Source organism: Streptomyces sp. NPDC090022, assembly GCF_044748145.1.
GTDB lineage: Bacteria > Actinomycetota > Actinomycetes > Streptomycetales > Streptomycetaceae > Streptomyces.
Window position 1 is genome coordinate 22799 of sequence record NZ_JBIVFN010000011.1, and the last position, 54801, is coordinate 77599.

At 72.1% G+C, this 54801-nt stretch carries 54 protein-coding genes; 20 read left to right on the forward strand and 34 right to left on the reverse strand.

The annotated features are described in order from the left end of the window. Window positions 1-569: 569 nt before the first annotated feature. Window positions 570-1973: a peptidoglycan recognition protein gene (locus ACIPXB_RS20460; RefSeq protein ID WP_401451802.1), complete on the reverse strand. Its 1404-nt coding sequence runs from the start codon at window positions 1971-1973 to the stop codon at window positions 570-572. Between the two features lie 139 nt (window positions 1974-2112). Between ACIPXB_RS20460 and ACIPXB_RS20465 the strand changes: the two genes are divergently transcribed. After that, window positions 2113-2844 carry a TIGR03089 family protein gene (locus ACIPXB_RS20465; protein ID WP_401451804.1) on the forward strand — a complete coding sequence of 244 codons (732 nt, stop codon included), beginning with the start codon at window positions 2113-2115 and terminating at the stop codon, window positions 2842-2844. Between the two features lie 85 nt (window positions 2845-2929). Here ACIPXB_RS20465 and ACIPXB_RS20470 read toward each other — a convergent pair whose 3' ends face one another. Continuing rightward, window positions 2930-3319: a VOC family protein gene (locus ACIPXB_RS20470; protein ID WP_401451806.1), complete on the reverse strand. Its 390-nt coding sequence runs from the start codon at window positions 3317-3319 to the stop codon at window positions 2930-2932. A 154-nt stretch (window positions 3320-3473) separates the two neighbouring features. Between ACIPXB_RS20470 and ACIPXB_RS20475 the strand changes: the two genes are divergently transcribed. From ACIPXB_RS20475 to ACIPXB_RS20485, 3 genes are all read left to right on the forward strand, one after another. Beyond that, window positions 3474-4790 carry an LCP family protein gene (locus ACIPXB_RS20475; RefSeq protein WP_401451808.1) on the forward strand — a complete coding sequence of 439 codons (1317 nt, stop codon included), beginning with the start codon at window positions 3474-3476 and terminating at the stop codon, window positions 4788-4790. A gap of 242 nt (window positions 4791-5032) precedes the next feature. Next, the gene (locus tag ACIPXB_RS20480; RefSeq protein ID WP_401451811.1) at window positions 5033-6790 is read left to right on the forward strand and encodes an LCP family protein; all 1758 of its coding nucleotides are present in this window, start codon (window positions 5033-5035) and stop codon (window positions 6788-6790) included. A 78-nt stretch (window positions 6791-6868) separates the two neighbouring features. Further along, window positions 6869-8542 carry an LCP family protein gene (locus ACIPXB_RS20485; RefSeq protein WP_401451813.1) on the forward strand — a complete coding sequence of 558 codons (1674 nt, stop codon included), beginning with the start codon at window positions 6869-6871 and terminating at the stop codon, window positions 8540-8542. 70 nt (window positions 8543-8612) lie between these two features. On the opposite strand, the gene ACIPXB_RS20490 is transcribed toward ACIPXB_RS20485, so the two are convergent. Further along, window positions 8613-9644, reverse strand: coding sequence for a glycosyltransferase family 2 protein (locus tag ACIPXB_RS20490; protein ID WP_401451816.1), 1032 nt, complete (start codon window positions 9642-9644; stop codon window positions 8613-8615). A gap of 260 nt (window positions 9645-9904) precedes the next feature. Between ACIPXB_RS20490 and ACIPXB_RS20495 the strand changes: the two genes are divergently transcribed. Further along, window positions 9905-11365, forward strand: a complete 1461-nt coding sequence (locus tag ACIPXB_RS20495; protein ID WP_401451819.1) for an LCP family protein — start codon at window positions 9905-9907, stop codon at window positions 11363-11365. Window positions 11366-11380: 15 nt separating this feature from the next. Here the strand turns inward: ACIPXB_RS20495 and ACIPXB_RS20500 are convergent, their stop codons facing one another. Then, the gene (locus ACIPXB_RS20500) at window positions 11381-11920 is read right to left on the reverse strand and encodes an acyl-CoA thioesterase (RefSeq protein WP_401451821.1); all 540 of its coding nucleotides are present in this window, start codon (window positions 11918-11920) and stop codon (window positions 11381-11383) included. A 106-nt stretch (window positions 11921-12026) separates the two neighbouring features. Here ACIPXB_RS20500 and ACIPXB_RS20505 point away from each other — a divergent pair, with 106 nt between their 5' ends. After that, the gene (locus ACIPXB_RS20505; RefSeq protein WP_401451823.1) at window positions 12027-13358 is read left to right on the forward strand and encodes an LCP family protein; all 1332 of its coding nucleotides are present in this window, start codon (window positions 12027-12029) and stop codon (window positions 13356-13358) included. 62 nt (window positions 13359-13420) lie between these two features. On the opposite strand, the gene ACIPXB_RS20510 is transcribed toward ACIPXB_RS20505, so the two are convergent. From ACIPXB_RS20510 to ACIPXB_RS20520, 3 genes are all read right to left on the reverse strand, one after another. Then, a complete protein-coding gene (locus ACIPXB_RS20510) occupies window positions 13421-14503 on the reverse strand; it encodes a sugar phosphate nucleotidyltransferase (RefSeq protein WP_401451825.1) in 1083 nt (360 codons plus the stop codon). A gap of 92 nt (window positions 14504-14595) precedes the next feature. Then, window positions 14596-15246, reverse strand: coding sequence for a hypothetical protein (locus ACIPXB_RS20515; protein ID WP_401451828.1), 651 nt, complete (start codon window positions 15244-15246; stop codon window positions 14596-14598). Window positions 15247-15439: 193 nt separating this feature from the next. Next, window positions 15440-16102 carry a hypothetical protein gene (locus ACIPXB_RS20520; protein ID WP_401451830.1) on the reverse strand — a complete coding sequence of 221 codons (663 nt, stop codon included), beginning with the start codon at window positions 16100-16102 and terminating at the stop codon, window positions 15440-15442. Between the two features lie 613 nt (window positions 16103-16715). Here ACIPXB_RS20520 and ACIPXB_RS20525 point away from each other — a divergent pair. The 7 genes from ACIPXB_RS20525 to ACIPXB_RS20555 all read left to right on the forward strand — a co-directional run bounded on the left by ACIPXB_RS20525 (window position 16716) and on the right by ACIPXB_RS20555 (window position 19974). Next, complete coding sequence (locus ACIPXB_RS20525) at window positions 16716-16973, forward strand: hypothetical protein (RefSeq protein ID WP_401451833.1); 258 nt, start codon at window positions 16716-16718, stop codon at window positions 16971-16973. Then, complete coding sequence (locus ACIPXB_RS20530) at window positions 16948-17478, forward strand: DUF6879 family protein (RefSeq protein ID WP_226734450.1); 531 nt, start codon at window positions 16948-16950, stop codon at window positions 17476-17478. The genes ACIPXB_RS20525 and ACIPXB_RS20530 overlap by 26 nt, the downstream gene beginning before the upstream one ends. A 26-nt stretch (window positions 17479-17504) precedes the next feature. Next, window positions 17505-18353 (forward strand): helix-turn-helix domain-containing protein, encoded by an 849-nt coding sequence (locus tag ACIPXB_RS20535; protein ID WP_399957446.1) that lies wholly within the window; start codon window positions 17505-17507, stop codon window positions 18351-18353. A gap of 133 nt (window positions 18354-18486) precedes the next feature. Next, on the forward strand, window positions 18487-18651 hold the full coding sequence (locus ACIPXB_RS20540) for a hypothetical protein (protein WP_401451835.1): 165 nt from the start codon (window positions 18487-18489) through the stop codon (window positions 18649-18651). Further along, entirely contained in the window at window positions 18651-18872 is a 222-nt protein-coding gene (locus ACIPXB_RS20545; protein WP_401451837.1) for a hypothetical protein, read from the forward strand. Before ACIPXB_RS20540 ends, ACIPXB_RS20545 begins: the two co-directional genes overlap by 1 nt. Window positions 18873-19037: 165 nt before the next feature. Further along, entirely contained in the window at window positions 19038-19469 is a 432-nt protein-coding gene (locus tag ACIPXB_RS20550; protein WP_401452149.1) for a hypothetical protein, read from the forward strand. Between the two features lie 73 nt (window positions 19470-19542). Beyond that, window positions 19543-19974, forward strand: a complete 432-nt coding sequence (locus ACIPXB_RS20555; protein ID WP_401451839.1) for a hypothetical protein — start codon at window positions 19543-19545, stop codon at window positions 19972-19974. Window positions 19975-20049: 75 nt separating this feature from the next. Here the strand turns inward: ACIPXB_RS20555 and ACIPXB_RS20560 are convergent, their stop codons facing one another. Beyond that, on the reverse strand, window positions 20050-20550 hold the full coding sequence (locus tag ACIPXB_RS20560; protein WP_401451841.1) for a hypothetical protein: 501 nt from the start codon (window positions 20548-20550) through the stop codon (window positions 20050-20052). A 262-nt stretch (window positions 20551-20812) separates the two neighbouring features. After that, complete coding sequence (locus ACIPXB_RS20565; RefSeq protein ID WP_401452151.1) at window positions 20813-21919, reverse strand: acyl-CoA dehydrogenase family protein; 1107 nt, start codon at window positions 21917-21919, stop codon at window positions 20813-20815. 260 nt (window positions 21920-22179) lie between these two features. On the opposite strand from ACIPXB_RS20565, the gene ACIPXB_RS20570 reads away from it, so the two are divergent. Then, window positions 22180-23520 carry a UDP-glucose dehydrogenase family protein gene (locus ACIPXB_RS20570; RefSeq protein WP_401451844.1) on the forward strand — a complete coding sequence of 447 codons (1341 nt, stop codon included), beginning with the start codon at window positions 22180-22182 and terminating at the stop codon, window positions 23518-23520. 4 nt (window positions 23521-23524) lie between these two features. On the opposite strand, the gene ACIPXB_RS20575 is transcribed toward ACIPXB_RS20570, so the two are convergent. From ACIPXB_RS20575 to ACIPXB_RS20615, 9 genes are all read right to left on the reverse strand, one after another. Beyond that, the gene (locus tag ACIPXB_RS20575) at window positions 23525-24394 is read right to left on the reverse strand and encodes a hypothetical protein (protein WP_401451846.1); all 870 of its coding nucleotides are present in this window, start codon (window positions 24392-24394) and stop codon (window positions 23525-23527) included. A 206-nt stretch (window positions 24395-24600) separates the two neighbouring features. Next, the gene (locus ACIPXB_RS20580) at window positions 24601-25233 is read right to left on the reverse strand and encodes a hypothetical protein (protein ID WP_401451848.1); all 633 of its coding nucleotides are present in this window, start codon (window positions 25231-25233) and stop codon (window positions 24601-24603) included. 110 nt (window positions 25234-25343) lie between these two features. Further along, a complete protein-coding gene (locus ACIPXB_RS20585) occupies window positions 25344-26195 on the reverse strand; it encodes a helix-turn-helix domain-containing protein (RefSeq protein ID WP_401451850.1) in 852 nt (283 codons plus the stop codon). Between the two features lie 382 nt (window positions 26196-26577). Beyond that, entirely contained in the window at window positions 26578-26832 is a 255-nt protein-coding gene (locus tag ACIPXB_RS20590; protein WP_401451852.1) for a hypothetical protein, read from the reverse strand. A 286-nt stretch (window positions 26833-27118) separates the two neighbouring features. Further along, a complete protein-coding gene (locus ACIPXB_RS20595) occupies window positions 27119-27958 on the reverse strand; it encodes a hypothetical protein (RefSeq protein ID WP_401451855.1) in 840 nt (279 codons plus the stop codon). Between the two features lie 121 nt (window positions 27959-28079). Beyond that, on the reverse strand, window positions 28080-28226 hold the full coding sequence (locus ACIPXB_RS20600; RefSeq protein WP_401451857.1) for a hypothetical protein: 147 nt from the start codon (window positions 28224-28226) through the stop codon (window positions 28080-28082). A gap of 288 nt (window positions 28227-28514) precedes the next feature. Further along, window positions 28515-28706 carry a hypothetical protein gene (locus tag ACIPXB_RS20605; protein WP_401451860.1) on the reverse strand — a complete coding sequence of 64 codons (192 nt, stop codon included), beginning with the start codon at window positions 28704-28706 and terminating at the stop codon, window positions 28515-28517. A gap of 10 nt (window positions 28707-28716) precedes the next feature. Next, entirely contained in the window at window positions 28717-28908 is a 192-nt protein-coding gene (locus tag ACIPXB_RS20610) for a hypothetical protein (RefSeq protein ID WP_401451863.1), read from the reverse strand. 8 nt (window positions 28909-28916) lie between these two features. After that, window positions 28917-29768 (reverse strand): helix-turn-helix domain-containing protein, encoded by an 852-nt coding sequence (locus ACIPXB_RS20615; RefSeq protein ID WP_401451866.1) that lies wholly within the window; start codon window positions 29766-29768, stop codon window positions 28917-28919. Between the two features lie 190 nt (window positions 29769-29958). On the opposite strand from ACIPXB_RS20615, the gene ACIPXB_RS20620 reads away from it, so the two are divergent. Then, the gene (locus tag ACIPXB_RS20620) at window positions 29959-30471 is read left to right on the forward strand and encodes an ATP-binding protein (protein ID WP_401451869.1); all 513 of its coding nucleotides are present in this window, start codon (window positions 29959-29961) and stop codon (window positions 30469-30471) included. Window positions 30472-30751: 280 nt separating this feature from the next. Here the strand turns inward: ACIPXB_RS20620 and ACIPXB_RS20625 are convergent, their stop codons facing one another. The 4 genes from ACIPXB_RS20625 to ACIPXB_RS20640 all read right to left on the reverse strand — a co-directional run bounded on the left by ACIPXB_RS20625 (window position 30752) and on the right by ACIPXB_RS20640 (window position 34948). Then, a complete protein-coding gene (locus ACIPXB_RS20625; RefSeq protein WP_401451872.1) occupies window positions 30752-31792 on the reverse strand; it encodes a membrane dipeptidase in 1041 nt (346 codons plus the stop codon). Between the two features lie 254 nt (window positions 31793-32046). Continuing rightward, window positions 32047-33255 carry a dipeptidase gene (locus tag ACIPXB_RS20630; RefSeq protein WP_401451875.1) on the reverse strand — a complete coding sequence of 403 codons (1209 nt, stop codon included), beginning with the start codon at window positions 33253-33255 and terminating at the stop codon, window positions 32047-32049. Continuing rightward, window positions 33252-33728, reverse strand: a complete 477-nt coding sequence (gene purE / locus ACIPXB_RS20635) for a 5-(carboxyamino)imidazole ribonucleotide mutase (RefSeq protein ID WP_401452153.1) — start codon at window positions 33726-33728, stop codon at window positions 33252-33254. Before purE ends, ACIPXB_RS20630 begins: the two co-directional genes overlap by 4 nt. Window positions 33729-33808: 80 nt before the next feature. Continuing rightward, a complete protein-coding gene (locus tag ACIPXB_RS20640; RefSeq protein ID WP_401451878.1) occupies window positions 33809-34948 on the reverse strand; it encodes a 5-(carboxyamino)imidazole ribonucleotide synthase in 1140 nt (379 codons plus the stop codon). A 240-nt stretch (window positions 34949-35188) separates the two neighbouring features. Between ACIPXB_RS20640 and ACIPXB_RS20645 the strand changes: the two genes are divergently transcribed. Next, window positions 35189-35722, forward strand: coding sequence for a GtrA family protein (locus ACIPXB_RS20645; RefSeq protein ID WP_401451881.1), 534 nt, complete (start codon window positions 35189-35191; stop codon window positions 35720-35722). An 11-nt stretch (window positions 35723-35733) separates the two neighbouring features. Here ACIPXB_RS20645 and ACIPXB_RS20650 read toward each other — a convergent pair whose 3' ends face one another. After that, window positions 35734-37002, reverse strand: coding sequence for an ATP-binding protein (locus ACIPXB_RS20650; RefSeq protein ID WP_401451884.1), 1269 nt, complete (start codon window positions 37000-37002; stop codon window positions 35734-35736). A gap of 16 nt (window positions 37003-37018) precedes the next feature. After that, window positions 37019-37696: a response regulator transcription factor gene (locus ACIPXB_RS20655; protein ID WP_389473172.1), complete on the reverse strand. Its 678-nt coding sequence runs from the start codon at window positions 37694-37696 to the stop codon at window positions 37019-37021. Window positions 37697-38102: 406 nt separating this feature from the next. Between ACIPXB_RS20655 and ACIPXB_RS20660 the strand changes: the two genes are divergently transcribed. Further along, a complete protein-coding gene (locus ACIPXB_RS20660) occupies window positions 38103-39623 on the forward strand; it encodes a peptide MFS transporter (RefSeq protein WP_401451888.1) in 1521 nt (506 codons plus the stop codon). A gap of 73 nt (window positions 39624-39696) precedes the next feature. Here ACIPXB_RS20660 and ACIPXB_RS20665 read toward each other — a convergent pair whose 3' ends face one another. The 8 genes from ACIPXB_RS20665 to hutU form a co-directional block, all read right to left on the reverse strand. Further along, entirely contained in the window at window positions 39697-40983 is a 1287-nt protein-coding gene (locus ACIPXB_RS20665) for a hypothetical protein (protein WP_401452155.1), read from the reverse strand. 14 nt (window positions 40984-40997) lie between these two features. Continuing rightward, window positions 40998-42092, reverse strand: a complete 1095-nt coding sequence (locus ACIPXB_RS20670) for a neocarzinostatin apoprotein domain-containing protein (RefSeq protein ID WP_401451891.1) — start codon at window positions 42090-42092, stop codon at window positions 40998-41000. Further along, a complete protein-coding gene (locus ACIPXB_RS20675; RefSeq protein WP_401451894.1) occupies window positions 42089-43084 on the reverse strand; it encodes a hypothetical protein in 996 nt (331 codons plus the stop codon). Before ACIPXB_RS20675 ends, ACIPXB_RS20670 begins: the two co-directional genes overlap by 4 nt. Before the next feature lie 17 nt (window positions 43085-43101). After that, window positions 43102-43818, reverse strand: a complete 717-nt coding sequence (locus tag ACIPXB_RS20680; protein ID WP_401451897.1) for an LPXTG cell wall anchor domain-containing protein — start codon at window positions 43816-43818, stop codon at window positions 43102-43104. A 113-nt stretch (window positions 43819-43931) separates the two neighbouring features. Beyond that, the gene (gene hutI, locus ACIPXB_RS20685; RefSeq protein ID WP_401451900.1) at window positions 43932-45107 is read right to left on the reverse strand and encodes an imidazolonepropionase; all 1176 of its coding nucleotides are present in this window, start codon (window positions 45105-45107) and stop codon (window positions 43932-43934) included. Window positions 45108-45471: 364 nt separating this feature from the next. Next, entirely contained in the window at window positions 45472-46812 is a 1341-nt protein-coding gene (locus ACIPXB_RS20690) for a formimidoylglutamate deiminase (protein ID WP_401451903.1), read from the reverse strand. Next, complete coding sequence (locus ACIPXB_RS20695) at window positions 46803-47993, reverse strand: allantoate amidohydrolase (RefSeq protein WP_401452157.1); 1191 nt, start codon at window positions 47991-47993, stop codon at window positions 46803-46805. The genes ACIPXB_RS20690 and ACIPXB_RS20695 overlap by 10 nt, the downstream gene beginning before the upstream one ends. Window positions 47994-48031: 38 nt before the next feature. After that, complete coding sequence (hutU, locus tag ACIPXB_RS20700; protein ID WP_401451906.1) at window positions 48032-49696, reverse strand: urocanate hydratase; 1665 nt, start codon at window positions 49694-49696, stop codon at window positions 48032-48034. A 105-nt stretch (window positions 49697-49801) separates the two neighbouring features. On the opposite strand from hutU, the gene ACIPXB_RS20705 reads away from it, so the two are divergent. Further along, window positions 49802-51280: a diaminopimelate decarboxylase gene (locus tag ACIPXB_RS20705; protein WP_401451909.1), complete on the forward strand. Its 1479-nt coding sequence runs from the start codon at window positions 49802-49804 to the stop codon at window positions 51278-51280. Window positions 51281-51286: 6 nt separating this feature from the next. On the opposite strand, the gene ACIPXB_RS20710 is transcribed toward ACIPXB_RS20705, so the two are convergent. Next, on the reverse strand, window positions 51287-51874 hold the full coding sequence (locus ACIPXB_RS20710) for a TetR family transcriptional regulator (RefSeq protein WP_401451912.1): 588 nt from the start codon (window positions 51872-51874) through the stop codon (window positions 51287-51289). A 106-nt stretch (window positions 51875-51980) separates the two neighbouring features. On the opposite strand from ACIPXB_RS20710, the gene ACIPXB_RS20715 reads away from it, so the two are divergent. Continuing rightward, complete coding sequence (locus tag ACIPXB_RS20715; protein ID WP_401451915.1) at window positions 51981-53150, forward strand: FAD-dependent oxidoreductase; 1170 nt, start codon at window positions 51981-51983, stop codon at window positions 53148-53150. A gap of 77 nt (window positions 53151-53227) precedes the next feature. Here the strand turns inward: ACIPXB_RS20715 and ACIPXB_RS20720 are convergent, their stop codons facing one another. Continuing rightward, on the reverse strand, window positions 53228-54070 hold the full coding sequence (locus ACIPXB_RS20720) for a MurR/RpiR family transcriptional regulator (RefSeq protein ID WP_401451918.1): 843 nt from the start codon (window positions 54068-54070) through the stop codon (window positions 53228-53230). 199 nt (window positions 54071-54269) lie between these two features. Between ACIPXB_RS20720 and ACIPXB_RS20725 the strand changes: the two genes are divergently transcribed. Then, on the forward strand, window positions 54270-54635 hold the full coding sequence (locus ACIPXB_RS20725) for a hypothetical protein (protein ID WP_401451921.1): 366 nt from the start codon (window positions 54270-54272) through the stop codon (window positions 54633-54635). The last annotated feature ends 166 nt before the right edge of the window (window positions 54636-54801 follow it).

The following is a 54801-nucleotide window of genomic DNA, read 5'->3' on the forward strand; positions in this document are numbered from 1 at the left end:
GCGCGCCCGCCGCCGGCGGGGCCAGGGTGGGGCGCGCCCGCCACCGGCGGGGCCGGATCGGTGCGCCTCAAACGCCGGCGGGGCCGGGGTGGGGCGCGCCCGCCGCCGGCGGGGCCAGGGTGGGGCGCGCCCGCCACCGGCGGGGCCGGATCGGTGCGCCTCAAACGCCGGCGGGGCCGGGGTGGGGCGCCTCAAACGCCGGCGGGGCCGGATCGGTGCGCCTCAAACGCCGGCGGGGCCGGGGTGGGGCGCCTCAAACGCCGGCGGGGCTCAAAGATCGGGGGCTCCGCGCCCGCGCGCTCAAACGCCGCGCGGGCTGGAAATGCCGCTCCGCGGCATCCCAGCCCAGTGTCGCGGGCTCCATTCCAGCGCCGCGGGCCTCATTCCAGCGCCGCCGGGCACCGATTCAGCCCCGCCGGCGTTTGAGGCGCGGGGGTGTGGGGGCGGAGCCCCCGCGTGGCCTGCCGGGCGCGGCGTTCGTCTCCGCCCCGCCGGCACCCACTCCAGCCCCGCCGGCGATTGAGGCGCGGGGGCGTGGGGGCGGAGCCCCCGAAACCGGGCCCGGTGGGTCATGGGCGGCCCTGGAGTCTGGCTGAGGACGTGCGGGTCGTGCTCAGTTTGCCGTACAGCCGCTTGCCCGGGCACTCCGTCGCGAACCCGTCCCGGTGACCCGAGATGACGTTCATCCTGACCGCCCTCCCCTTCGGGTACCGGTTGCCGCCGCCCGACGTCAGCGTCGTCTTCGCGCGCGGGTCCATGTTGAACAGGCCCAGCTTCCACGCCGTCAGGCGTGACACCGCGTCGACCGCCGCCGCCGGCGGGGCGCTGGAGGAGAAGGAACCCAGGACGACCACGCCCATGCTGTTGGTGTTGAAGCCCATCGTGTGCGCACCCAGCACCGCCTTCACGACGCCGCCCGCGCGCCCCTCGTACACGGTGCCGCACTTGTCGACGGCGAAGTTGTAACCGAAGTCCCGCCAGCCGCTGCTGACCACGTGGTAGCGGTAGAGGCTGCGCAGCACCGCCGGGGCGTCCTTGCAGGCGTAGTTGTTGCCGGACGCGCTGTGGTGGACGAACGCCGCCTTCACCGTGGAGGTGTAGACGAAGCCCGGCTCGCGCAGGGACTCGTCCGCACCCCACCCCTTGCGGGTGACGATCCGCGGGCGCGGACCGATGTACGGGGTGCCGGCCGCGGCGAGGGTGCCGTCGCCCGCGAGGACCGCGTCGGCGGTGGAGTCGGCCTTGTTGAGCGCCTTGATCTCGTTGGCGCCCAGCGCCGCCATCGGGACGTTGGCGTTGGAGGTCTCCGCCATCGCCGGCGTCATGCCGGGGACGACCGTCACGTTGCCCTTGCCGTCCCCCGGCTCCGGACCCGTACCGGTGCCGGTGCCGTTCTTGTCGTCCGTCGTGGCCACCGGCTCGCCGGGGTCGACGAGTTCGATGCGCATCCCCGACGGGAGACGGGCGGCCGAGCGGGTCGCGCCGGCGCCCGGTTCCGCCTGGACGCGGACCTCGACGCCGTCGGACTCGCCCACCCACAGCGGCGCCGTGGCGCCCCGGACGCGGCCCGAGCCGCGCTCGGCGGCGTCCGGGTCCGCGGCGTGCTCGCTGTTGTGGGTCTCGACGTCCTGCCAGTCGGTCCACGTCGCCGTCTCCGTGGACCGCGTACGGACCTGGACGTGGCCGTACAGCTCGGTGCTCGCGTCGTCCCAGACGACGCCGACCAGCGAGAACTTCCTGACCTCGCGCGCGGTCAGCCCCTGGGTCTCGGCCAGGCGGGGCTCGGCGGTCGTTCCGGGTACGGCGCTGCCCCGCGGCATGTCCGGTCCCAGGGGGACCAGCGGCAGCGACTGGGTGGAGCCGGCGGGGTGGACGGGGGCGGTCTCGGCCAGGGCGGGGGTCGGGAGCGCGAGCGGGAGGGCCAGTGCGGCCGCGGTCGCGACGCCGATCGAGGAAGCAAGGAATCCACGCATGAAAAAGATGCTGATCATACCGACCGGGCCGCGCCAGCCGGAACTGACGGAGCGTTGGATGGGCGGGCCCGTCCCGTGCCCTGGATGGGGGATGCGCGCGGCGGCCGTACGGGGGACGGCCCCGCGTACCCTGGGCCGGGTGAACGCCACTGACCGCACCCCTGCCGACCTGCTGCGATCCGCGCTCGCCGCGGATCCGGGCCGTCCGCTCGTCACCTTCTACGACGATGCCACCGGCGAGCGCGTCGAATTGTCCGTCGCGACCTTCGCCAATTGGGTGGCCAAGACCGCGAATCTGCTCCAGGGCGACCTGGGCGCCGAGCCGGGCGACCGGCTCGCCCTGCTGCTCCCCGCGCACTGGCAGACGGCGGTGTGGCTGCTGGCCGCCGCCTCGGTGGGCGTGGTCGTCGAGGTGGGCGGCGACCCGGCCGGCGCGGACCTCGTGGTCAGCGGGCCGGACACGCTCGACGCCGCGGCCGCCTGCCCGGGCGAGCGGGTCGCGCTGGCGCTGCGGCCGCTGGGCGGCCGGTTCCCGCAGCCGCCCGCGGGGTTCATGGACTACGCGGTCGAGGTCCCGGGACAGGGCGACCGTTTCGCACCGTTCGTTCCCGTGGGCGCAGACGACGCCGGGCTGGTCGTCGACGGCGAGGAGCTGTCGTACGGCGCCCTGGTGGAGCGGGCCCGCGGGGAAGGGGACGGCTCCCGCGTGCTGTCCGGGCTCGGCTACGACACGTGGGCCGGCCTCTCGGCGGGTCTGTTCGCACCGCTGGCCACCGGCGGCTCGGTGGTCCTGTGCCGCCACCTGGACCAGCTGTCCGAGGCCGGCCTGGCGCAGCGCGTCGACGCCGAGCGCGTCACCCGGGTCGTCTAAGGCCCTGGTCCGGGGTCCTGGTCCAGGGTCCTCGCCTCGGGTCCTCGCCTCGGGTCCTCGCCTCGGGTCCTGGTCCGGGCGGGGGCTACTTCGTGTGCATGATCTGGATCAGGTTGCCGCACGTGTCGTCCAGGACGGCGGTCATGACCGGGCCCATGTCCGCCGGCTCCTGGGTGAACCGCACGCCCAGCGCGCGCAGCCGGTCGTACTCCGCCCGTACGTCGTCCACGGCGAAGGAGGTGGCGGGGATGCCGTCCTCGACCAGCGCCGCCTTGTACGGCCCCACCGCGCGGTGCCCGGACGGTTCCAGCAGCAGTTCGGTGCCGTCGGGGGCCTCCGGCGAGACCACTGTCAGCCACCGGGCCCCGCCGCCCAGCGGGACGTCGTGCTTCGTCACGAAGCCCAGCACCTCCGTGTAGAAGCGCAGGGCCTTCTCCTGGTCGTCGACGAAGACGCTGGTCACGTAGATCCTCATGGGATGCTCCCTGGCGACGTCGGGGTGTCACGTCGCATCATGCCCGAGCGGCGTCCCGCCCAGAAGCCCGGTAACAGCCGATTTGTCACCCGCTCGGCCCAGTACGGACCCCGCCCCCGGGCCGCCCCGCCGGGCCCGGGTCAGGATCGGACGTGTGACCGACAGCGCGGGCATACCCAGCGGCACCGGTGCGGGCGGAGACGGTACGACGTCTCCGCGCGGCCGTCGGCGCAGGCTGCTGCGCTGGGCCGGGCTCGTGCTGGTGCTGCTGGTCCTGAGCGGGGCGGGGTCGGGCTGGTGGGCGTACCGCAAGCTCGACGCGAACATCGTGGAGGACACCTCCGCCGCCGCCGAGCTGGAGCGCTACGAGCGCGAACGCCCGGCCCGCGGCACGGGCGGGGCCCAGAACATCCTGCTGATCGGCTCGGACTCGCGCTCGGGCGCGGAGAACGCCCGCTACGGGACGGACCGGGGCACCCAGCGCTCCGACACCACGATCCTGCTGCACCTGCCGGCGGACCGCCGCAGCGCGACGGCGGTGTCCCTGCCCCGGGACCTGGTGGTCACCGTCCCCAGCTGCCTGCAGGGCGACGGCAGCCGCACCCGCGAGCGGCAGGCCCAGTTCAACTGGGCCTTCCAGTGGGGCGGGGCGGCGTGCACGATCCGTACGGTCGAGAAGCTCACCGGCATCCGGATCGACCACCACATGGTGCTGGACTTCCGCGGGTTCAAGAAGATGGTCGACGCGGTCGGCGGGGTCGAGGTGTGCCTGAAGCAGCCGATCGACGACGCGGAGGCGAAACTGAAACTGGCCGCCGGCCGCCGGACGCTCCACGGCGAGCAGGCCCTGGGCTTCGTCCGCGCCCGCCACAGCCTGGGCGACGGCAGCGACACCGAACGGATGGACCGCCAGCAGCAGTTCCTGGGCGCGCTGGTGAAGAAGGTGCAGAGCAACGGGGTGTTGCTGAACCCGGCGAGGCTCTATCCGCTGCTGGACGCGGCCACGTCGTCGATCACCACGGATCCCGGACTGGCCTCGCTGCGCGGCCTGTACGAACTCGTGCGCGGCGTACGGGACATTCCCACCGATCAGATCCGGTTCCTGACGGCGCCGCGGCGGCCGCACGCCGCCGACCCGAACCGGGACCAGCTGGCCGAACCGGACGCGACGCGGCTGTTCGAGCAGTTGCGCGCGGACCGGCCCCTGACGGTGGCCCCGCCGCCGGTGACCGCGACGCCGACGGCCGCGACGCCCCGGCCGGCGCCTGCCGCCACGTCCGCCGTCACCTCCCCCGCCGACACGCCGTCCGACACGCCGTCCGGCACGCCGTCCGGCACGGCGACGCCCCTGGCCGTGGCCGCGGACGAGCCCGTGGGGAGCCGCTTCGTCCACCGGGATGGAACCGGTCCTTCCGTCACACCTGTCCCAACTTTCACAGGGACCACGGCCAGTAGCGACGCGTGCAGGTGACTCACGGGTAGCCCGGCGGTAAAGCAATCCAAAAAGCCCAGGACCGATCCTTGCGAGATGGGCGTATTGACCCGTTATAAGGGGGTGGAATTTGTCACCAGCATGGTTTGCCGCTGAACTGGCCGGATAGGGTGAGCGACCCGGTGCCCGGCAGGCCGAAGGCCGTGCACCAGCAGCCGGATCGTTGACCGAGCGCCTGGGGGGAGGCGCCTCGTGAAGCACCGACGGAGGACTCGACAACCGTGGATGCGCAAAGCCGTGGGCGGGCCGACGAAATCGACCCCGCAGACCAGTGGATCCTCAACCCCCGCACTGGTCACTACGAACTGCGACAGAACCGCTCCGGTGCGCAAGCACCCGCACCCGCACCCTCGGTGGCTCCGCAGCGCAGATCCCGGCGCGCCCCGACGGAAGTCCCGGGCGCGAGCCCGCGGACGGCTCCGGGCACCAGCCCGAAGTCCCCGTCCCCCGCGGTCCCCGGACCGCGTCGCGGGGACGGCCCGCCCGGTGGCCGGCGCCCCGGCCGCAAACGCCGGGCTGCCGGCGGTGGCGGACGCGGCCGCAAGGCGCTGAAAGTGGTCGGCGGCGGCATGGCGTTCCTGCTGGTGGGTGGTGCGGTGGGCGGCTGGCTCTACTACAACCACCTCAACGGCAACATCAACACCACCGACGTCGGCGACGCGGGCAGTGGCGGGTTCAAGAAGGACCAGCCGATCAACATCCTGGTGATCGGCACCGACAAGCGCACGGGCTCGGGCAACCAGGGCTACGGCGACAAGGACAGCCCGGGCCACGCGGACACGACGTTCCTCTTCCACGTCTCCAAGGACCGGACGAACGCCACCGCGCTGTCCATCCCCCGCGACCTGATCACGGACATCCCGGACTGCCCGACGAAGCAGCCCGACGGCTCGACGAAGACCGTGCCCGGCGAGAAGGGCGTCCGCTTCAACACCAGCCTGGGGCAGTCGGGACGCGATCCGGGCTGCACGATGCGTACGGTCAAACAGCTCACCGGGATCCCGGTGGACCACTTCATGATGGCCGACTTCAACGCCGTCAAGAGCCTGAGCTCGGCGGTCGGCGGCGTGCCCGTCTGCCTGGAGAAGCCGGTGGACGACGAGAAGTCCAAGCTGAAGCTGGCGGCGGGCGAGCACCGGCTGGAGGGCGAGCAGGCGCTGGCCTTCGTACGCACCCGGCACGCCTTCGGCAACGAGAGCGACCTCGACCGGATCAAGACCCAGCAGCAGTTCCTGAGTTCGATGATCCGCGAGATGAAGTCCAAGAACACCCTGACCAGCCCCAAGAAGCTGATCGGGCTCGCGGAGGCGGCCACGAAGGCGCTGAGCGTGGACACCGGGATAGGGACCATCGGCAAACTGCAGAGCCTGGGCGGTGAGTTGAAGGGGATCAACCCCAAGAACATCACCTTCACCACCCTCCCCGTTCTGGACAATCCGGCTGAACGGGTCAAGTCGACCGTCGTCGTCAATCCCTCACAGGCCGAGCCGCTCCTGCAGATGATCCGCGGGGACGTCTCGCTCACCGAGGTGGAGGCCAAGGAGAAGGCGGCGGCCGACGCGGCCAAGGACAAGCAGAACGCTCAGCTCCAGGGCAACCGCGCCCCGGCCGGCGAGGTGCGGGTGGACGTCTACAACGGCGGCGGACCGCCCGGATCGGCACAGACCACACTGAACTGGCTGCACAACTCCAAGGGCGTGCCGCGGGCCAGTAACCTCGGCAACGCGCCGGCGAAGCTCGAGGCGACGACGCTCGAGTACGCGCCGAACCAGGCCGACGAGGCCCGGGCGCTGGCGGACATCATGGGTCTGCCCGCCTCGGCCCTCAAGGCCGGTGCGACGGACGCGGCGCCCAGGACCCCGATGAAGCTCACGCTCGGCGCGGACTTCAAGGGTCCGGGCATCCCGCTCACCGCTCCGCAGCAGGTGCCCGAGGGCGTCCAGCGGGTCGAAGCGGACAAGGCGGTCTGCGCCAAGTAGGCGCGGGCCCCACAGGGGCGACGTACAGCAACACCTGATACATCAGGACCTTGATCAGGAATCTGAGGGGGGAAACGCGTGAGGCACAGCAGCGTGCGCGGGGAGGGTGCGCCCGCTCCGGCCGCCGATGGCATATCGGGCGGCGGCACGGACTCGGCGATACCCCGGCAGCGGGGACGCGGCGGCCGAAGGGGCGACGGCGTCCCGCGCCGCGGCCGGCGCCGCGTGCTGCGCTGGGTGGCCACCACCCTGGCCCTGCTCATACTCGGTACGGCCGGCGCCGGCTACCTGTACTACCAGTACATGAACGGCAACATCCGTACGGACGCGCTCAACCTCGGCGACAACAAGCTGAGCGCCCCCAAGCCCAACGCGTTCGGCCAGACCCCGCTGAACATCCTGCTGATCGGTTCGGACGCCCGTGACGGCGACGAGAACAAGGCGCTGGGCGGGGCCTCGGACACCTTCGACGGGCCGCCGCTGGCCGATGTGCAGATGCTGCTCCACCTGTCCGCGGACCGCTCGAACATGTCGGTCATCTCCATGCCGCGCGACACCCTGCTGAAGATGCCCAAGTGCACCGAGCCGAACGGCAAGGTCCACCAGGCCAGCAGGGGGCTGGTGCAGACGAACGAGTCGCTGAGCCGCGGCGGCCCGGGCTGCACGGTCGCCGCCTGGCAGGAGCTGACCGGCATCCCGATCCAGCACTTCATGGTGATCGACTTCAAGGGCGTGGTGTCGATGGCGGACGCCATCGGCGGCGTCCCGGTCTGCGTCCAGCAGAACGTGCACTCGCGCACCAAGGACGGCAAGGGCTCGGGCCTGAAGCTGAAGGCGGGCGAGAACGTCATCCAGGGCGAGGTGGCCCTGCAGTGGCTGCGCACCCGGTACGGCTTCGAGGACGGCACGGACATCGGCCGCACCCACGCCCAGCACCTGTACATGAACTCCCTGGCGCGCGAGTTCCGCAAGAACGCCAAGCTCAGCAACCCGGTGAAGCTCAACAGCCTGGCGCAGGCGGCCATCGAGGCGATGGTGGTGGACACCGGGCTCAACAAGATCGACAAGCTGTACGACCTGAGCATGGAGCTCAAGAAGGTCCCCACCGGCCGGATCACCATGACCACCATGCCGTGGATCTACAGCCCGCAGGACTCGAACCGGGTGGAGCCCAAGCCGGTCGAGGCCGAGGAGCTGTTCCGGATGGTCCGCGAGGACATCCCGCTCGACGGTCAGGGTACGGCGCAGCCGCAGCCCTCCGCGGGCGCGTCCACCGCGCCGAGCGGCGCGCCGAGCACCGCGCCGACCACCCCGCCGGCCCAGGACCCCGCCGCCCCGCCGGCGAAGATCCAGGTCCTGGTGCGCAACGCCTCGGGCGGCAAGAACACCCCGGAGGCCAGGGCGAAGGGCCGCGGCAGCGACATCGCGGCGCTGCTGGTCTCCAAGGGCTTCGCCCGCGCCCAGGCCGACGGCCAGACCGCGGGCGAGGACACCTCCGTCGTGCGGTACGCGTCCCTGGACCAGGCCGGTGACGCGCAGGTCGTGGCCGCGGCGCTCGGGCTGCCGGCGACCTCCGTGGTGCGGTCCACGGACGTCTCGGGGGTCACCGTCTTCGTCGGCAAGGACTGGCGCACCGGCAACGCGCCCACCCCGCCGCCGCCCGCGCCGACGAAGGCGCCGGACTCCGCGCGCCCGCTCAACGGCGACAACGACAAGGAGTGCATGGCGATCCAGCCCGGCTTCACCTGGTAGCGGCCTCGCACGTACGGCGAAGGGCCCGGCGGATCTCCCCGCCGGGCCCTTCGCCGTACGTCGTGCATGCCTAGCGGGATACCGCCTCGCCGCCCGCGGGCACCGGCGGGCGGCGGCTGGCGATGACCCTGCGGGCCAGCGAGCGGGGGCTGGTCAGGAAGCCGTAGCCCCAGCACATGTGCATGGTCGCCATGGCCACCGGGATCTGCGCCCGCGCCTTGAGGGACAGGCCCTTGCCCGCGACGACCGAGCCGGCCGCCAGCGCGGCCAGGTAGCCGCCCGGGACCAGGAAGGCCCACGGGGTCACGGCAGCGCCGACGACGAGACCGGCCGCGACCGCGCAGAAGGCGGTCGGCGGGGCCAGGTAGCGCAGGTTGATCGATCCTGCGTGGTAGCGGGCCACCACGTGCCGCCAACGCCCGTAGTCCTTGTACTGCTTGGCCAGCGCCTTGACCGACGGGCGGGGCCGGTAGCGCACCTTGAGCTCCGGAGAGAACCAGATCAGCCCGCCCGCCTCGCGGATACGGAAGTTCAGCTCCCAGTCCTGGGCGCGGATGAACTGCTCGTTGTACCCGCCCTGCTGCTCCAGCGCCTCGCGGCGGAAGACCCCCAGGTAGACGGTCTCGGCCGGGCCCGCCTCGCCCCCCGTGTGGAAGGCCGCGTTCCCGACGCCGAGCCGCGAGGTCATCGCGGCGGCGACCGCGTCCTCCCAGGCGTTCTCGCCCTCGGCGTGCATGATGCCGCCGACGTTCTGCGCACCGGTCTCGCCCAGCAGGCGGACGGCGGTGGCGATGTAGTTCGGCGAGAGCAGGCCGTGCCCGTCGACGCGGACCACGATCGGGTGACGGGAGGCCTTGATGGCGGCGTTGAGGGCCGCCGGCGTGCGGCCGGTCGGGTTCGGCACGGTGTGGACGCGCGGGTCTTCGGCGACGAGCGCGGCGGCGATCTCGTCGGTCCGGTCCGTGGACGGGCCGAGCGCGATCACCACCTCCATCTCGCCGTCGTAGTCCTGCCCGAGGATGTGCCGGACGGCGTCACGCAGGTGGCGCTCCTCATTGAGCACCGGCATGATCACCGAGACTGCGGGCTGCTGGGTGGGCATGGGGTCCTTCACGGTCGGGTATCGGTGTCACGTTACCGCGTACGGGGGAAACGGGTGCGCGCCGGACGAGCGGTACGGACAGTCGCTGATCGTATGGGCCTACTGTTCTGACGAATCTCCCGTCCGCCCCCGTGGAGGTGTCCCTCGTGCCCCACCCGCACCGTTCCTCCCGACCGCCCCGGCCCGACGCGCCCGCCCGGCGGCGGGGCCGGGGCCCGGACCGGCGCGGGGGCCGGCGTGGGGGCCGGCCGCGCTGGGGCGTGCGCGTGGCGGGTGCGCTGTCGGTGGTGGTGCTGGGCTCCGGGGCGCTGGGGCACGCGGTCATGACGGGGCTGGACACCGGGATCGAGCGGGTGGACCCGTTCAAGGACATGAAGAACCGCCCGCGGGGCGGGAACGGCCTGAACGTGCTGGTCGTGGGCACGGACGGGCGGGAGCGGATCACTCCCGAGGACAAGCGGTCCTACCGGCTGGGCGGGGCGCCCTGCCACTGCACCGACACGATCATGCTCGTGCACCTCTCGGCCGACGGGGGGCGGGCGAGCGTGGTGAGCCTGCCCCGGGACAGCTACGCGGAGGTTCCCGCCCACCGCGACCTGGTCAGCGGCAAGGAGCACCAGGCGCATCCGGTGAAGCTCAACGCGGCGTACGCGGAGGGCGGGCCGCAGCTGACCGTGCGGACGGTCGAGAGCCTGACCCGGGTGAAGATCGACCACTACCTGGAGGTGGACTTCACCAGCTTCATGAAGACGGTCGACGCCATGGGCGGGGTGGAGATCTGCACCGCCAAGCCGCTGCGGGACACCAACACGGGCCTGGACCTGCGGCCCGGCACGCACCGGCTCACGGGCGGCCAGGCCCTCCAGTACGTGCGCTCGCGCCATGTCGACGGGGCCTCCGACCTGGGCCGGATGCAGCGCCAGCAGAAGTTCGTCGCCGCCCTGCTCCAGCAGGCGGCCACGGGCGGGGTGCTGCTGAACCCGGTGAAGTTCAAGCAGGTCAGCTCGACGCTGCTGGGGTCGGTACGGGCCGACAAGGGCTTCGGCTCGCAGCAGATGCTGGCGCTGGGGCAGGCGATGCGGGACTTCACGCCGTCGTCGTCGGAGTTCGCCTCGGTGCCGATCGGCGACCCCTCGTACCCGGTCAAGGGCATCGGGTCGACCGTGAAGTGGGACGAGGCGAAGGCGACGAAGCTCTTCGACGCGCTGCGCGACGACCGGCCGCTGGCCCCCGCCGCCCGGCCGGGCGGCGGCGGGAGCGGCGGCGACGGTGGCGGACGTGGCAGCGGTGGCGGAAGTGGCGGCGGCAGCGGCGAGGGCGGGCGCCGTCAGGCCGCCCCGGCGGTCCCGGTGGACGTACCGCCGCAGGAGATCCGGGTCCAGGTGGAGAACGGCACCCGGATCGACGGCCTCGGCGGGCGGGTCGACGCCGCCCTGCGCGCGACCGGCTTCAACACCACCCGTACGCCGGGCAACGCCTCCAGCCGCGAGGTCCGGCGCACGGTGGTGGCGTACGACCCGCGCTGGGACCGTTCGGCCCGCACACTGGCCACCGCGCTGCCGGGCAGCGAGCTGCGGGCGGTACGGGGCCAGGGGCGGACCCTGCTGGTCACGGCAGGCTCGCAGTTCGACAAGGTGGTCCCGGTCCGCGCCGAGGACCCCCATCGGGGTGAATTCGGTGTCGTCACCGGCGACCAGGTGGTGTGCGGGGACACCCCGTAGGCCGTGTCTTTCGGATCAGGCCTCGTCGAGGCCCTGGGCGGCGCGGCGCTCGCGCAGTTCCTTGATCGCCTGGCGGCGGGCCAGCCGGTGGGTGCGGCGGATCTGGGCCTCCTGGTAGCGGCGGCGGTCCCGGTCGGTCTCGGGGACGACCGTCGGCACCCGGCGGGGCTTGCCCTCGGCGTCGACGGCCGCGAAGACCAGGTAGGCGCTGCCGACCTGGGTCGCGGGGGTCGATTCGTTCCACCGCTCGGCCAGGACCCGTACGCCGACCTCCATGGAGGACCGGCCGGTCCAGTTGACCTGCGCCTTCACATGGACGAGGTCGCCCACCCGGACCGGCTCCAGGAAGACCATCTCGTCCATGGAGGCGGTGACGGCGGGACCGCCGGAGTGGCGGCCGGCGACGGCCCCGGCCGCGTCGTCCACCAGCTTCATGATCACGCCACCATGTACGGTGCCGAGGAGGTTGGTGTCGTTGCCGGTCATGATGTGGCTGAGCGTGGTGCGCGAGGCCGAGGTCGGCTTGCCCGGGAGATCGGCCGCTATGTCTGTCATACAGCCACCTTAAAGCCGTCCAAGAGGCATCAGCTCTGCAACAGCACCGGAACGAAGCCCCTCCCTGCCTGTCGGGTGACACGCCGGACCGGGCATTCTTGTCCGCATGAATGACTGGCCCGAGGGGCGCAACCGCGACGACCGCTACGGACGAGGCAGCGCCCAGCAGCAGCCCGAAGGTGCGCAGCGGATGCGGCACGTCCAGCGGCAGCAGCCCCCGCGCCCCGCGCAGCCGCCCGCTCAGCCGCCCGTCCCGCCGGCGCGGCCCGCGGGCCCCGGCGTCCCGCGGCAGCAGCCGCAGACCCACGACACCTTCACCGGGTACGACAGCGGCTACAACACCGGCCAGGTCTACGGCAGCCCCGCGGGCGCCCCGGCCGGCGGCGGCCCGGGCGGCGGTCCCGGCGGTGGTCCGGGCATGCCGCCGCCGGCCGGTCCGGGCCGCCAGGGCCCGGCGCCGGACTGGCGCAAGCGGATCAAGATCGGTTCCATCGCGCTGGTGTCGGTCCTGCTCGTCACCACGATCGGCACGTACTTCTGGGCCGACTCCAAGCTGCGCGGCGAGGTCGACCTCGCCAAGGTCATCGAGCGGCCCAAGGAGGGCGACTGCACGACGTACCTGATCGTGGGCTCGGACAGCCGTGAGGGCCTGTCCGACGCGGACAAGAAGAAGCTGCACACCGGTTCCGCGGACGGCAAGCGGACCGACTCGATGATGATCCTGGCGGCCTGCTCCAGCGGGAACACCATGATCTCGCTGCCGCGCGACTCGGACGTGGAGATCCCGTCCTTCGTGGGCTCCCAGTCCGGCAAGAAGTTCCCCGCCCAGGGCCGCCGGGTCAAGCTGAACGCCGCGTACTCCGAGGACGGCCCCGAACTGCTGGTGCGCACCGTGGAGCACAACACGGGCCTGCGCATCGACCACTACGCCGAGATCGGCTTCGCCGGCTTCGCCAACATCGTCGACGCGCTGGGCGGCGTCGAGCTGGACATCGAGAAGGCGTTCAAGGACGAGAAGTCGGGCGCCGACTTCCAGGCCGGCAAGCAGACCCTCAACGGCGAGCAGTCGCTGGCGTACGTACGGACCCGCTACGCCTTCGCCGAGTCCGACCTCCAGCGCACGAAGAACCAGCAGAAGTTCCTGTCGGCGCTGGCCAGCCAGGCCGCCACCCCGAGCACGATCATCAACCCGTTCAAGCTCTACCCGACGCTGGGCGCGGGCCTGGACACGCTGGTCGTGGACAAGGACATGTCCCTGTTCGACCTCGGCGAGATGTTCTTCGCGATGAAGGGCATCAGCGGCGGCGACGGCGTGTCCATGAACATCCCGATCTCGGGCGAGCGCGGCGGCAACCTGGTCTGGGACAAGGCCAAGGTGCAGCAGCTGGTCAAGCAGATCCAGAACGACGAGAAGGTGACGGTCACGGGCAACCGCTGAGCCGTACGCACGACGAAGGCCCGCCGGAATTCACCACCCCCGGCGGGCCTTCGTCGTACGGGTCAGCGGTCGGAGGAGAAGCGCAGCGCGGCGTCGGGCAGCTGGGCCTCGCACCACACGCGGGCGCCGGCGCGCAGTTCGTTGTCCGCGCCGACCAGGGCGCCGTCGCCGATGACCGCGCCGTCCAGGACCGTGCGGGCGCCGACCCGGGCGCGCGCCCCGATCAGGCTGGCGCTGACGACGGTGTCGGCGCCGACGCAGGCGCCGTCGAGCACGATGGACCCGGCCACGACCGCACCGGAACCGATCCGGGCGCCGGCACCGACCACGGTGCCGCCCGTCAGCCGGGCACCGGCGGCGACCTCGGCGCCGGGCAGGACCAGGGACTCGCCGCGCGGGCCGGGCACGGCCGGGGAGGCGACGAGGCCGCGCACCAGGTCGGCGGAGGCCTGGACGAAGGACTCGGGCTTGCCGAGGTCGAGCCAGTAGGTGTCCTCGGTCTTGCCGTACAGCTTGGCGCCGGCGGCGAGCAGGCCGGGGAAGGTCTCGCGCTCGACGGAGACGGGCCGGCCGGTGGGGATGGAGTCGATCACCGAGCGGCGGAAGACGTAGCAGCCGGCGTTGATCTGGTCGGTGACGATCTCCTCGGGCGTCTGGGGCTTCTCGGTGAAGGCCAGGACGCGGCCGGCGGGGTCGGTGGGCACCAGGCCGAAGGCGCGCGGGTCGGCGACGCGGACCAGGTGCAGGGAGACATCGGCGTCGGCGGCCGCGTGGGAGTCGACCAGGCCCCGGATGTCCAGGCCGGTCAGGATGTCGCCGTTGAAGACCAGGACGGACTCGTCGGCGCCGCCGGTCAGGCGCCGGGCGGCGTTGCGGATGGCGCCGCCGGTGCCCAGCGGCTCGTCCTCGACGACGTACTCCAGGTGGACGCCGAAGGCGGACCCGTCGCCGAAGTAGGGCTCGAAGACCTCGGCCAGGTAGCAGGTGGCCATCACGATGTGGGTGACGCCGGCGGCAGCGGCCCTGGCTATCTGGTGGGCGAGGAACGGCACACCGGCGGCCGGAACCATCGGCTTCGGCGTGTTCACCGTGACGGGCCGCAGACGCGTCCCCTGCCCACCGACCAGCAGGATCGCTTCCGTCATTGCGTTCTCCCCAACCGATTCCTGCATACGAAGGTCCAAATTTAGCCCATCGGGAGGACCCCCGAGGGCGGGTTCGCCGCTGCTCAGGGCGGTCAGGAGGCGAACGGGTCGACGTGGCCGGGCACCTGCTGCCCGGGGCGCAGGAACCGCTGCCTGCCGTGCTCGTCCCGTACCGTCACGAACCCGGCGGCCGTGAGCCGCTGTGCGCTCTTCCGGCGGCGGATCACGCCCACCTGGAACGCCGCGGTGAGGAACAGCGCGAGCGCCCCGCCGGAGGCCACCGCCTGGACCGGCGACCCGCTGATGAGCAGGACGGCGGTCAGGGCCGCGCAGGCGAGGTAGCCCTTCACCTTCTGGCCCCGGTCGGCGATGTACAGGGCCAGGACGTCGAAGGTGATGAGGTCCTTCAGCACCGCCACGGCGTCGGCCGCCTCGGGGAGCGGCTTCAGCGAGCCCTGCCGCAGCCCCGGCACCGTCCCGCGGTTGCCCGCCTGCGGATGGGCGGTGATGGCGGCTGCCTCGCGGACCCGCGCCTCGGGGTGCGGGTCCCGGTACATCCGGACCTGGACGAGCGAGTTCTTGTACCCGGTCCGGAACGCCACGCCGTACGTGTAGCCGTACTGCTCCGCCACGTGCGCGAGGGCGGCCGCCTTCGCCGGGGTCCCCTGGGGGGCGATGTCGACGACGTCCTGCTGCCGGGCGATCTGCTGGAGCATCCCCGTGATGTGACCTTCTACGGACATCCTCTTCCCCGCCCCTGAGACCCCGCGCCCGGGGCCGCCCGGCGCACAGCCTAGGGGGTGCGCCGTCGGCCGGAACACACGCGGCCCCCGCGCCGGGGCCGGGGCACCCGGTGTCGGCGGGTTCGCCCCGTTACGGCAGGTTCCTCGCCCTCACGATCCGCTGGACCTGGTTCGTGCCCCTCTTGACGCCCTCTCAGGCGTGGCGCTTGACGACCTCGAACGGGGTGTCGCCGGTGTACGGGAACTCGCCCGCCGGCAGGCAGTTCTCCTCGCGGTCGGTTCCCAGCCCGTCGCAGTGCTCGGAGCTCAGCCGCATGAACACCGTGGTGGTGTGCGTACCGGATTTGAGGCCGGGGAGCGCGGGCGACGCGAAGGTGGCGAACGGGAGCCCCTCGAACGGGACGACCAGCTGCAGGACCTCCGGGCCGAAGGTGAAACTCCGCTCGTGGGGCGTGCCGATGTCCTGGACGATCCGCACGCCGAGGAACTTCAGGATGAAGTCGTCCTGCGGCTTGGGCACGGACGGGACGTAGTCCGCCGGGTAGACGGCACTGGCCGCATCGGCGGCGGTGCCCCAGCTCGGGAAGGACCGGACCCAGGGCTTGCGCGCCACCGCCACACGGCAGGCCGGGGGGCCGATGATCTGCTCCCGGACCGTCAGGAGTGCGTTGAGGTCGGTTCCGTCGGTGGACAGGCAGCTGTTCCTGCCCGTGGTCGGGGTCCCGCCCGACGCGGCTGCGGGTACTGCGGCCTCGTCCCAGCTCTGGCGGGCCTGGGCGGTACCGCCGCCGACGGCGGTCAGTACGGTCGCCAGTGCGGCCGACACCAGGGCGGCACGGATGCGGGTGGGCTTCATCGGGGGCTGCTCCCTCTCGGCATCGCCATCGAGGCCGTGGTCCCCGCGTTCCGGGCCGGGCCTCAGTCACCGGCCGAGCGTGCACCGGGGTCGACACGGCCGCGACGTGGACACGCCGGACGTGCCCGGCACCACCCGCCAACCGGTGCCTGCACACAGCCGTTCGGCGGTAGCTGCGGCGCGGCCACTGCCGCTGGCATGGGCGGAGCAACGGCCCCGAACGGCCCCGAACGGCCCCGAGCGGCCCGGAGCGGCCCGGAGCGGCCCGGAGCGGCCCGGAAGCCGATCACAGCTCCCGGGCCACTCGAAAAGATCGCTGACCTGCGAAGACCCTGCTACGGCAGGTTCCTCGCCATCACGATCCGCTGGACCTGGTTCGTGCCTTCATAAATCTGCGTGCTTCACGGCGCATCTGGCGCTGACCTGCACAGACACCCCCTATATATAGGGCCTCCCCAGGATTCCCCCATGATCACCTGCCTGTCTGCCCTGGTCAGACCGCTGTGGTGTGGGCCACCCGCCCTAGGGGCTCCGGCGGCCCCCTTGACGCCCCGGCGGTGCAGGGATGACGCTCGTGCAAGTTGGCGTAAGCCACTCGACACCGGAGGCAGTCATGGCACTACGGTTCATCGGGATTGATCCAGACACCGGGCAGCAGGGCTCCCCCACCGTATGGGTGGACGAGGAGAAGGGGGAGCTGGTGCTTCAGGGCTGGAAGCCAGACGAAATGCTTGAGGCGGAGTGCGCGGCGTTCGAGGTTCCCGGGCACGCCCCGGGCATCCCGCCGCACGAAGCCGTAATTCGGATTCCGGCCCGCATGGTGCCGATGCTCAGGAAGGCGTGCGATGTCGCAGAACGAGCCGGGCTTTAACGAGCTGCTGGCCGCAGCCAAGCACTCGGCTGTGCACTTGGAGCTGCGCGACTCGTACGGCGTCGGGGATGAGGCTGAGGACTTCGAAACCTGGAAGCGCACGGGCCAGCGCGACATTGACCCGACGTCCTCCTACTGGACTCCGTGGGTTGATTTGATTCGGAGCACGGTTGCCCGAGGCGTGGCGGTCCGCCGCGCTCGCGTTGTGTCGGAACCGGTAACGGACTACATCCGGTACGAGCACGCCGGCACCGTGGTCAACCTGCACGCCGGGGAGCAGGTTCGCTGGCTCCCCAGGCGGCAGGCTTCGGACATCGCGCTTCCCGGAAACGACTGCTGGGTGTTCGACGGAGAGATCGTGCTCTTCAACCACTTCTCCGGTGATGGGAACTGGTCCGAGCCCGGCTGGGAGGTTCGTTCCGAACCCGCCGTGGCACGACTGGCCTCGGATGCGTTCGAGGCGGTCTGGGAGCGCGGCATCCCGCACGAGAAGTACACGGTCTGACCTGACGGAATACGAAGAGCCCACTCATGTCTGCGTCCCCCTCGTCCAGCGCCCAGGCCGCCCGTGAAGCCATCGCCGCCCGTCTCGGGGGCCTACGCAAAGACGCGGAGCTGACCGGGCATGAGTTGGCTCTTCGGTGTGGCTGGAGTCCCGCGAAGTCGTCCCGCATTGAGCGGGCCAAGACCCCTGCATCGGCCGCCGACATCCGCGCCTGGTGCAAGGCGTGCGGTGCAGAGGACCAGACAGACGACCTGATCGCGGCGAACCGGCAAGCCGACCAGATGTACGTCCACTGGCAGAAGCTGCACCGGCACGGCATGCGCCGGGCGCAGGAAGAGGTTGTCCCCCTCTACGAGCAGACCCGCCACTTCCGCGTGTACTGCTCGAACGTGGTCCCGGGCATGCTCCAGACCGAGGCCTACGCGGCAGCTCTGCTATCGACCATTGCCGCCTTTCAAGGAACCCCTGACGACTCGCAGACGGCGGCAGCATCCCGAATCGAACGCTCACGCGTGCTCCATGACGGCAACCACCGCTTCGCTCTCCTGTTGGAAGAAACGGTGCTCCGCTATCGCATCGGCGACGCTGCCGCCATGGCTGGACAGCTCGGCTACCTGTTGGCTGTCATGGCGCTTCCGAACGTGAGCCTCGGGGTCATTCCTTTCACGGCCCAGCGGCGTGTCTGGCCGTTGGAAGCCTTCTATCTCTTCGACGGCCGCCAAGCGAGCGTGGAGCTGCTCACGGCCGCAGTGAACGTCACGGCGCCCAGCGAGGTAGCCACGTACGCCAAGGCGTTCTCAGAGCTGTCCAAGCTCGCTGTCTACGGTGCACCTGCCCGCGCTCTGATCTCGGATGCGATCACGTCCCTCGGTTAGTTCGTATGCAAGCTCGTGCAAGACCGTGGCTCGCTCCGCTCCCCGCTTTCTAGGGTCATTCCATCGACCCCGGAGGCGATCGGGAGGGCGCGGCGCGATGAAGACGGAACCGAATCGGTGGCAGGAAAAGCCGGTGGAACTGCCGGTGCGGCTGGAACGGCCCCGGCCCCGCCCCGTGCCGGGATGCGCCGAGTGCACGCGCCTGGGCCAGCTCCGGAAGGCGGCGGGACTCGAAGGCGACGGCACGACGGTGGCCGACTGCAACGTCCTGCTGCGGATGCACAGGACCGGTCACTGATGGACATGCAGACGTGGCGGGACTCTTGGGACCGAGCCGACAACGCTTCGGAGTCCATACGCGCCGCCCTGACCGCCCTCGGCGTTCCCGAGACGGTGTGGAACAGCCTTCGACCCACGGTGACCCACAACGGAGGGGCATACGTGGACTTCGGCAAGCTCCCGGCAAGTGTGGTTGAGCAGATCGCCGAAGCTCTTCGCCTGCCCACCGCCCCCTTCTGACTCCCGCCCCTTGCGGGGGCGGGCCCTCGGCCGGCTCACGCACCGAGAGGAGGTGAAGCGATGACCGACCCCGGAGAAAAGGACGGCGGCGAGAAGTTCCCGCCGCCGCCCGCCGCGTAACCAGCCCCCAACCGTCGAGAGAGAGGAAATCTCGCTGTGACGACCATGCTGGAATCCCCCGTCGCCTTACGGCACGGGCGGGACCTCGTCAGTCCCGAGCTGTTCGAGAAGGTGTCGGAGTTCTGCGCGGAGGAGTACGGACACGAGTTGTCCACCGCCCGCCGGATCGTGGACCAGGCCCTTGCCTTCCTCAAGGTCATGGGCGACACCCGCGCGTTCGACATGACCCCGTCCGACGCCGTGGACCCCGGATGGCACTCGTTCCTGCTCCACACCCAGGCGTACGCCGCCTGGTGCGACGAGCAGTTCGGGTTCTTCCTCGGCCACGAACCCAAGGCCACCGTCCGCACCCGCCCTCTCATCGGTTCCGTGGTGGACCGTGTCAGGGCCGCCGGGTTCCACGTGGACGAGCGGCTGTGGGGTGCGGCAAAGGACTGCAACCCGCCCGCGTGCTGCGGTGACGGCGACGGCTGCTGATCCACTCTCACTGAACGGAAGCGGTCCGGGCGTGGCTAAGGCGCCCGGACCGCCACAGCCAAGGGTTCCAAAGATGAGCAGCAATGACGAGGGCCTGACCGAACGAAGTCGGGTCACGGTATTCGCGATGTTCGGCACGGTCTTCGGCTACGCCACCCACCATCTCGACGAACGACGGATCGGGGACGTGGCCGTGATCGGCCCCCTGACCCCCGGTGTCGAGTGGCCACGGCTGTGGCAGATGGCCCGTTCCTGCGGCAGGCCCGCAGCCAAGGAAACCGAACTCGCACAGTGGATTCTGATCCAGGCGACCCGGGCGTTCGTCTGCGGAAGCGACCGCATCGCGCAGTTCCCTGACCAGGGCTGGAAGCTGGAGCCCGGTGGGAAGCGCGTCAGCTTCGAAGCCACCTACGCCAATCGAGATCATCTGTGGACCGGCAACCTGACCGTGGACGGTCTCAGCCCTGACCAGGTAGCCGAGCGCCCTTCGCTCTACCGGGCGTAGTTCAGGTGGGAGTAGTCGAACCAACGAAAGAAGCCCCGGCCGATCGGCCGGGGCTTGCTTGGTTTGTTGGGAGGTTCAGAGCAGTGCGCGGAACGGGTTGGAATCGGAAAGCGGGGCGGCGGGTCGCTTCACCGGCATGTCCGCAGGAACGGGCTTCGGGGTCGGGCGGTAGGAGTCCAGGCGAACCACTGTGGCACGGTTCTCCTCACGCTCCGCGCTGGCCGGCTCCGGCTCCGGCTCCGGGTGACGGAAGCTGTCACCGCGGAGCGTGAAAACTGTGGCCGGTCGGCCGGTCTTGCCGGACCGTTCCACGGTGACGACGATTCCGGGCAGTGCCTTGACCTCTTCGGCGGTGGCCCCCACGTACGGGAGGACCTGGGAGGAGGTGGCGCGTCCGCCGTGCAGTTCGATGCGGGCCCGGACCTTGTCGGAGAGGCTGAGCGGCTGCCGCTTGGCCCTCGGGGCGTCGGCTCCCTTGGTGATCCGTACCGCGTCCTGGACGGAGCGGCGAACCAGGGTGAAGGCAGCCGACAGGATCTCTTCCGTGACGGTCTCGGAGCACTCGGACGCTGCCAAGCAGGCCGCGACCCTGAGTGTCTGCTCTGCTGTCCGCTCGATGAACACGGCGAAGTCGCCTGACCCAGCCCATACGGAAGGCCCCCGGCATCACGCCGGGGGCCTTGTCGTTTGTGCAGCTCAGCACCGTTTTGCAGCCCAGGTTCCGCCCAGGATTTCCCCAGCATGACGCCCAGGAAGGGCCCGGAACGGGCCCGAACGGACCGGAAGCCGACCGCCGCTCCGATCATCCCAGATGGCGGCTGACCTGCGGAAAACCCTGCTACGGCAGGTTCCTCGCCATCACGATCCGCTGAACCTGGTTCGTTCCTTCATAAATCTGCGTGATCTTGGCGTCGCGCATCATGCGCTCGACCGGGTAGTCACGGGTGTAGCCGTAGCCGCCGAGCAGCTGGACGGCGTCCGTGGTGACCTCCATCGCGATGTCCGAGGCGAAGCACTTGGCGGCCGCGCCCAGGTAGGTGAGGTCGGCGTCGCCGCGCTCGGAGGCGGCCGCGGCCTGGTAGGTCAGGGCGCGGGCGGCGGAGATCTTCATGGCCATGTCCGCGAGCATGAACTGCACGCCCTGGAAGTCGCCGATCGGCTTGCCGAACTGCTTGCGCTCCTGGACGTAGCCCTTGGCGTAGTCCAGCGCGCCCTGCGCGATGCCGAGCGCCTGGGCCGCGATGGTGATGCGGGTGTGGTCCAGGGTCTTCATGGCGGTGGCGAAGCCGGTGCCCTCGGCGCCGATCATGCGGTCCGCGGGGATGCGGACGTTGTCGAGGTAGACCTCGCGGGTCGGGGAGCCCTTGATGCCGAGCTTCTTCTCGGGCGCGCCGAAGGACACGCCCTCGTCGCCCTTCTCCACGACGAACGCGGAGATGCCCTTGGAGCGCTTCTCGGGGTCGGTCACGGCCATGACCGTGTAGTACTCGGAGACGCCCGCGTTGGTGATCCAGCGCTTGACGCCGTTGAGCACCCAGAAGTCCCCGTCGCGCACGGCGCGGGTCTTCATGCCGGCGGCGTCGGAGCCGGCGTCCGGCTCGGAGAGGCAGTACGAGAACATCCCCTCGCCCTTGGCGAGCGGCCCCAGGTACTTCTTCTTCAGCTCCTCGGAGCCGGAGAGGATCACGGGCAGGGAGCCCAGCTTGTTGACGGCCGGGATCAGGGAGGAGGAGGCGCAGACGCGGGCCACCTCCTCGATCACGATCACGGTGGCGAGCGCGTCGGCGCCGGCGCCGCCGTAGCTCTCGGGTACGTGGACGGCGTGCAGGTCGCCCGCGACCAGCGCGTCGAGCGCCTCCTGCGGGAAGCGGGCCTCCTCGTCCACCGCGGCGGCGAACGGGGCGATCTTGGCCTCGCAGAGCGCACGGACGGACTCGCGGAGCATGTCGTGCTCCTCGGCCGGGCGGAACAGGTCGAACTCCGACTTCGCAGAACCCGCCAAGGTTTCTCACTCCCCAGGGTGACGCTAACTACCGTTAAGTAACCCAAAGCTTAGTGTCAGGCCCCCGGCAGGGATACGTGACCTGCGCGACAGGCCGCGAACGCGTACGGGACCCCGTACCGGGACATCAGGGAACGTCCCCCCACCCGGGCGCGACTATGCTCGGTGGCCGCACAACGGCCCGCCGCACGTTTGGAGCACCCATGGCCCTCAGGATCACCGTGATCGGCACCGGCTATCTCGGCGCCACCCACGCCGCCGCCATGGCCGAGCTGGGCTTCGAAGTGCTCGGCCTGGACATCGTCCCGGAGAAGATCGAGATGCTGGCCGCGGGCCGCGTCCCGATGTACGAGCCGGGCCTGGAGGACCTCCTGGCCGCGCACGTCGCGGGCCTGCCGGGCTCCACGGGCCGGCTGCGCTTCACCACGTCGTGGGAGGAGGTCGGCGCCTTCGGCGACGTCCACTTCGTCTGCGTGAACACGCCGCAGAAGCACGGCGAGTACGCCTGCGACATGAGCTACGTCGACGCGGCGATCGACTCGCTCGCCCCGCACCTGACCCGCCCGGCCCTGGTGGTCGGCAAGTCCACCGTCCCGGTGGGCTCGGCGGACCGGCTGGCCGGGCGCCTGGCCGCGGCCGCCCCGGCGGGCCCGGAGGTGGAGCTGGCCTGGAACCCCGAGTTCCTGCGCGAGGGCTTCGCCGTCCAGGACACCCTGCGCCCCGACCGGATCGTGATCGGCGTACGCGGCGAGCGCGCCGAGAAGCTGCTGCGCGAGGTGTACGCGACCCCGATGGCCGAGGGCTCCCCCCTCGTCGTGACCGACTTCCCGACCGCCGAGCTGGTCAAGACCGCCGCGAACTCCTTCCTCGCCACCAAGATCTCCTTCATCAACGCCATGGCCGAGGTGTGCGAGGCGGCGGGCGGCGACGTGGTCAAGCTCGCGGAGGCCATCGGCTACGACGAGCGGATCGGCGCGAAGTTCCTGCGGGCCGGGATCGGCTTCGGCGGCGGCTGCCTACCCAAGGACATCCGGGCCTTCATGGCCCGCGCGGGCGAGCTGGGCGCGGACCAGGCCCTCACCTTCCTGCGCGAGGTCGACTCGATCAACATGCGCCGCCGCGGCCACATGGTCGAGCTGGCCCGCGAAGCCGTCGGCGGCTCCTTCCTCGGCAAGCGCGTCGCCGTCCTCGGCGCCACGTTCAAGCCCGACTCGGACGACGTACGCGACTCCCCGGCGCTCAACGTCGCCGGCCAGATCCACCTCCAGGGCGGCCAGGTGACCGTCTACGACCCCAAGGGCATGGCCAACGCCCGCCGCGTCTTCCCCACCCTGACGTACGCCGAGTCGGCGACGGAGGCGGTCGAGGGCGCGGACGTGGTCCTGCACCTGACGGAATGGCGCGAGTTCCGTGAGCTGGACCCGGCCACGCTGGGCAAGGCCGTCGCGGACCGCCTGATCCTGGACGGCCGCAACGCCCTCGACCCCGACGCCTGGCGCGCGGCGGGCTGGACGTACCGCGCGATGGGCCGCCCGAAGGCCTGACCGGTCAGGAGCAGGTCAGCTTGAACGTCGCCTGGTTCGACTTCTGAAGGATGTTGGGATTGAGGATCTCGATCTGTTCCCATCCTTCGACGACGGTCCCGGCCGGGTGCGGACCGCGCTGCCACGCGGTGGTGACCGTCTTGGTCTCCGGTCCGTCGAAGGTGAGGGTCTCCGCCTGCCCCTGCGCCTTGTCACTGCGGACCCATCGGTAGATGACCCGTCCCGCCTTGGTGGAGGTGATCGTTCCCACGGTCGTGATCGTGGCGAAGGGTTCGCACTTCACCGACCCGGTACTGGGCGAGGCGGACGCCGTGACGGTCGCAACCTCCGCCGGCTGCGTCGTCCCCTCGTTCTGGCCTCCCTTGCAGAACGCCTTCAGGGCGTCCTCGGCCCCCTTCGCGTGCCCCTTCTCGAAATTCGGATCGACCGCCGTCAACCCGGGCGCGGGCGGTTTGACCTCGCAGGACTTCCTGACCGCCTCGAAGGCGGCCTTGTAGCCGGCGGCGTACTGCCCCTCGGGCGTCCGCGGGTCGGTCTTCCCGTCCCCGGCCCCGGCCGGCTTGGAGCACTGCACCGGCCTGCCCTTGCCCGTGTGCACGGAGTACTGGCCGTAGCCCAGCCCCGTGACGTCGAAGCTCCCTTCCACGACGGGCACGCTCCTGTTGAAGCCCTTCGCCTTCACGGTGACCGACTTCAGTCCGCTGAACCCCTCGCCCGACAGGTCGTACTTCCCCTCGGCCCCGCCCTCCGCGAGCGCACATGCCCCACCGGCAGGCACGGCGGCGGACGCCGGGTGCGCGGCGACGGACGGAACGACGGCGATCGAGGAGACCAGTACGGGGGCGATGAGCGCCGAGAAACGTCTGCACCTCATCCTTCGTCCTCCTTGCCACGGATTTCGACCACGTGGCCACGGCGCGCGCTACGCACCACGCTACGCCGCTTCACAGACCGGGGCCCGCGCTGGCGGGAGCCCGGACGCGTCAGACAGCGAGCGGGGCTCCAGTCTGCGGCAGTCCCCACTGGGCGAGCGCCTTCCACCCGGTCATCGCGGCATCCGACCCGACCGTAAGCGAAGGGTCAGAGCCCCTGCCCGGCCTTGAGCCGCTCGATCTGCCGCAGAACGGGCTGCTCGCCGAGGCGGGGGTACGGCTCCCTCCCCGTCCCCACCATGTCGACGATGCACGCACCGACCCGGACCACGATGCGGTCGAGGATCTTGGCGGGCGCGCTGTGAACGGTGATCCGGATCCGGATCGCGTCCTCGGGGAACCCCGCCCCGTCGAGCTCCTCGTACCGCACGGTCGCCTTGTCGCCGTCGGAGCTGTCCGTGGGGCAGGCCTCGAGGGCCGAGCGCAGCCGCGCGAAGGTCGCCTCCGCATCCGCATGGGCCGCGAGGAAGGTCATCTGCGGCTGCCCGGGCTCGTCCGAGGGGAGGGCCTGGGTGATCGCGGCCTGGGCACCCCGCTGGCCGAGCAGGGCCCACATGGTGGCGCACGGGGTTTCCCCCTCACCGACGGGCCGCAGCTCGGCCGGGTGCACGTCCCGGACCTCGCCGGCCCCGCCCGGCTGCAGCACCATCTTCCGCAACCGCGCGGTGTCCGGAACGGCAGCCGCCGTCCCCGAGGACGGGTCGTCGGCCGGACCGCCCGTACAACCGGCGAGCAGCAGGCAGCCGGCGGCCACCGGGACAAGGACACGGCGTGTGAACATATCGAGGAGCCCCCCAGAATCGAGCGGACCAGGCGATCCGCCCCGCACTGTAGAGGTCCCCCGCCGCGCGACCTGCGACGGGCTGAGGTTTCATCCGGGGCTCGGGTCCGTCAGGTGTACGTCTTGATCATGTCGTTGATGAAGTGGCGTGTGTCGTGGGGGTTGAGGGCTTGCGCCTGAAGGTGGTCGTACATGATGTGGTACTGGCGCCGGTCGGAAGGTTTCTCCAGGTAGAGATCCCCGGTGAAGCGCTCCAGATAGACCACTCCCGCGTCGGTATCGGGAAACGTGAGGATGGAGAACTGGCCTGCGGCCCCGGGATGGGCGCCGGCGCTGTGCGGGAGCATCTGAACGGTGATGTGCGGCTGTGCACCGAGGGTGTTCAGGTGCTCCAGTTGCTCACGCATGACCTCGCGGTCGCCGACGATGCGGTGCAGTACGGATTCGTCCAGGACGACCCATAAGCGCAGTGGCCGGGCGGGGTGATGCGCGCGGTGCTGGCGCCGTAACCGCACCTCGAGACGGACTGCGGCCTGATCGGTCGGGGTGCACGGGACCGATCCCGCGATGACGGCCGCGGCGTAGGCACGGCTCTGCAGCAGGCCGGGAACCACCAGCGGCTCGTAGGAGTGGATGGCGGCGGCCTCTGTCTCCAGCCCGATGTACACGCCGTAGGGGACATCGCCGCAGGCGACCCACCAGCCCTGCCGGGCCGATTCCTTCGCCATGCGCATCAGCGAGTCGACCAACTCCCGCTCGGTGACTCCGTAGAGCCGGCACAGATCGCGCACATCACGCGGATTGATGGGGCGGCGACCGGTCTCGATGAGGCTGATCTTGGACTGTGACACGAGCAGGTGCTTCGCCACCTGCACGGACGTCATTCCCGCTGCCCGGCGGAGCCGGCGAAGCTCCGCGCCGAGGCGGCGCCTTCTGACCGTGGGACTTCCGTTCGCCGTCACGGGCGGTGCACCTCCAGCTCAAGGACCTCACGCAGGCCCCCCGCACCCCACGGCCGACATCGGCAGAAGGCATTCTCCATACCCGGCCTGTGACATGACGCATCTGCACCACGAGCACCACCTGTTCGGACTAACCCGGTGGCGGGGTTCGCAGCCATGAGGCGAGGAAGGAGCCGGGGGCACTGGCGATCCACGGGTCGCGGGGGGCCCGGGCGTCCGGTTCCTCCGCGTCCGGACAGCCCCGTATCCCTGGGAACCGGTAGGGGTCGAGTGTCGTGCTGGGCACCTTCGGGACCCGGGACAGGTGCCGCCACTCATTCATGCAAGAACCTCCGCGAGTGCGTCACTTGCGGTAAGGAGGCTGCGCTGCGCCTCTTCACCGTTACCGCTCCTGCAGGGCGTGGGCGCCGGCGGCGATGACGTCTGCGAGCCGGTGGGCGAGGTCCGTGCTGCACCCCCCGAGCCGGACCAGGCCACGGCAGCCCACCGGTCCGTCGTTGCCGAGGGAGGGAAGGACCAGGCCGGCGAGGGCCAGGGCGGCCCTGAGGTGTGCGGCGGCTTCCTCGCCGGCCTGGTACGCGGCGGCCTGGCGCCGCTCGTACCGGATCCGCTCGGCGCGGGCGAGATCGTGCAGCATGACGTGTTTCTCTCCATGGACGGGGCAACGGAGCGCTGAAGCGCGGCGCCGATCAGGTCGGTCGGGCACGGTTCGGTCGGCGATGCCCGGGTTGTGGCTGTTCAGCGCGGCAAACCCGTAGGACTGAGACCGTGACCTATCGGTTTCGATCTTCGTTCCTGAGATGCAAGTGACCACGCTCGTGGAAATCCGGGAAGGGACCGAGGTGTCCGAGAAGTCAGTGACGCTCGACTGCCGCGCGGCAACGGGTGCCCGGCTGCTGCCCGGGCAGAACCGCACGGCCCCCTCATGACCCGTAGCGGAATCTGTAGCCGGAGACGGAATGCCCGGCGGCCTTCTGATCCACCACCGGGTAGTCGGGAAGCGGGGTACCCGGGCCGCTAGGCGTGGCCGGGTGCCGGAGCGGGGGGATCGTCCGGTTGCGATGGCGCGGGACGGGATGGCGGGGTGGTCGTGTGAGTGTGATCTGGCGGACGAGTTGCTGGAAGCAGGCCAGGGCCGCGATGGGAGGCAGGGTGGCTGCCGCCAGCGCGGCGAACGTCCGGGGCGCCTGAGCCACGCAGAGAAGGGTGGCGAGGGTGGAGAACAGAAGGACGATGGCCCAGGAATGGATGGCGCGGCGTTGGTGTAGGGCGGCCCGGAGGATCGACAGGGAGGCGACCATCCAGGGGCCGTAGATCAGCAGGGGCCACCCGTTGACCACGTCGTGCGCGGTGCGCGGTCCGGCGCTGTGGCGCAGGGCGTCGGAGATGGCCAGACCACTGAAGATGCTCACCACGGCGGCGATGACGGCGACCAGCAGGGCGGAGAAGAGGCTGCTCGTCCGGAACAGGGTCATCACCGGGGCCTTCGGCGGAACCCGCCGGTGCCCGTGGGAGGCTTCCGGGCGCGGCCCCTTGAGGGTGCCCTGGGGCAGCCCGGCGGCGGCCGGGTCGCAGTTGTCGGCGAACCCGATCCGGCCGGGTGGCTCCGGCTGCCCCGCTCCCCTGGCTTCCTGAAGGAGGCAGGCGAGCTCCTCCGCCGGATCCCACGCGGAGTTCACCTCGCCCAGCCCGGGGAACGGCTGCCTGAGGGCTGCGAGCTGTTCGGTGTCCGGCCCCGCCCCCGGACCGCTATGGGCGCTCACGCCCGGGCCGGTATAGATGCCCGTGCCCGTGCCCGTACCGGAGTTGGTGCCGGCACCCGGCCAGAATGCGGGGGCTTCCGGTCGGACGTGGAAACCGTTCGCCTCGTGAGGGCCGTACTGCTCATACAAGGGAGGGCCGCCCGGAGAGCTCGCCGGGGGACGGCTTGACCGCGGCCATCTCCTGGGACCGTCGGACGAAATCGCTCTGGATCGCGCTCATCACCTCCAGGAAGTCCTCGAAAACCGAGGACGAGTAGTGAAGGTCCACGTCCCGCCCCTCAGCGTGCAGCGTCGCGTTCCCGTCCGGGGCCCAGTCCTTCGAGACCGGCGTATACGTCCACTTCCCCACCCTCGTGGCCCCTGCGCGGGCGTGGTGTCCGTCGTCTTCGGGACGCCGCGGAAACATTGCCGAGTGGTTTGCTGTTGTCATAGTCCACCCAACGCTCGGGACGCCGGGGAAGGTGTGCTCCATGCAGGTGAGGATGGCGGAACGGGCATGTGTTGACCGGGTTTCTTATCGGTTCTGCACATACGACGAACGTTCCGCGACCGCCCCTCAAAGCAGGTGGTCGGCCTTGCCGGCCTTGATGTCCCGGATCAGCGTGCGGAGCGCGTCCGCGCTGTCGCTGAGGTAGACGTCTTCCCGCCCGGCGACGGCGATGTAACTGTTGCCCAGCTCATCGGTCCCGAAGCGGTAGCAGTTGTTGCCCTCGCCGCAGAAGGCGTCTTCCCAGGTGATGTCTGCCATCGGTTTCCCCTCACAACAAGTGGTCGGCCTTGCCTGCCTTGATGTCGCGGATCAGGGCGCGGAGGGCGTCCCCACTGTCCGTGAGGTAGACGTCCTCCTGCCCGGCGACGGTGATGTAACTGTTGCCCAGCTCATCGGTCCCGAAGCGGTAGCAGCTCGCGCCTTCAGCGCAGAAGGCGTCTTCCCACGTGATGTCTGCCATCGGTCCCCTCAGATCTCGCGTGCGATGCGGTGAATGAAGTCCCGTGACGCGTCCACGGGCAAACTGAGGCGCTCCATCCAGTCCAGAAGCGCACGGTACTTCGCCAACTGGCTTTCGGCATGCAGGAAATCAGGCCCGTGCGCGCTGTCGATCTGCACGGTATCGAGGCGAGGCACGGAACCCTCCAGGTAGTTCACGGTCTGGCCCGCTCCAGGAACCCCGCCTGCCTCGAAGGGCAGGACGCGCACCTCGACGTTGTCACGCTCGGACATGAAGAGCAGGTGGTCCAGTTGCGTCCGGGTGACCTTCCGCCCGCCGAACTGCATGCGAAGGGCAGCCTCGTGAACCACTCCTACGTAGGCTGGGGCTGCCGGGCCATCAAGCACTTGCTGCCGCTCCATGCGGTGCGCGAGGCGCAATGCGACCTCCTGCTCGGGAAGCTGCGGAACGGCGAGCCGGAAGACAGCGAGAGCGTGATCGCTGGTCTGCAAGAGGCCGGGCATGTGTACGGAGTTGGCGTACCGCATACGAGTTGCATGGGCCTCCAGCTCTGCGATGTCGAGCATCGCAGAGCTCAGCGCTCCCCGATACCGCTCCCACCAACCCCGCTGCGCCGACGAAGCCATGGCGGCCAGCCCATCGATGTAGTCCTGGTCGGCACAGTCGCAGTGGCAGGCCAACGTGCGCAGCCGACTCGCGCTAATCGCTCTCAGCCCCTGCTCGATCGCCGAAAGCTGCGATCGACTGACGCCCAGCAAGCCTGCGGCTGATTCCGCAGAGACCGCAGCCGCGACGCGCATGCTCTTCAACTCCGCGCCCACACGCCGCTGTCGCTCCGTGGGAGAGGTCCTCGCTGTCATGCGTGCAGTCTGGCGGCTCGGGCACCGACCTGACCACGCTGGGGGGAATTTCTCGTTCTCGAGGGTGCAATTGAGCCCTCCACCCCTACAGTGTGTACCGAAGTGTTCACCCACCGGAGTTGAAGCGCATCGGCACCCCATGCCCGAACGTGCCGACAGGCCACGCCTCCCCCACCGCAAGGAGTCAGCGATGTCGTCCCTCACGGTCTGCGGAACCCCGCCCACCTCCCCCACGCCACCCTCCCCGTACACCCTCAGCTACAGCCTCACCCTCCCCGGCCAGCCGTACAGCGCGGGTGTAGCCCGTGACGCGGTCAGGACCGTGCTCCGCACCCACCACCTGACCCCGCTCATCCCCCTGACCCAGCAGGTCACCGCCGAACTGATGGCAGCCGGCTGGCACCACAGCCCCGGCGAGGACCTTTACCTCAGCCTCCGCTACCGCGACGACTCCCTCCGCGTGATCGTCTACGACTCCCACACCCCCCACACCCAGCCCCGCCTCGCCGCCCTCTGCGAGGCCCGCCGCCGCTCGCACCTCCGCGTCCTCGCCGCACTCGTCAAGGACTGCCGGGGCGACTGGGGCTTCGGCCCCGCCCGGGAACCCGGCGGCGGCACCCGGAGCTGGGCCAGGCTCCCCACCAGCCCCACCAGCCCCGCGAGCCCGCAGGCCGCCGGACGGCCGGAGCGCGTAGCGATCTGAGGCGCCCCGGCCGAGGGGGCTCCGCCCCGGGACCCGGGCCGTGGTGACGAGCCTGCCCGGACGAGGGCCGACGCGACTCCCCCTCGGTGCCGCTGGACCCCTCCCCCTGCCACTCCTTCGGTGCCTGCCCGACAGGCTGTTGGCTGGCGGGCAGACACCGCCGCCCCTGCACCCCCGGCCAGCGGAGACATACGTCTCTGCCCGCACGCACCACCGCCCGCCCGACCCCGTAGGGCCGGGCGGGCGACGTACGGCATACGGCGTACGACGTACCGCGGCGTCACGCCTTGCGGTGGTTCGCCGCCCTCGACGTGAACTCCGCGTCGCGCAGCACCCGCTGTGCGTTGTCCCACGCCAGCATCGCCAGGTCCGCCTCCGGCCAGCCGCGCTCCAGGAGTTCCGCGACCAGACGGGGGTAGCCCGAGGGATCGGTCAGACCCGCCGGATGCCCGTTGCCCGAGTTCCCGTTGCCCGAGTCGGCCCCGAAGGCCGCGCCCAGCCCCACACACTGGGGACCCGCCACCGAACGGACATGGTCCAGGTGATCGGCGACCGCGTGGAGCGAGTCACCGGTCTGGTCGGCGGCGAACGTCACCATCACCAGCCCGTTGGCCGCCCGCAGGGCGACGAGGACCTCGTCCGGAACGTTCGCCGGATGCGGGGTCAGCGCCGCCGCAGCCGTGTGCGAGATCACCACGGGCGCCCGCGACGCACCGGCGATCTGACACGCCACCTCCGGCCGGCACCCGGTGAGGTCGACCAGCATCGCCAGCCGGTTCATCTCCCGGATCACCTCGTGCCCGAAGGCCGTCAGGCCTTCCTGCGCCCAGGCCGCACCGGCCGGGGCGAGACTGCGTACACCCAGCGCGTGGAACGCGCGCAACGTACCGAGCCCGTCGGTCACACACGCCCCGTGCACGGGCCCCAGGAACGACGCGATACGCCCGCGGTTGCGCGCGTCCGCCATGTCGTCGGCGTTCAGCGCCAGCCGCATCTCGTCGGGATAGCGCCCGATCATCTCGTGCGCGAGGTCGATCTGTTCCAGGGTGTCGGCCACCACCCGGTCGCCCACGGACGACGTCAGCAGCGACCAGAACTGGGCGCCCACGGCACCCGCCCGCAACCGCGGAAGGTCGGTGTCCGTGTCGTGGTACGGCATCTGACGCAGCGTCCAGGCAAGGGTGTTGCACCCGTCCGCGACGGGATGCTCGGCCAGCAGCGCGGCGGCCCGCTCCAGGGCGCCGGTCACGACGGGGCCGGGGACGTCGGGCACTCCCACGGCGGGGAGGCCGTCCTCGGATTCATCCTGCAGGTCAGCCATGGCATTCGCTCCGGTCTCGGCGGCAGAAGCAGCAGGGAAACGAGAAAGCGGAAAGCTGTTGCCACGGTGTCATGCGGGGCGCGGGGGTTCTCGGCGGGTGTGGCATTCGGGTGGCGGACGCCGGGTCGCACCACGCGGACGCCACGTCGCGCAACGAAGAGGGGGCGGCCCGCCCGGGCCGCCCCCTCTTCCGTCCGAACCCTCCGTCCGAACCCTCCGTCCGAACCCTCCGTCCGGACCCGCCCTCACCGCTCTTACGGCGCCAGCACCGCGTTCGACGGCCCGCGCTCGTCCGACAGCCGCGCCGCGACCGCCTCCGCGTCCCGCAGCACCCGGACCGCGTTCGACCACGTCAGCTTGGCCAGGTCCGTGCGCGACCAGCCGCGCCCGAGCAGCTCCGCGACCAGGTTCGGGTAGCCCGCCACGTCGTCCAGGCCGGCCGGCGTGAAGGCCGTGCCGTCGTAGTCGCCGCCGATGCCGATGTGGTCCACGCCCGCGACCTCGCGCATGTGGTCCAGGTGGTCCGCCACCGTGGCCGCCGTCGCCACCGGCCGCGGCCGGCCCGCCTCGAAGGCGCGGTGCAGGGCCATCGCCTCCGGCCCGGTGTCCAGGTGGTGCAGGCCGTGCGCGCGCAGGTTCTCGTCCGCCGCCTGCGTCCACTCCACCGCTTCCTGGAGGATGAACTTCGGCACGAACGTCGCCATCGCCACGCCGCCGTTGGCCGGCAGCCGTCCCAGCACGTCGTCGGGGATGTTGCGCGGGTGGTCGCAGACCGCCAGCGCCGACGAGTGCGAGAAGATCACCGGCGCCTCGGAGGCGTCGAGGGCGTCCCGCATGGTCGTGGCCGCCACGTGCGAGAGGTCCACCAGCATGCCGATGCGGTTCATCTCGCGGACGACCTCGCGGCCGAAGTCCGTCAGACCCCCGTGCCGCGGTTCGTCCGTCGCCGAGTCCGCCCAGTCCACGTTGAAGTTGTGGGTGAGCGTCAGGTACCGCACGCCCAGCGTGTGCAGGGCGCGCAGGGTGGCGAGGGAGTTGTTGATGGAGTGGCCGCCCTCGGCGCCCATCAGGGAGGCGATCCGGCCGGAGGCCCGGGCGGCCTCCATGTCGTCGGCCGTCAGCGCCCGTACCAGATCCCCGGGATAACGGTCGATCAGCTGGCCGACCGCGTCCACCTGCTCCAGCGTGGCGCTGACCGCGTCGTCGCCCGCGAGTTCCGCGGTGACGTACACCGACCAGAACTGCGCGCCGACGCCGCCCGCCCGCAGCCGGGGGATGTCGGTGTGCAGGAACGCCGACTGGTCGGCCGCGATGTCGCGCTGCTCCAGGTCGTAGCGGACCTGCTTGCGCAGCGCCCACGGCAGGTCGTTGTGCCCGTCGACGACCGGGTGCTCCGCGAGCAGCGCCCGGGCCTCGTCGAGCCGGTCGCCGGCCGCGTCCGCACCGCTCACGGCAGGCCTCATCCCTGGGCCACCTTCGTCCGCAGCCGCTTGCCCTTCTCCGTGGCCTGGTCGTTGAGCTCCTGCTGGAACTCGACCATCCGGGCCATCAGGTCCGCGTCCTGCGTCGCCAGGATCCGCGCCGCCAGCAGCCCGGCATTGCGCGCGCCGCCGACCGAGACCGTGGCCACCGGCACCCCGGCCGGCATCTGGACGATCGACAGCAGCGAGTCCATGCCGTCGAGGTACCGCAGCGGGACCGGGACGCCGATGACCGGCAGCGGGGTGACCGAGGCGAGCATGCCGGGCAGGTGGGCGGCGCCGCCCGCGCCGGCGATGACCGCCTTCAGGCCGCGGCCCGCGGCCGCCTCGCCGTACGCGATCATCTCGCGCGGCATCCGGTGCGCGGAGACGACGTCGACCTCGTAGGGGATCTCGAACTCGTCCAGGGCCTGGGCCGCGGCCTCCATGACCGGCCAGTCCGAGTCCGAGCCCATGACGATGCCGACGACGGGAGCCTCGGGGGAGCCCCCGGTGCCGGTGCCGACGGTGGAGGTGGAGGTGGAGCTGGAGGTGCTCATTCGGTGATCGTTCCTCTGAGGTAGCCGGCCGCGTGACGTGCGCGCTCCAGCACATCGTCCAGGTCATCGCCGTAGGTGTTGACGTGGCCGACCTTGCGGCCGTGTTTCACGTCCTTGCCGTACATGTGGATCTTCACCTGCGGGTCGTGCGCCATGCAGTGCAGGTACGCCGCGTACATGTCGGGGTAGTCCCCGCCCAGCACGTTGGCCATGACCGTCCAGCGGGCCCGAGGGCGCGGGTCGCCCAGCGGCAGGTCCAGGACGGCCCGGACGTGGTTGGCGAACTGCGAGGTGACCGCGCCGTCCTGGGTCCAGTGGCCCGAGTTGTGCGGGCGCATGGCGAGCTCGTTGACCAGGATGCGGCCGTCGGTGGTCTCGAACAGCTCGACGGCCAGGTGACCCGTCACCCCGAGCTCCTTGGCGATGCGCAGGGCCAGCGTCTGGGCCTCGCCCGCCAGCTCCTCGGAGAGGTTCGGCGCGGGCGCGATGACGGTGTCGCAGACGCCGTCGACCTGGATGGACTCCACGACCGGGTACGCCACGGCCTGGCCGTGCGGGGAGCGGACGATGTTCGCCGCGAGCTCGCGGACGTACTCCACCTTCTCCTCGGCGAGCACGGGGACACCCGCCTTGAACGGCGCCTCGGCGTCGCCGGCCGTCCGCACGAACCACACGCCCTTGCCGTCGTAGCCGCCGCGCACGGTCTTGAGGATGACGGGGAAGCCGCCCACCTCCGCCGCGAACGCCACCACGTCGTCCGGATCGCTCACGATCCGGTGGCGGGGGCTGGGCGCGCCGATCTCGTCGAGTCTGGCGCGCATCACCCCCTTGTCCTGGGCGTGCACCAACGCGTCGGGCCCCGGGCGGACGGGGATGCCGTCCGCTTCCAGGGCCCGGAGGTGTTCGGTGGGTACGTGCTCGTGATCGAAGGTGATCACGTCGCAGCCGCGCGCGAAGGCGCGCAACGTCTCCAGATCGCGATAGTCGCCGATGACGACATCGCTCACGACCTGGGCCGCCGAGTCCTGTGGGGTGTCACTGAGGATCTTGAATCTGATGCCGAGGGGGATGCCCGCCTCGTGGGTCATGCGGGCGAGCTGTCCGCCGCCGACCATGCCGACTACCGGGAACGTCACTCCACCAGGGTATCCGCCGGTATTCGGCCATCCGGACCAGGCCCGGCGCGGCCTGCCGGGAGGGCGGCCGGCGGCCCGCCGGGACGGCCGCCGGGAGGGCCGCCGGGTGGTCGCGATCCGTGGACCGTGGGCCGCACGAGTGTCACAAGGCACACACGTTCCATCGGGCGGACACTTAGCATGGTCCGGTCGGCGCCCACGGCGCCCGGCACCCGACGACCGACAGGGACTGGCCATCACGTGAGTACGCCGAGAGCAGCGACGCTGGTCGAGCGCCTCCGCCCCGTCGCGCGGGAGGTCCTCAAGTTCGGCGCCGTCGGCGGTCTGGGCGTGGTGGTCAACTTCGGCGTCTTCAACCTGCTGCGCCACACCACCGACCTGGCGGTCGTACGCGCGAGTGCGATAGCCATCGCCGTGGCCATCGTCACGAACTACATAGGGTTCCGCTACTTCACCTACCGTGACCGCGACCGCCGCGGGCGCAGCCGTGAGCTGACCCTGTTCGTGCTGTTCAGCCTGGTCGGGATGGTCATCGAGAGCGGGGTGCTCTACGCGGCGACGTACGGGTTCGGCTGGGACGGCCCGCTGCAGAACAACGTGTTCAAGTTCCTGGGCATCGGTGTCGCCACCGTCTTCCGCTTCTGGTCCTACCGGACGTGGGTCTTCCGCACCCTCCCGGAACCCGAACCGGAGCTTGAGCCCGAGCCGGACCCCGCCCCCGACCCCGCCCCCGACCCCGCCCCCGTCACCCGTACGGCCCAACCGGTCCGCTAGCGCACCCGCCGCTAGCGCACCGGCCGCGACGCGTCCTGCGGTGCCTCCGGCGCCGTACGGCTGAGGAACAGCGCGAAGACCGGCGGCTGCGCCTGGAGCAGCTCCAGCCGCCCGCCGTCCGCCTCCGCGAGGTCCCGGGCGACGGCCAGGCCGATGCCCGTGGAGTTGCGGCCGCTGATGGCCCGCTCGAAGATCCGGTTGCCGAGGTCGGCCGGGACGCCCGGCCCCTCGTCGGTGACCTCGATGACCGCCTGGTTGCCGGTGACGCGCGTACGCAGAGCGACCGTGCCGCCCCCGTGCATGAGCGAGTTCTCGATCAGGGTGGCCAGCACCTGCGAGACCGCGCCGGGCGTGCCCACCGCGCGCATCCCGTGCTTGCCCGAGCGCACGATCGCCCGCCCGGCGCTGCGGTAGGCCGGGCGCCACTCCTCCACCTGCTGCTTGACGACCTCGTCGAGGTCGAAGGGGACCGCGGACCCCGTCCGGGGGTCCCGGGAGTTCGTCAGCAGCCGCTGGACCACGTCCGTGAGCCGCTCGACCTGGGTCAGGGCGATCGTCGCCTCCTCCCGTACGGTCTCCAGGTCGTCCGTGACCGTGATCTCCTCCAGCCGCATCGACAGCGCCGTGAGGGGCGTGCGCAGCTGGTGGGAGGCGTCCGCGGCCAGCCGGCGCTCGGCGGTCAGCATCCGCCCGATCCGCTCGGCGCTGGAGTCCAGTACGTCGGCCACCCGGTCGAGCTCGGGGACCCCGTACCGCTTGTGCCGCGGCCGCGGGTCGCCGGAGCCCAGCCGCTCGGCGGTCTCGGCGAGGTCGGTCAGCGGGGACGCCAGCCGGTTGGCCTGGCGTACGGCGAGCAGCACGGCCGCGATGACGGCCAGCAGCGCGACCGCGCCGACCACGGCCAGGGTGCGGCCGACCTCCTTGGTGACGGTGGAACGGGACTCCTCCACGGTGACGGTCTCGCCGTGCTCGCCGCGGGCGGTGCCCCGCAGGACGCCGTCGCCGACCGGTGCGCCGATCTCGACGGACGCCTGCCCGGGGACCTGGATGCGGGCGTGGCGGCCGGCGTCCAGCTGCTCGGCGAGCGCCTCGGCGTCCACCGGCTCCCGCTCCAGGACGTTGGCCTCGACCATGCCCAGCAGGCGCAGGGCCTCGGACTCGATCCGGTCCTGGGCGCTGCTGGTGATCGTCCGGGTCTCCACGATGACGAGGGAGACGCCGAAGACGGCGATCACGACGAGCACCACGGCGAGCGTGGAGTTGATCAGGCGGCGGCGCATGGCTGGGCTGGTGCTCTCAGCTCTTCTCGAAGCGGAAGCCGACACCGCGGACGGTGGCGATGTAGCGGGGGTTCGCCGCGTCGTCGCCGAGCTTCTTGCGCAGCCAGGAGATGTGCATGTCGAGGGTCTTGGTGGAGGACCACCAGGTGGTGTCCCAGACCTCGCGCATCAGCTGGTCGCGGGTGACGACCCGGCCGGCGTCGCGGACCAGGACCCGCAGCAGGTCGAACTCCTTCGCCGTGAGCTGGAGCTCCTCCTCCCCCATCCAGGCGCGGTGCGACTCGACGTCGATGCGCACCCCGTGGGTGGCGGGCGGCTGGACGGGCTCGGCGGCGCCGCGCCGGAGCAGGGCCCGGACCCGGGCGAGCAGCTCGGCGAGGCGGAAGGGCTTGGTCACGTAGTCGTCGGCGCCGGCGTCCAGCCCGACGACGGTGTCCACCTCGTCGGCGCGGGCGGTGAGCACCAGGATGGGGAAGCCGTGGCCCTCGGCGCGCAGCCGGCGGGCGACCTCCAGGCCGTCCATGCCGGGCAGGCCGAGGTCCAGGACGACAAGATCGACGCCGCCCTGCAGTCCCGCGTCCAGCGCGGTGGGGCCGTCCTCGCGGACCTCGACCTCGTACCCCTCCCGGCGCAGGGCGCGGGCCAGGGGTTCCGAGATGGATGCGTCGTCCTCGGCGAGCAGTACACGCGTCATGTGGGTGATGGTAGTCCGACGTGGCTCGCGGCAGGGGTGAGGTCGCACAGCCCTGGCGATCTGGGCTTATGGCCTCTTGACGGCCTTTGAATATGCCCACGCGGTTCCACGTTCACCTGTGATCCATCTCTCAAGTCCTTTCATATGCCGCAGTGTCGTGTCGTATGGTGGCGAGGCGTTCGATGCAGTAATCAAGGGATCTTTCTGCGTAAATTCGCGTAAAGATCTCGTTTTGCTGCTCACAACGTGAAAGTGAATGACCTGTGGGCCGGGCCTTGGCGCGCGACGAAGCGTGCCGCGGGTGTGGATCCCGGACGGCGGTGATCCGCTGCCCGGTGCCGGCCACCTCTCACCGGGCGCGGACCAGCTCACGAAGCGGCGGCGTCCCGAGCAAGCAAGGATCGACATGGCTTCCAGCCTGACCCAGGCCTCGCCGAGCGCAGCTCACGAGAAGACCTTCCTCGGCCACCCCATCGGCCTGGCCACGCTGTTCATGACCGAGATGTGGGAGCGGTTCTCCTACTACGGCATGCGTGCGCTGCTCGTTCTGTACTTGGTCTCCGGTGGCGTCGACGCCGCGACCGGCAGCCAGGGCGGCGGCCTCGGCTTCACGGCGGCGACGGCCACGGCGATCTACTCCGTGTACGTGGCCATGGTCTACCTGATGGCCATGCCCGGCGGCTGGTTCGGTGACCGTGTCTGGGGTGCCCGCAAGACGGTCGCCATCGCCAGCTTCGTGATCATGGCGGGCCACGTGGCACTCGCCGTGCCCGGCCAGCTCGCGTTCTTCGTCGGTCTGCTGCTGGTCGCGCTGGGCTCCGGTCTGCTGAAGGCCAACATCTCCACGATGGTCGGCCACCTCTACGACGGTGTGGACGACTCGCGCCGTGACAGCGGCTTCACGATCTTCTACATCGGCATCAACGTGGGTGCCCTCCTCGCCCCGATCGGCATCGGCATGGTCGGCGAGCTCGTGAACTGGCACCTGGGCTTCGCGCTCGCCGCCGTCGGCATGGGCATCGGCCTGCTGATCTTCCTGCTCGCCGGCCGCACCCTGAGCCCGAAGAGCAGCGTCGTCCCGAACCCGCTGACCGCCGCCGAGCGCAAGGCCGTGATCGTCAAGGCCCTCGCCGTCGTCGCCGTCATCGCCGTCTTCTACGGCGCCGTGGTCGCGGCGGACATGTTCACGATCAAGTGGGCGCTGTACCCGATCACCATCGCCGGTCTGGTCATCCCGGTCGCCGTCCTCGCCCGTATCAAGCGGGACAAGGACCTCACCGCCGTCGAGCAGACCCGGATGAGCGCCTACATCTGGTTCTTCGTGGCCGCCGCCGTCTTCTGGATGATCTACGACCAGGGTGGTTCGACGCTCTCGCTGTTCGGTGACAAGAACTCCGAGCGCAGCCTGTTCGGCTGGGAAGTCCCGACCACCATCTTCCAGTCGCTGAACCCGCTCTTCGTGGTGGCCCTGGCCCCCGTCTTCGCCGCCGTGTGGGTGGCGCTGGCGCGCCGCAACCGCGAGCCCAGCACCATCGTGAAGTTCTCGGCCGCCCTGATCATCGTCGGCGCCTCGTTCTTCGTCTTCGCGCTGCCGCTGAGCCAGACCGCCGGCAACGACACCAAGGTCACCATGTGGTGGCTCGTGCTCATCTTCCTGATGCACACGCTCGCCGAGCTGTGCCTCTCCCCGGTCGGCCTGTCGGTCACCACGAAGATGGCGCCGCAGAAGTACGGCTCCCAGATGATGGGCGTCTGGTTCCTGGCCGTCACCGCCGGTGACTGCATCACCGGTCTGCTCGGTCTGGCCGAGGTCCAGATGAACGGCGTCGGCGTGATCCTCTTCCAGGCGTTCGCCGCCGTCCTCGCCGGTGTCGCGATCTTCATGTACCGCAAGAAGGTCAACGCGCTGATGGGCGACATGAACTGACGCGTCCCACTCTGTAGGACAGACCGTCGGACGGCCCGGCACACCTGTGAGGTGTGCCGGGCCGTCCGCGTGTTCAGCGGGTGCCGCGCAGGCGGCGCCACGGGGTGAACGTGAAGACCGCGCCGCCGAGCAGGATCACGGTGCCGGCGACCAGGGCGAGCGCCCGCAGGCCGCCCTCGTCCTCGGCGCCGGTGTCCGCGAGGCCGCCGGTGGAGGCGGTGCCGCCGTCGCTCTGGGAGCCGGAGCCGCCCGGCTGGGCGGCGGTGTCCAGCTCCAGCGAGACGCCGCTGCCGGTGGCCTTGCAGGGCACGTTGATCGGCGCGCTGCCCGGGGCCATCGTGACGTCGATCGTCAGCTGGTCCGGGCTGAGCGTGACCTTGCCGCTCTTGCCGGGCTTGTAGGTGCCCGTCATGTCGCTCAGGCTCACCGGGGCGCCCTGCGGGATGGCCTCGGTGTTGGCGGGGCCGGTGACCTTGACCGTTCCGCTGTCGGCGCCGCCGAGCTTGACGTTCATGGACGGCTTGAGCGCGCCCGCCGGCAGGGCCATGGGGCTGGCCATGGCGCCCTTGGCGGTCTTGACCGTGAGGTCGTAGCTGCCGCCGTTCTTCTTGGCGTTGATCGTCACCGGGGTCTTGATGCCGCCGGGGACCACCGGGCCGCAGTCGAAGCTGACCTCGACGGGCTTGCCCGGGAAGTCGGTCTGACCGCCGCCACCGCCGCTGGTGGCGCCACCGGTCGAGGTCGAGCCGCCGGTCGTGGCGCCGGTCGTGGCGCCGCTGGTGGTTCCGCCGGTGGTGGTCGTGCCGCTCGTGGTGCCGCCGGTCGTCGTACCGCCGGTGGAGCCGCCGTCGGTGACCTTGATCGTCGCGCCGACCCCGGCGTCCTCCTTGGGCGAGCACTTGGTGACGAAGCCGCTGAAGTCGACGTCGTACTTGCCCGGCGTGATCGTGACGTCGCCGGCCTTGGTCAGCTTGATCCTGCCCTTCATGTCGGACATGACCATGGGGGCCTTCTTCGGGATGGGCGGGTTCTTGCGCTCGCCCTCCAGCTTGGCCTCCCCGCTCTGGGCGCCGCCCAGCTTCACGTAGCCGATGGGCTTGACCGTGTCCTTGGGCAGGTCCATCAGGTCGGTGTTGTTCGAGGCCGGCTTGGTCGTCTTCCAGACCACCTCGACCTCGTCGCCCACCTTGGCGGTGGCGGGCGCGGTGATCGAGACGGTGGTGGTGCCCTGGACCGGGCCACCGCCGCCGGCCGGCGGAACGCACTCCACCTTGTACGACACCTCGGCGGCCTGGGCGGGTGCCGCTGCCAGCAGGATTCCCGCTCCGCCGAGCATCAACGCGACCCCGGCCGCGCTCATCCTCCGTTGGATGCTCACGAATGTCCCTTCGTTGTCGGATGGTCCTGTGCCGGTGCGGACGGCTGTGCTGATCCCGGTGCGCTGTCCGGGGTGAACCACGGCAGGACCGCCGTGGTGGTCTGGGGGGCGCCGGGCGGGGACGGCGCGGTCCCCTCCTGCCCGGCGGCGGGTGCGGTACGGGGTCGGACCTTGTCGACGACGGCCATGCCGGTCCGGAAGAGGGCGGCCGGGACGACGATGCCCAGCAGCACCCAGAAGAGCAGGACGCCGTACGGGCGGTCGACGCCCCAGGGCTGGGCGGCCAGGACCTTCTCGCCGTACTTGAGGGAGACCGTGTAGTCGCCGTACGCGCCGGCGGTCAGCGCCACGTCCAGCTCGACGCGCGCCTTCTGGCCGGGCTGGATCGTGCCCTTCCACGGGGCCTCCTCCCACAGCGGGGCGAAGACGCCGTGGGCGGTGCCGAGCTGGAAGACGGGGTCCTTGACGGGGGCGGAGCCGAGGTTGCCGACCGTGACGACGAACTTCCGGGACGGCGGGGCGCCGAACCAGGTCAGGACGCCGTCGTCGCCCTGGAGCTCGACGCCGGTGAGCAGCGCCAGGCGGGCGGTACCGGACTCGGCGGGCAGCTCGGCGACCTCGTGATCGGTGATCTTGAACGGGGTGGCGACGGTGGACTGGTCGCCGTTGACCGAGGTCACGTCGACCACGCAGGGGCACGGCTTGGGCGGGGCGACGACGGGCAGCTGGGCGGCGAAGGCCCCGCCGGCGTCGACGGAGACGGCCACCCCGTCGGCGTTGGCGCAGCTGTTGGTGCCGCCGATCATGTTCTGCCCGCAGAGCAGCAGCATCACCATGGTCCCGGCGGGCCAGCCGGTACCGGTGACGGTCAGCGCGGTCCCCTTGGCGGCCTCCTGGAGGGACAACGACACGGCCGGCTCGGCGGCGGCCGCGGCCCGGGCGCCCTGCGGGGCGCCGGCGAACGCCAGCGCGACGAGGCACGCGGCGACGATGGCCCGCACCACGCGCCACGGCGCGGACCTGGGCGGCGCCGACGTTCGACCGGCCGCCGTGGGCGTGGGGGCCGACGCGGTCCTGACCTTGCCGATCACCTGGCGGCTCCCGTCAACTCGTGCTCCGGTGCGGATGGCTGCCGCGGCTCCGGTTCCGCCGGGGGGCGGGAACGGCGGCCGCGGACGAGGAGGTGGGCGGCGTACGCGAAGCCGCCCAGGGCGAGCAGGCCGGCGCCCGTCCAGCCCGCCACGCCCCACGGCAGGAACCACGCCGACGCGGCGGCCCGCGCCCGCGCCCCGCCGGGGGCCGTGACCGTCAGGGTCAGCGCGACCCGGTCCAGGACCGGCGCCCCGGGCCAGGGCTCGGTCAGCTCGACCCGCTGGCCCGGCAGCAGCTCCACCGGCACCGCGCGCGAGGTCCGGCCGGGCACGTCGCCGAACAGGCCCCGCGCGTCGACCGTCAGCTGCGGGGCCAGCGCCACGTTCCCCCGGTTGACCAGGGCGTACGTGATGACGGCCGCCGCGCCCCGGCCGCGGACCCGGACGTCCTCGACCGTGAGCGCGGCCACCTGCGGGCCGCTGACCCGCAGGTGGACCCGTACCCCCGCCTCGTGGCCGCCCTCGGCGGCGACGACCGCGACCGGGTGGTCGCCGGGCGCGGCGGTGGGCGGCACGGTGACCGTGAAGGGGACCACGGCGCGCGTGCGGGGCGGGATCCGTACGGTGCCGGCGGCGCCGAAGCCGATCCAGGGGCCGGCCCCCTTCGACTCCCGGGGCGGGCGCACGGCGAAGGCGCCGTCCGCCGTGTTGTAGGCGTCGGCCCCGCGCAGGGTGATCACGCGCTCCTGATCGGTGGGGTTGGTGAGGGCGAGACGGTCCTCCAGCACGGTGCCGGGCACGCCTTGCAGGTAGAAGTACGGGCGGGCGGCGCCGGGCGTACCGCTGCCGGCGGCGGGCTCGGCCGTCCAGCCCGGACCGGTGGCAGCGGCCGGTCCGTCGGCCCTGGCGGAAGGGACGGCCGGCAGGAGGAGCGCGAGCGCGAGCAGCAGGACGGGCAGCAGGGCGGCGCGCGGCGGCGGTGCGGGGGGCATGGGCGGGGGGCGGCCGTTCAGGACCGGGCCCGGCGGCCGCGGCGGGTCAGCCAGAGCATCCCGGCGGCGCCGGAGAGGAGCACGGTGGCGCCGAGGGTGCCCAGCGCGAGGGCGGAGTCGGCGGGGCCGGTCTGCGGCAGGGTGTCGGTGGGGGCCTCGTCGTCGCCCTGCGCCGTACCGCCACCGCCGCCACCGCCGCCGCCACCGCCGCCGGCGGACGTCACGTCCAGCGTCAGGGACGGACCGGGGCTGTTGCCCGGGGTGCAGGTGGTCTCCGTCATCATCGCCTTGATGGTGAGGACACCGGCGGTGAAGGTGACCTTGCCGCTCTTCTTCGGGGTGTACGTGCCCGAGAGGTCGGAGATCTTGATCGGGGTGTTGGCGGGCGCGGCCTCGGCGTTCGGCGGTCCGGAGACCGGCACGCTCGCCTTCTCCGCGCCGTCCACCACGATCAGCGCGCTGGGGTTCATCGCGCCCTTGCCCAGCTCGATGGGGCTGGAGGACACGCCCTTCTGGAAGGACATCGTCAGCCGGTAGCCGTCGCCCTCCTTGACCGCCTTGATGTCGATGGGCGACACCGCGGACTTGTCGCCGATCGGGGTCTTGCAGTCGTACGCGACGTCGACGACGTCGGCGTGGGCGGCGGGAGCGGCGGCCAGCACCACCGCCGGTCCGGCCGCCAGCGCGGTGGCGAGCGCGAGCGCGGGCACCGTGGAGCGTTTGCGGTTGGACACCTTCGTCTTCCCCTCGGACCACCATTACCTGACGGCATATCAGATCGGTGGCTCAAGGTACGCCCGGGGCCTTACGGAGGGAAGACAAAGGACAGCCCGGGATTGGCGTCGCGTCAGTGGGCGCGGACCCCTCGCTGCCAGACGGCCGAGACCAGCGGGACGCCGGGCCGGTAGGCGAGGTGGACATGGCTCGGGGCGTCGAGCAGCGCCAGGTCGGCGCGCGCGCCGGGGGTCACGGCGCCGACGTCCGTACGGCGCAGGGCACGCGCACCGCCGGCGGTCGCGGCCCACAGGGCCTCGTCCGGCGTCATGTGCATGTCGCGGACGGCGAGGGCGATGCAGAACGGCATCGAACTGGTGTAGGAGGACCCCGGGTTGCAGTCGGTGGACAGCGCCACGGTCACGCCCGCGTCCAGCAGCCGGCGGGCGTCGGGCCACTGGGCGCGGGTGGAGAACTCGGCGCCGGGCAGCAGGGTGGCCACCGTACGGCCGCCGCTGCTCGCCAGGGCGTCGACGTCGGCGTCGGTGAGGTGGGTGCAGTGGTCGGCGGAGGCGGCCTCCAGCTCGACGGCGAGCTGCACGCCGGGGCCGTAGGTGAGCTGGTTGGCGTGGACGCGCGGGACCAGGCCGCGGGCGGCGCCGGCGGTGAGGATCGCGCGGGCCTGGTCGCCGTCGAAGGCGCCCTTCTCGCAGAAGACGTCCACCCAGCGGGCGTACGGGGCGCACGCGTCCAGCATCGGGCCGGTGACCAGGTCGACGTAGCCGGCCGGGTCCTCGGCGTAGTCCGGGGAGACGATGTGCGCGCCGAGGTAGGTGACCTCGTCGGTGTGCGCGGCGGCGATCCGCAGGGCGCGGGCCTCGTCCTCGACGGTGAGGCCGTAGCCGGACTTGGTCTCGAAGGTCGTGGTGCCCTGGCGGCGGGCCTCGTCGAGGTGGCGGACGAGGCCCGCCTCCAGCTCGGCGTCGGTGGCGGCGCGGGTGGCGGCGACGGTGGTGCGGATGCCGCCGGCGGAGTAGGCGCGGCCGGACATCCGGGCGTTGAACTCCTGGGTGCGGTCGCCCGCGAAGAGGAGGTGGCTGTGACTGTCGACGAAGCCGGGGATGAGGGCGCGGCCCTGCGCGTCGAACGACGCGTCGGCGGCGGGTGCCGTGGCGGCGGGGCCGACCCAGGCGACGGTCTCGCCGTCGACGACGACCGCGGCGTCCTGGATGAGGCCGAGGGGGCCGTTGCCCAGGGCGGGGTCGTTGGTGACGAGGCTGCCGATGTTGGTGATGACGGTGGTGGTCATGGGGTCCCTTCGGTTACTGGTTCCGGGGCCCGGCCCCGGGCCCGGTCGGGGGCTCCGCCCCCACGCCCCCGCGCCTCAAACGCCGGCGGGGCTGGGTTGGTGCCCCGGGCCTTTTCGGGGGCTCCGCCCCCGCGCCTCAAACGCCGGCGGGGCTGGGTTGGTGCCCGGCGGCGCTGGAATGGGCCCGCAGGGCTGGGATGCCGCGCAGCGGCATGTCCAGCCCGCGCGGCGTTTGAGCGCACGGGCGCGAAGCGCCCGTATGGGGGCCCGGGGGCGCAGCCCCCGATCCTTGAGCCCCGCCGACCACTGAGGCGCACCCATCCAGCCCCGCCGGCGATTGAGGCGCGGGACACGGTGGGGGCGGTCAGCCGCGGAGGGCGGCGATGGAAGCCGTCAGGGCGGTCGGGACGTCCGGGATCTGGGTGTGGGACCCGTCGCGGACGACGTGGCGGCCGCCGACCACCGTGTGGCGGACGTCCGACGCCGTCGCCGCGAAGACCGCCGTCTCGGCGCCGAGCCGCGGCAGGGGGCCGGCGGTGCGGACCGAGTCCAGGGCGACCGTGGTGAAGTCGGCGAGCGCGCCGGCCTCCAGGCGGCCGGCGTCGGGACGGCCCAGGGCCGCGTGGCCGTCGGCCGTCGCCGCCGTCAGCAGCGCGTTCGCCGTCCAGTGGCCCCGCGTACGGCTGCGCAGCCGCTCGTTGAGTTCCATCGCGCGCGCCTCCTCCAGCAGGTCGATCACCGCGTGGCTGTCGCTGCCGAGCGACAGCGGGCTGCCGGCGGCCTGCAGGCGGGTGGCCGGGCCGATGCCGTCGGCGAGGTCCCGTTCGGTGGTGGGGCACATGCACGTGCCGGTGGTGGTGCCGCCGAGCAGGGCGATGTCGGTGTCCGTCAGGTGCGTGTTGTGGACGCCGGTCGTGCGCGGGCCGAGCACCCCGTGGTCGGCCAGCAGCTGCGTCGGGGTCCGCCCGTGCGCGGCCTGGCAGGCGTCGTTCTCGGCGGTCTGCTCCGACAGGTGCACGTGCAGCGGGGCCCGCCGTTCCTCGGCCCAGCGCGCGACGGTGGCGAGCTGGTCGGCCGGAACGGCCCGTACGGAGTGGATCGCGGCGCCGATCAGGGCGTGCTCGCGCGGCTTGAGGGCGGCGGTGCGCTCGGCCCAGGCGTCCGCGGTGCCGTCGGAGAAGCGCAGCTGGTGGGCGTCGGGGTCCTTGCCGAAGCCGCTCGACAGGTACGCCGTGTCCAGCAGCGTGATCCGGATGCCGGCCTCGGCCGCGGCCTCGATCAGGGCCTCGCCCATGGCGTTGGGATCGGCGTACGGGGTGCCGCCGGGGGCGTGGTGGACGTAGTGGAACTCGCCCACGTTGGTGATGCCGGCCAGCGCCATCTCGGCGTACACGGCGCGGGCCAGCGCGAAGTAGCGGTCCGGGTCGAGGTTCTGGGCGACCCGGTACATGACCTCGCGCCAGGTCCAGAACGTGCCGGAGCCCACCTGCACGGTGCCGCGCAGGGCCCGGTGGAAGGCGTGGCTGTGCGCGTTGGCCAGGCCCGGCAGGGTCAGGCCGCGCAGCACCTCGGCGCCGGGCGGCGGGGTCTCGACCCCGCTCCGCACGGCGGCGATGCGGCCGTCGGCGGAGATGTCCAGGGCCACGCCCGGCTCGACACAGCTGCCGAGCCAGGCGTGCTCCAGCCAGTACGTCGTCAACGACATGCCAGGCCTTCCAGTACGTCGGCGAGGGCGAGGACACCCGCGACGCAGTCGTCCTCCTCGGCGGATTCCGCCGGGGAGTGCGAGACGCCGGTGGGGTTGCGCACGAACAGCATCGCGGTCGGGACGGCCGCGGAGAGGATCCCGGCGTCGTGTCCCGCGCCCGTGCCCAGGACCGGCACGGAGCCGCCCAGGATCCGGTTGATCTCGTCGCGCAGGGCGTGCCCGAACTCGATCTCCGGGGTGAAGGACTCGCGGACGACGGCCAGGTCGACGCCGTCCCGGGCGGCGTGCTCCTGGGCGGCCTTCTCGACGGCCGTGACGACCGTGTCGAGGGTGGCCTGGTCGGCGGCGCGGGAGTCGAGCCAGCCGCGCACCAGGGACGGGATGGCGTTGACCCCGTTGGGCTCGACGGCGATCTTGCCGAAGGTCGCGACGGCGCCTGCGAGGGCGGCCTCGGTGCGGGCGGCCAGGACGGTCGCCGCGTACGTGAGCATCGGGTCGCGGCGGTCCACCAGGCGGGTGGTGCCGGCGTGGTTGGCCTCGCCGCGGAAGTCGAAGCGCCAGCGGCCGTGCGGCCAGATCGCGGAGGCGATGCCGACCCGGTCGCCCGTCAGGTCCAGGGCCCGGCCCTGTTCGACGTGCAGTTCGACGAAGGCGCCGATGCGGGCGAGGCGTTCGGGGTCGGCCCCGATGGCCTCGGGGTCGTACCCGGCGGCCTCCATGGCCTGGGGCAGGCCGACGCCGTCCCCGTCGCGCAGCGCGAAGGCCTTCTCCTTGGTCAGCTGGCCGGCGGCGAGCCGGGAGCCGACACAGGCGAGACCGAACCGGGCGCCCTCCTCGTCACCGAAGTTGGTGATGGCCAGCGGCCGGGTGATCTCCGTTCCCCTGCGGCGGAGCTCGTCCAGCGCGGCGAAGGAGGACACCACGCCGAGCGGGCCGTCGAAGGCGCCGCCGTCGGGTACGGAGTCCAGGTGCGAGCCGGTGACGACGGCGTCCCCGGCGAGGGGGTCGCCGAGCCAGGCCCACTGGTTGCCGTTGCGGTCGACCTCGTAGGTGAGGCTGCGCGCCTCGGCCTGGGCCCGGAACCAGGCCCGGCAGTCGGCGTCGGCGCCGGTCCAGGCGAAGCGGCGGTAGCCGCCGGTGCCGCTGTCGCGGCCGACCGGCCGGAGCTCGGCCCACATCTGGTGGAACGAGGCTCCGGCGGCGGGGACGTGCTGGGTCACGCGGAGTCACCCTCACGCATGGGGACGCGGACGCCGCGCTCGTCGGCGACGGACTCGGCGATGTCGTAGCCGGCGTCGACGTGGCGGATGACACCCATGCCCGGGTCGTTGGTCAGGACGCGGCGGATCTTCTCGCCGGCGAGCGGGGTGCCGTCGGCCACGGTGACCTGGCCGGCGTGGATGGAGCGGCCCATGCCGACGCCGCCGCCGTGGTGGATGGAGACCCAGGACGCGCCGGAGGCGACGTTGACCATGGCGTTGAGCAGCGGCCAGTCGGCGATGGCGTCGGAGCCGTCGAGCATGGCCTCGGTCTCGCGGTACGGGGAGGCGACGGAGCCGCAGTCGAGGTGGTCGCGGCCGATCGCGAGGGGGGCGGCCAGTTCGCCGCTCGCCACCATGTCGTTGAAGCGCTCGCCGGCCCGGTCGCGCTCGCCGTAGCCGAGCCAGCAGATACGGGCGGGCAGGCCCTGGAAGTGGACGCGCTCGCCGGCCATCTTGATCCAGCGGTGCAGCGACTCGTTCTCGGGGAACAGCTCCAGCATCGCCTTGTCGGTCTTGGCGATGTCGGAGGCCTCGCCGGACAGGGCGGCCCAGCGGAAGGGGCCCTTGCCCTCGCAGAACAGCGGGCGGATGTAGGCGGGGACGAAGCCGGGGAAGGCGAACGCGCGGTCGTAGCCGGCCAGCTGGGCCTCGCCGCGGATGGAGTTGCCGTAGTCGAAGACCTCGGCGCCGGCGTCCATGAAGCCGACCATGGCCTCGACGTGCCGGGCCATGGACTCGCGGGCCCGGGTGGTGAAGCCGGCCGGGTCCTTGGCGGCGTAGGAGGCCATGTCGTCGAAGTCGACGCCGACGGGGAGGTAGGACAGCGGGTCGTGGGCCGAGGTCTGGTCGGTCACGATGTCGATCGGGGCGCCCTCGGCCAGCATCTGCGGCAGCAGCTCGGCGGCGTTGCCGAGGAGCCCGATGGAGAGCGGCTTGCGCTGGTCACGGGCCTCGACGGCGAGCTGGAGGGCGTGCGCGAGGCTGTCGGCCCTCACGTCCAGGTAGCGGTGCTCGATGCGGCGCTCGATGGCGCGCGGGTCGACGTCGACGCAGATCGCGACGCCGTCGTTCATCGTCACGGCCAGCGGCTGGGCGCCGCCCATGCCGCCGAGGCCGGCGGTCAGGGTGATGGTGCCGGCCAGCGTCCCGCCGAACTTCTTGGCTGCGACGGCGGCGAAGGTCTCGTACGTGCCCTGGAGGATGCCCTGGGTGCCGATGTAGATCCACGAACCGGCGGTCATCTGGCCGTACATGGTCAGGCCCAGGTGCTCCAGACGGCGGAACTCCTCCCAGTTGGCCCAGTCGCCGACCAGGTTGGAGTTGGCGAGCAGTACGCGCGGGGCCCACTCGTGGGTCTGCATCACGCCGACCGGGCGGCCGGACTGGACGAGCATCGTCTCGTCCTGCTTGAGGGTCCGCAGCGTGCGCACCATCGCGTCGAAGGAGCGCCAGTCGCGGGCCGCCTTGCCGGTGCCGCCGTAGACGACGAGCTTGTCGGGGTGCTCGGCGACCTCGGGGTCCAGGTTGTTCTGGAGCATCCTCAGGGCGGCCTCCTGCTGCCATCCCAGGGTGCTGAGCTCGGTGCCGCGCGCGGCCCGTACGGGGCGGGGTCCTGACATGGCGGTGCCTCCTGACGATGTTGGTCAATCCATTCACATCCTTCCTCCCTGAATAGATTCAGTCAACAGCTGCGCGCGGACCGGCCGGGTGGTTGGCTGGCGGACATGGCCGCAGACTCCGCGTTCCCGGACAGCCGTCAGAGCACGGAAGGCGCCGCCGCCGCGCGCCGCGATCTGGCCGTACGGGCCGCGGTCGCCCAGGGGCTGGTGGGCGGTACGGAGGGCTGCGAACCACTGGTCTGCCTGCTGGACGTGGCCGGGATCCGGGCGTCCGCGGCCGCCCTGACCGCCGCGTTCACGGCCGCCCTGCCACCGGGCACCCCGGTGCTGCACGCCTTCGCGGTCAAGGCGGCCCCGCTGGTCCCCGTGCTGCGGCTGCTCGCGGCCGAGGGGATCGGCTGCGAGGTGGCCAGCCCCGGCGAGCTGGCGCTGGCCCGGGCGGCGGGGGTGGAGCCGGGGCGGACCGTGCTGGACTCCCCGGCGAAGACCCCGGCCGAGCTGCGCGAGGCCCTCGCCCTGGGCATCGCCGTCAACGCCGACAACCGCCAGGAGCTGGAGCGCCTGGACGCCCTGGTGGCGGCACTACCGGCCGCCGCCGCGCCGGCCGGCACCGCTCCGGCGGCCGCCGCCTCGCCGATCGGCGCCGCCCCGCCTATCCGCACCGTCCCGCCGATCGGCACCGCCTCGCCGATCGGCATCCGGGTCAACCCGCAGACGGGTGCGGGCTCCATCGGCGCGCTCTCGACGGCCACCTCGACCTCGAAGTTCGGCGTGGCCCTGCGCGACGAGGGGGCGCGCGCCTGGCTGCTGCGCGCGTACGCCGAGCGCCCCTGGCTGACCCGGCTGCACACCCACTCCGGCTCCCAGGGGGTGCCGCTGCCGCTGATCGCGCAGGGCGTGCGCGAGCTGCACGGGCTGGCCGAGGAGATCAACGCGGCGGCCCTGCGGCGTACCGGGCGGCGCCAGATCGACACGCTCGACATCGGCGGCGGGCTGCCGGTGAACTTCGCCTCGGACGCCGCGGCCCCGACGTACGCCGAATACGTCGACGCCCTGCGCGCGGCCGTCCCGGCCCTGTTCGACGGCTCGTACGGCCTGGTGACGGAGTTCGGCCGGTCGCTGCTGGCCAAGCACGGCCTGGTGCTGGCCCGGGTCGAGTACACCAAGACCACCGGCGGCCGCCCGATCGCGCTCACCCACGCGGGCGTCCAGCTGGCGACCCGTACGGTCTACGCCCCGGACGCCTGGCCGGTGCGGATCCTCGCCTACGACGCCAAGGGCGCCCCGAAGACGGGTGCGCCGGTGGCCCAGGACGTCGCGGGCCCGGCCTGCTTCGCGGGCGACCTGCTGGCGCAGGACCGTCCGCTGCCTCCGCTCGCGCCCGGGGACCTCATCGGTGTCCCGGACACGGGCGCGTACTTCTTCACGGCCCACTACGGCTACAACAGCCTCCCGCGCCCGGCGGTCCACGGCTTCACGGTGACGGCCGCCGGCGAGGTGCGCTTCGCCCTGGCCCGTCCGGCCCAGTCACCGGCCGAGCTCGTCGCGGAGGCGGGCGGCGACCTGCGCGACGCGCTGCTCTAGCACCGCTCAGGCGTCTGCGGCGGCTGCCGCGTGCGGCCCGGCCGGGGCGAGGGTGGCGGCCAGGGCCGGGGTCAGGCCGCGGACCAGCTCGTCCGGGGCCAGGGCGGTCACCGCCGGGAGGCGGACCAGGTAGCGGGTCAGGGCCAGGCCCAGCAGCTGGGCGGAGACCAGCCCGGCCACCCGGGCGGCCCGCGCGGGGCCGAGGGCGGCGGCCAGGGCCGGGGCCACCTGCTCCGCGAAGACGTCCCGCATCCGCCCGGCCGCCCGCTCGTTCGTCACCGCCGAGCGCAGCAGCACGAGCAGGGCGTCGTCCGCCGGGTCGCCCTCCCAGCGGTCCACGAAGTGGCGTACGAGCGCCTCGGGCAGCCGGTCCGCGGCGACGGCGGACAGGTCCGGCAGGCGCAGGTCCACGGCGAGGGCCGCGTCGAAGAGCTTGTCCTTGCTGCCGAAGTACCGCATGACCATCGAGGGGTCGATCCCGGCGTCCGAGGCGACGCCCCGGATGGTCGTCCGCTCGTAGCCGTGGGCGGCGAAGTGGTCGCGCGCCGCCCGCAGGATCGTCGCCTTGGTCTGTTCCGCACTGCGCACCGTCATGCCAACAACTGTAGGCCAACAACCGTTGACACACCAGGGCGACCGGGGGCACCCTGAAGTCAACAGCCGTTGGCCAACAAACGTTGGCATTCTGGAGGAGGCCACCGTGACCAGCTCCGCCGCACTCCCGGCCCGGACCGACGTCGCCATCGTGGGCGCCGGCCCGACCGGCCTCGCCCTCGCCGTCACCCTCGCGGAGGCGGGCGTCGACTTCGTCCTCCTCGACCGGCAGGCCGAGGGCACCAACACGTCGCGTGCCGCCGTCGTGCACGCCCGCACCCTGGAGGTCCTCGACGAGCTCGACCCGTCGGGGGCCCTGGCGGGCGAACTCACCGGCCGGGGCCTGCCGGTGAGCCGGTTCCGGCTGCGCGACGGCGCCCGTCCGCTCGCCTCGATCCGCTTCGACGGGCTGCCCACCGCCCACCCGTACGCGCTGATGGTCCCGCAGTACGAGACCGAGGCGGTGCTGCTCGGCCGGCTCCGCGCGCTCGGCCGGGACGTCCACCGCCCGTACGAGGTCGGCGCGGTCACCCAGGACGCCGACGGCGTCACGCTCACCACGACGACCGGCGAGAGCCTGCGCGCCGGGTACACCGTCGGCGCCGACGGCATGCACAGCCGCGTCCGCGAGGCCGCCGGGATCGGGTTCACCGGCGAGCGGTACGAGGAGTCGTTCGTCCTCGCCGACGTGGCCATGGAGTGGGCCCCGGGCCCGGGCGAGGTCTCGCTCACCTTCGGCGCCGCGGGCCTGGTCGTGGTCGCCCCGCTGCCCGGGGGGCGCTACCGGATCGTCGCCACCGTGGACGAGGCCCCGGCCACCCCCTCCCTGGCCTTCGTGCAAACCCTGCTCGACGAGCGCGCGCCGGGCCGGGCCACCGTCACCTCGCTCGTCTGGTCGTCACGGTTCCGCGTCCACCACCGGGTCGCCGACCGCTACCGGGCCGGGCGGCTGCTGCTGGCCGGGGACGCGGCGCACGTCCACAGCCCGGCCGGCGGCCAGGGCATGAACACCGGTATCCAGGACGGCCACGCCCTCGGCCGGGCCCTGGCCCGGGCGCTGGCCGAGGGGAGCGCGGACGCCCTCGACGGCTACGAGGCCCGGCGGCGCCCGGTGGCCCTGCGGGTGGTGGCCCTGACCCACCGGATGACCCGGGTGGCGACCCTGCGCGCCCCCGCCCTGCGCGCCGTACGCAACACCGTGCTGCCGCTGCTCTCGCGGATCCCGGCGCTGCGGGACCGGCTGGCGGCCGAACTGGCCGAGCTCCCCTACCGCTGACCGCGGCGGACCGGGCCGGGGGCGCGGCGGGCCGGGCCGGGGGCGCGGCGGGCCGGGGGCGGGGACCCGGGGCGGGCTCACTCGACGAAGAGCCCCCGGGCGGCGGCCTTGGCGTCGAAGTCCTCCAGCCGGGCCTGCGCCTGCGGCAGGGCGTCCGCCATCGCCTCCAGCAGCACCCGGCCCAGCAGCATGGGCGCGCACGCGGTGTCGAAGGCGAGTCCGGTGCCGACCGGGGCGGGGATCAGCAGGTCGGAGTGGTGGGCCACCGGCGCGAAGGCGGAGTCGGCGACCGTGACGACCGTCAGCCCGGCCTCCCGCGCGTACCGCAGGGCCTCCACGACCTCCCGCGGGTGCCGGGGCAGCGCGAAGCAGAGCAGCGCGGACGCGCCGGAGCCGACGGCGGCGTCGATGCGGTCGGCGAGCATCGAGCCGCCTTCGTCGAGGAGGCGCACGTCGGGGTGCACCTTGCCCGCGAAGTACGCGAAGCCGCGGGCCTGCGAGGACGCGGCGCGCAGGCCGAGCACGGGCAGCGGCGTGGAACCGGCGAGCAGCCGCCCCGCCTCCTCGACGGGCCCGGGCTCGGCGAGCACGGCGACGAGCCGGCGCAGGTTCTCGATCTCGCCCTCGACGGCCTGCTGGTAGGAGTTGTACGAGTCGCTGTCCACGGTCTCGGCCCGCTCGGCGGGCGCCACCTCGCGCAGGTAGCGGCGCAGCGCCGGATACCCGTCGAAGCCGAGCGCGACCGCGAACCGGGTCACCGAGGGCTGGCTGACGCCGGCGAGCTCGGCGAGTTCGACGCTGGACAGGAACGGGACGTCGGCCGCGCCGCGCACCATGCAGTGCGCGATGCGGCGCTGGGTCGGCGTCAGCCGGTGCCCCTCGAACAGCTTCTGCAGCCGCGCGGCCGGGCTCTCGCTCATGGTCCGCCCCACCCTCCTCCGTCGCCGTGACGCGTGTGATCCCCGCTGATCTATTCAGTGTGTCAGCACTGTGCATGCGGATATGCAGGACGGCAAGCGGCGGCCGCCCTGCGAGACGCCGGCCCTGCGGTGGCCGGGCGGGCGGGATGGGGGGGCTACCCCCAGTGCGGCCGGGGCGGGCCGTTCCTACGGTGGCCGTATGGAAGAGCTGAAGAGGGATCTCGACGCCACGCTCAGGGCCCGCCGGGAGCTGGGGCCGGAGTACGAGTCGGCGCTCGTGGACTCCTTCGTGGAGAAGGTCGACACGCAGGTGCGGCGGCGGCTGGCGGAGGAGAGGCTGTCCGCGGCGCGTGGCGGCCGTCCGGCGGCGGGCGGGGGAAGCAGCTTCGGCGAACGCTTCGGCTTCGCCATCGTCACGCTGGTCCTGGCGATCCCCTTGTCGGCGATCGGCGCGGCCCACGCGGGCCTGGCGGGGCTCCTGGTCACCTGGCTGGGCGTCCTGGGCGTCACGTTCGCCCACCGGTCGCTGCGCGGCGGGCGGCCGCCGGTGGGCTCCGCCGGCTGACCCGGCGCCCGCCCGCCGTTCCTGGGGCTCCGCCCCCGCGGCCCCTGCGCCTCAAACGCCGGCGGGGCTGGATGGGGTGCGGCGCCCGGCGGCGCTGGGAGGGTACCCCGGGGCCGGGTATCGGGGCTCCGCCCCCATACCCCCGCGCCTCAAACGCCGGCGGGGC

What these genes read in the sequence shown, in the direction of transcription:
- ACIPXB_RS20675 (WP_401451894.1), bottom strand. Translation starts at nt 43,084, where the DNA reads ATGCCCCCCGCACCGCCGCCGCGCGCCGCCCTGCTGCCCGTCCTGCTG.
- ACIPXB_RS20555 (WP_401451839.1), top strand. Translation starts at nt 19,543, where the DNA reads ATGAGCAGCAATGACGAGGGCCTGACCGAACGAAGTCGGGTCACGGTA.
- hutI (WP_401451900.1), bottom strand. Translation starts at nt 45,107, where the DNA reads ATGACCACCACCGTCATCACCAACATCGGCAGCCTCGTCACCAACGAC.
- ACIPXB_RS20470 (WP_401451806.1), bottom strand. Translation starts at nt 3,319, where the DNA reads ATGAGGATCTACGTGACCAGCGTCTTCGTCGACGACCAGGAGAAGGCC.
- ACIPXB_RS20720 (WP_401451918.1), bottom strand. Translation starts at nt 54,070, where the DNA reads ATGAGCGAGAGCCCGGCCGCGCGGCTGCAGAAGCTGTTCGAGGGGCAC.
- ACIPXB_RS20590 (WP_401451852.1), bottom strand. Translation starts at nt 26,832, where the DNA reads ATGCTGCACGATCTCGCCCGCGCCGAGCGGATCCGGTACGAGCGGCGC.
- hutU (WP_401451906.1), bottom strand. Translation starts at nt 49,696, where the DNA reads ATGTCAGGACCCCGCCCCGTACGGGCCGCGCGCGGCACCGAGCTCAGC.
- ACIPXB_RS20580 (WP_401451848.1), bottom strand. Translation starts at nt 25,233, where the DNA reads ATGTTCACACGCCGTGTCCTTGTCCCGGTGGCCGCCGGCTGCCTGCTG.
- ACIPXB_RS20520 (WP_401451830.1), bottom strand. Translation starts at nt 16,102, where the DNA reads ATGAAGCCCACCCGCATCCGTGCCGCCCTGGTGTCGGCCGCACTGGCG.
- ACIPXB_RS20660 (WP_401451888.1), top strand. Translation starts at nt 38,103, where the DNA reads ATGGCTTCCAGCCTGACCCAGGCCTCGCCGAGCGCAGCTCACGAGAAG.
- ACIPXB_RS20510 (WP_401451825.1), bottom strand. Translation starts at nt 14,503, where the DNA reads ATGACGGAAGCGATCCTGCTGGTCGGTGGGCAGGGGACGCGTCTGCGG.
- ACIPXB_RS20625 (WP_401451872.1), bottom strand. Translation starts at nt 31,792, where the DNA reads ATGGCTGACCTGCAGGATGAATCCGAGGACGGCCTCCCCGCCGTGGGA.
- ACIPXB_RS20545 (WP_401451837.1), top strand. Translation starts at nt 18,651, where the DNA reads ATGGACATGCAGACGTGGCGGGACTCTTGGGACCGAGCCGACAACGCT.
- ACIPXB_RS20690 (WP_401451903.1), bottom strand. Translation starts at nt 46,812, where the DNA reads ATGTCGTTGACGACGTACTGGCTGGAGCACGCCTGGCTCGGCAGCTGT.
- ACIPXB_RS20570 (WP_401451844.1), top strand. Translation starts at nt 22,180, where the DNA reads ATGGCCCTCAGGATCACCGTGATCGGCACCGGCTATCTCGGCGCCACC.
- ACIPXB_RS20530 (WP_226734450.1), top strand. Translation starts at nt 16,948, where the DNA reads ATGTCGCAGAACGAGCCGGGCTTTAACGAGCTGCTGGCCGCAGCCAAG.
- ACIPXB_RS20615 (WP_401451866.1), bottom strand. Translation starts at nt 29,768, where the DNA reads ATGACAGCGAGGACCTCTCCCACGGAGCGACAGCGGCGTGTGGGCGCG.
- ACIPXB_RS20525 (WP_401451833.1), top strand. Translation starts at nt 16,716, where the DNA reads ATGGCACTACGGTTCATCGGGATTGATCCAGACACCGGGCAGCAGGGC.
- ACIPXB_RS20490 (WP_401451816.1), bottom strand. Translation starts at nt 9,644, where the DNA reads ATGCCCACCCAGCAGCCCGCAGTCTCGGTGATCATGCCGGTGCTCAAT.
- ACIPXB_RS20515 (WP_401451828.1), bottom strand. Translation starts at nt 15,246, where the DNA reads ATGTCCGTAGAAGGTCACATCACGGGGATGCTCCAGCAGATCGCCCGG.
- ACIPXB_RS20535 (WP_399957446.1), top strand. Translation starts at nt 17,505, where the DNA reads ATGTCTGCGTCCCCCTCGTCCAGCGCCCAGGCCGCCCGTGAAGCCATC.
- purE (WP_401452153.1), bottom strand. Translation starts at nt 33,728, where the DNA reads ATGGGCTCGGACTCGGACTGGCCGGTCATGGAGGCCGCGGCCCAGGCC.
- ACIPXB_RS20460 (WP_401451802.1), bottom strand. Translation starts at nt 1,973, where the DNA reads ATGCGTGGATTCCTTGCTTCCTCGATCGGCGTCGCGACCGCGGCCGCA.
- ACIPXB_RS20695 (WP_401452157.1), bottom strand. Translation starts at nt 47,993, where the DNA reads ATGTGGGCCGAGCTCCGGCCGGTCGGCCGCGACAGCGGCACCGGCGGC.
- ACIPXB_RS20705 (WP_401451909.1), top strand. Translation starts at nt 49,802, where the DNA reads ATGGCCGCAGACTCCGCGTTCCCGGACAGCCGTCAGAGCACGGAAGGC.
- ACIPXB_RS20575 (WP_401451846.1), bottom strand. Translation starts at nt 24,394, where the DNA reads ATGAGGTGCAGACGTTTCTCGGCGCTCATCGCCCCCGTACTGGTCTCC.
- ACIPXB_RS20605 (WP_401451860.1), bottom strand. Translation starts at nt 28,706, where the DNA reads ATGGCAGACATCACCTGGGAAGACGCCTTCTGCGGCGAGGGCAACAAC.
- ACIPXB_RS20505 (WP_401451823.1), top strand. Translation starts at nt 12,027, where the DNA reads ATGAATGACTGGCCCGAGGGGCGCAACCGCGACGACCGCTACGGACGA.
- ACIPXB_RS20665 (WP_401452155.1), bottom strand. Translation starts at nt 40,983, where the DNA reads ATGAGCGCGGCCGGGGTCGCGTTGATGCTCGGCGGAGCGGGAATCCTG.
- ACIPXB_RS20710 (WP_401451912.1), bottom strand. Translation starts at nt 51,874, where the DNA reads ATGACGGTGCGCAGTGCGGAACAGACCAAGGCGACGATCCTGCGGGCG.
- ACIPXB_RS20650 (WP_401451884.1), bottom strand. Translation starts at nt 37,002, where the DNA reads ATGCGCCGCCGCCTGATCAACTCCACGCTCGCCGTGGTGCTCGTCGTG.
- ACIPXB_RS20565 (WP_401452151.1), bottom strand. Translation starts at nt 21,919, where the DNA reads ATGCTCCGCGAGTCCGTCCGTGCGCTCTGCGAGGCCAAGATCGCCCCG.
- ACIPXB_RS20500 (WP_401451821.1), bottom strand. Translation starts at nt 11,920, where the DNA reads ATGACAGACATAGCGGCCGATCTCCCGGGCAAGCCGACCTCGGCCTCG.
- ACIPXB_RS20610 (WP_401451863.1), bottom strand. Translation starts at nt 28,908, where the DNA reads ATGGCAGACATCACGTGGGAAGACGCCTTCTGCGCTGAAGGCGCGAGC.
- ACIPXB_RS20550 (WP_401452149.1), top strand. Translation starts at nt 19,038, where the DNA reads ATGCTGGAATCCCCCGTCGCCTTACGGCACGGGCGGGACCTCGTCAGT.
- ACIPXB_RS20620 (WP_401451869.1), top strand. Translation starts at nt 29,959, where the DNA reads ATGTCGTCCCTCACGGTCTGCGGAACCCCGCCCACCTCCCCCACGCCA.
- ACIPXB_RS20725 (WP_401451921.1), top strand. Translation starts at nt 54,270, where the DNA reads ATGGAAGAGCTGAAGAGGGATCTCGACGCCACGCTCAGGGCCCGCCGG.
- ACIPXB_RS20655 (WP_389473172.1), bottom strand. Translation starts at nt 37,696, where the DNA reads ATGACGCGTGTACTGCTCGCCGAGGACGACGCATCCATCTCGGAACCC.
- ACIPXB_RS20630 (WP_401451875.1), bottom strand. Translation starts at nt 33,255, where the DNA reads ATGAGGCCTGCCGTGAGCGGTGCGGACGCGGCCGGCGACCGGCTCGAC.